51 protein-coding genes (1 of these 51 only partly in view) are annotated in these 57,671 nt (G+C 38.0%); 27 read left to right on the top strand and 24 right to left on the bottom strand.

What is annotated here, in order from left to right; all coding sequences use genetic code 11:
* Positions 1 to 56: 56 nt before the first annotated feature.
* Positions 57 to 617 carry a TonB-dependent receptor plug domain-containing protein gene (locus tag HMPREF1320_RS08765; protein WP_009418371.1) on the bottom strand — a complete coding sequence of 187 codons (561 nt, stop codon included), beginning with the start codon at positions 615 to 617 and terminating at the stop codon, positions 57 to 59.
* Positions 618 to 642: 25 nt separating this feature from the next.
* Positions 643 to 3,414 (bottom strand): 2-oxoglutarate dehydrogenase E1 component, encoded by a 2,772-nt coding sequence (locus HMPREF1320_RS08760; RefSeq protein WP_009418267.1) that lies wholly within the window; start codon positions 3,412 to 3,414, stop codon positions 643 to 645.
* A gap of 734 nt (positions 3,415 to 4,148) precedes the next feature.
* Between HMPREF1320_RS08760 and HMPREF1320_RS08755 the strand changes: the two genes are divergently transcribed.
* Positions 4,149 to 4,637, top strand: a complete 489-nt coding sequence (locus HMPREF1320_RS08755; protein WP_009411346.1) for a thioredoxin family protein — start codon at positions 4,149 to 4,151, stop codon at positions 4,635 to 4,637.
* A gap of 69 nt (positions 4,638 to 4,706) precedes the next feature.
* On the opposite strand, the gene HMPREF1320_RS08750 is transcribed toward HMPREF1320_RS08755, so the two are convergent.
* Complete coding sequence (locus tag HMPREF1320_RS08750; protein WP_009418465.1) at positions 4,707 to 5,708, bottom strand: Gfo/Idh/MocA family oxidoreductase; 1,002 nt, start codon at positions 5,706 to 5,708, stop codon at positions 4,707 to 4,709.
* A gap of 11 nt (positions 5,709 to 5,719) precedes the next feature.
* Positions 5,720 to 6,310 carry a hypothetical protein gene (locus HMPREF1320_RS08745; RefSeq protein ID WP_002671504.1) on the bottom strand — a complete coding sequence of 197 codons (591 nt, stop codon included), beginning with the start codon at positions 6,308 to 6,310 and terminating at the stop codon, positions 5,720 to 5,722.
* A 137-nt stretch (positions 6,311 to 6,447) separates the two neighbouring features.
* Here HMPREF1320_RS08745 and HMPREF1320_RS08740 point away from each other — a divergent pair, with 137 nt between their 5' ends.
* The gene (locus HMPREF1320_RS08740) at positions 6,448 to 7,098 is read left to right on the top strand and encodes a protein-L-isoaspartate(D-aspartate) O-methyltransferase (protein WP_002671501.1); all 651 of its coding nucleotides are present in this window, start codon (positions 6,448 to 6,450) and stop codon (positions 7,096 to 7,098) included.
* A gap of 110 nt (positions 7,099 to 7,208) precedes the next feature.
* Positions 7,209 to 7,769, top strand: coding sequence for a hypothetical protein (locus HMPREF1320_RS08735; protein WP_009418373.1), 561 nt, complete (start codon positions 7,209 to 7,211; stop codon positions 7,767 to 7,769).
* A gap of 105 nt (positions 7,770 to 7,874) precedes the next feature.
* Here HMPREF1320_RS08735 and HMPREF1320_RS08730 read toward each other — a convergent pair whose 3' ends face one another.
* The 4 genes from HMPREF1320_RS08730 to HMPREF1320_RS08710 form a co-directional block, all read right to left on the bottom strand.
* Positions 7,875 to 8,384 (bottom strand): lipocalin family protein, encoded by a 510-nt coding sequence (locus HMPREF1320_RS08730; protein ID WP_009418375.1) that lies wholly within the window; start codon positions 8,382 to 8,384, stop codon positions 7,875 to 7,877.
* A gap of 509 nt (positions 8,385 to 8,893) precedes the next feature.
* The gene (metE, locus tag HMPREF1320_RS08720; RefSeq protein WP_009418306.1) at positions 8,894 to 11,194 is read right to left on the bottom strand and encodes a 5-methyltetrahydropteroyltriglutamate--homocysteine S-methyltransferase; all 2,301 of its coding nucleotides are present in this window, start codon (positions 11,192 to 11,194) and stop codon (positions 8,894 to 8,896) included.
* Between the two features lie 154 nt (positions 11,195 to 11,348).
* Positions 11,349 to 12,542, bottom strand: a complete 1,194-nt coding sequence (sucC, locus tag HMPREF1320_RS08715; RefSeq protein ID WP_009418362.1) for an ADP-forming succinate--CoA ligase subunit beta — start codon at positions 12,540 to 12,542, stop codon at positions 11,349 to 11,351.
* Positions 12,543 to 12,630: 88 nt separating this feature from the next.
* Positions 12,631 to 13,809, bottom strand: a complete 1,179-nt coding sequence (locus HMPREF1320_RS08710) for an aminopeptidase C (RefSeq protein WP_009418420.1) — start codon at positions 13,807 to 13,809, stop codon at positions 12,631 to 12,633.
* A gap of 99 nt (positions 13,810 to 13,908) precedes the next feature.
* Here HMPREF1320_RS08710 and HMPREF1320_RS08705 point away from each other — a divergent pair, with 99 nt between their 5' ends.
* Positions 13,909 to 14,553: a hypothetical protein gene (locus HMPREF1320_RS08705; protein WP_009418315.1), complete on the top strand. Its 645-nt coding sequence runs from the start codon at positions 13,909 to 13,911 to the stop codon at positions 14,551 to 14,553.
* Between the two features lie 90 nt (positions 14,554 to 14,643).
* On the opposite strand, the gene tsaD is transcribed toward HMPREF1320_RS08705, so the two are convergent.
* Positions 14,644 to 15,660, bottom strand: coding sequence for a tRNA (adenosine(37)-N6)-threonylcarbamoyltransferase complex transferase subunit TsaD (gene tsaD, locus HMPREF1320_RS08700; protein WP_009418416.1), 1,017 nt, complete (start codon positions 15,658 to 15,660; stop codon positions 14,644 to 14,646).
* Between the two features lie 159 nt (positions 15,661 to 15,819).
* Between tsaD and HMPREF1320_RS08695 the strand changes: the two genes are divergently transcribed.
* The 3 genes from HMPREF1320_RS08695 (at position 15,820) to HMPREF1320_RS08685 (ending at position 18,806) form a co-directional block, all read left to right on the top strand.
* Positions 15,820 to 16,527, top strand: coding sequence for a metal-dependent hydrolase (locus HMPREF1320_RS08695; protein WP_009418293.1), 708 nt, complete (start codon positions 15,820 to 15,822; stop codon positions 16,525 to 16,527).
* 170 nt (positions 16,528 to 16,697) lie between these two features.
* Positions 16,698 to 18,407: a M23 family metallopeptidase gene (locus tag HMPREF1320_RS08690; RefSeq protein WP_009418348.1), complete on the top strand. Its 1,710-nt coding sequence runs from the start codon at positions 16,698 to 16,700 to the stop codon at positions 18,405 to 18,407.
* 21 nt (positions 18,408 to 18,428) lie between these two features.
* Positions 18,429 to 18,806, top strand: coding sequence for a RidA family protein (locus HMPREF1320_RS08685; RefSeq protein WP_009418275.1), 378 nt, complete (start codon positions 18,429 to 18,431; stop codon positions 18,804 to 18,806).
* 87 nt (positions 18,807 to 18,893) lie between these two features.
* Here the strand turns inward: HMPREF1320_RS08685 and HMPREF1320_RS08680 are convergent, their stop codons facing one another.
* Both HMPREF1320_RS08680 and HMPREF1320_RS08675 read right to left on the bottom strand, forming a co-directional pair.
* A complete protein-coding gene (locus HMPREF1320_RS08680; protein ID WP_009418304.1) occupies positions 18,894 to 19,793 on the bottom strand; it encodes a hypothetical protein in 900 nt (299 codons plus the stop codon).
* A gap of 12 nt (positions 19,794 to 19,805) precedes the next feature.
* Positions 19,806 to 20,513: a hypothetical protein gene (locus HMPREF1320_RS08675; RefSeq protein ID WP_009418418.1), complete on the bottom strand. Its 708-nt coding sequence runs from the start codon at positions 20,511 to 20,513 to the stop codon at positions 19,806 to 19,808.
* A gap of 467 nt (positions 20,514 to 20,980) precedes the next feature.
* On the opposite strand from HMPREF1320_RS08675, the gene HMPREF1320_RS11570 reads away from it, so the two are divergent.
* The 14 genes from HMPREF1320_RS11570 to ruvB all read left to right on the top strand — a co-directional run bounded on the left by HMPREF1320_RS11570 (position 20,981) and on the right by ruvB (position 32,701).
* Positions 20,981 to 21,127 carry a hypothetical protein gene (locus tag HMPREF1320_RS11570; RefSeq protein ID WP_198006269.1) on the top strand — a complete coding sequence of 49 codons (147 nt, stop codon included), beginning with the start codon at positions 20,981 to 20,983 and terminating at the stop codon, positions 21,125 to 21,127.
* Positions 21,128 to 21,263: 136 nt separating this feature from the next.
* A complete protein-coding gene (gene ctlX / locus HMPREF1320_RS08670) occupies positions 21,264 to 22,208 on the top strand; it encodes a citrulline utilization hydrolase CtlX (RefSeq protein WP_009418269.1) in 945 nt (314 codons plus the stop codon).
* Position 22,209: 1 nt separating this feature from the next.
* Positions 22,210 to 23,283 carry an AAA family ATPase gene (locus HMPREF1320_RS08665; RefSeq protein WP_009418436.1) on the top strand — a complete coding sequence of 358 codons (1,074 nt, stop codon included), beginning with the start codon at positions 22,210 to 22,212 and terminating at the stop codon, positions 23,281 to 23,283.
* Between the two features lie 3 nt (positions 23,284 to 23,286).
* A complete protein-coding gene (locus HMPREF1320_RS08660) occupies positions 23,287 to 23,925 on the top strand; it encodes a DUF4276 family protein (RefSeq protein WP_009418363.1) in 639 nt (212 codons plus the stop codon).
* A 3-nt stretch (positions 23,926 to 23,928) separates the two neighbouring features.
* Complete coding sequence (locus HMPREF1320_RS08655; protein WP_009418384.1) at positions 23,929 to 24,447, top strand: adenine phosphoribosyltransferase; 519 nt, start codon at positions 23,929 to 23,931, stop codon at positions 24,445 to 24,447.
* 162 nt (positions 24,448 to 24,609) lie between these two features.
* Positions 24,610 to 25,677: a F0F1 ATP synthase subunit A gene (gene atpB / locus HMPREF1320_RS08650; RefSeq protein ID WP_009418460.1), complete on the top strand. Its 1,068-nt coding sequence runs from the start codon at positions 24,610 to 24,612 to the stop codon at positions 25,675 to 25,677.
* A gap of 54 nt (positions 25,678 to 25,731) precedes the next feature.
* A complete protein-coding gene (gene atpE / locus HMPREF1320_RS08645) occupies positions 25,732 to 25,932 on the top strand; it encodes an ATP synthase F0 subunit C (protein ID WP_002671466.1) in 201 nt (66 codons plus the stop codon).
* A gap of 148 nt (positions 25,933 to 26,080) precedes the next feature.
* On the top strand, positions 26,081 to 26,572 hold the full coding sequence (locus tag HMPREF1320_RS08640; protein ID WP_009418426.1) for a F0F1 ATP synthase subunit B: 492 nt from the start codon (positions 26,081 to 26,083) through the stop codon (positions 26,570 to 26,572).
* Positions 26,573 to 26,580: 8 nt separating this feature from the next.
* Positions 26,581 to 27,129 (top strand): ATP synthase F1 subunit delta, encoded by a 549-nt coding sequence (gene atpH, locus HMPREF1320_RS08635; protein WP_009418320.1) that lies wholly within the window; start codon positions 26,581 to 26,583, stop codon positions 27,127 to 27,129.
* 97 nt (positions 27,130 to 27,226) lie between these two features.
* On the top strand, positions 27,227 to 28,807 hold the full coding sequence (gene atpA, locus HMPREF1320_RS08630) for a F0F1 ATP synthase subunit alpha (RefSeq protein ID WP_002671460.1): 1,581 nt from the start codon (positions 27,227 to 27,229) through the stop codon (positions 28,805 to 28,807).
* Between the two features lie 29 nt (positions 28,808 to 28,836).
* Entirely contained in the window at positions 28,837 to 29,550 is a 714-nt protein-coding gene (locus tag HMPREF1320_RS08625; RefSeq protein WP_009418340.1) for a DUF1266 domain-containing protein, read from the top strand.
* A 36-nt stretch (positions 29,551 to 29,586) separates the two neighbouring features.
* A complete protein-coding gene (gene atpG, locus HMPREF1320_RS08620) occupies positions 29,587 to 30,450 on the top strand; it encodes an ATP synthase F1 subunit gamma (protein WP_009418283.1) in 864 nt (287 codons plus the stop codon).
* A gap of 38 nt (positions 30,451 to 30,488) precedes the next feature.
* Positions 30,489 to 31,637, top strand: a complete 1,149-nt coding sequence (locus HMPREF1320_RS11345) for a pseudouridine synthase (protein WP_009418464.1) — start codon at positions 30,489 to 30,491, stop codon at positions 31,635 to 31,637.
* 38 nt (positions 31,638 to 31,675) lie between these two features.
* Positions 31,676 to 32,701 carry a Holliday junction branch migration DNA helicase RuvB gene (gene ruvB / locus HMPREF1320_RS08610; RefSeq protein ID WP_009418380.1) on the top strand — a complete coding sequence of 342 codons (1,026 nt, stop codon included), beginning with the start codon at positions 31,676 to 31,678 and terminating at the stop codon, positions 32,699 to 32,701.
* A 75-nt stretch (positions 32,702 to 32,776) separates the two neighbouring features.
* Here the strand turns inward: ruvB and HMPREF1320_RS08605 are convergent, their stop codons facing one another.
* The gene (locus tag HMPREF1320_RS08605; protein WP_009418440.1) at positions 32,777 to 34,405 is read right to left on the bottom strand and encodes an acyl-CoA carboxylase subunit beta; all 1,629 of its coding nucleotides are present in this window, start codon (positions 34,403 to 34,405) and stop codon (positions 32,777 to 32,779) included.
* Positions 34,406 to 35,054: 649 nt separating this feature from the next.
* Between HMPREF1320_RS08605 and HMPREF1320_RS08600 the strand changes: the two genes are divergently transcribed.
* From HMPREF1320_RS08600 to lipB, 5 genes are all read left to right on the top strand, one after another.
* Positions 35,055 to 36,077: an OmpA family protein gene (locus tag HMPREF1320_RS08600; RefSeq protein ID WP_034554443.1), complete on the top strand. Its 1,023-nt coding sequence runs from the start codon at positions 35,055 to 35,057 to the stop codon at positions 36,075 to 36,077.
* Between the two features lie 102 nt (positions 36,078 to 36,179).
* Complete coding sequence (locus HMPREF1320_RS08595) at positions 36,180 to 37,178, top strand: cellulase family glycosylhydrolase (protein ID WP_009418264.1); 999 nt, start codon at positions 36,180 to 36,182, stop codon at positions 37,176 to 37,178.
* Between the two features lie 24 nt (positions 37,179 to 37,202).
* Complete coding sequence (gene asnA / locus HMPREF1320_RS08590) at positions 37,203 to 38,210, top strand: aspartate--ammonia ligase (protein ID WP_009418422.1); 1,008 nt, start codon at positions 37,203 to 37,205, stop codon at positions 38,208 to 38,210.
* Between the two features lie 61 nt (positions 38,211 to 38,271).
* Complete coding sequence (locus tag HMPREF1320_RS08585; RefSeq protein WP_009411899.1) at positions 38,272 to 39,147, top strand: neutral zinc metallopeptidase; 876 nt, start codon at positions 38,272 to 38,274, stop codon at positions 39,145 to 39,147.
* Complete coding sequence (gene lipB / locus HMPREF1320_RS08580; RefSeq protein ID WP_009418278.1) at positions 39,125 to 39,820, top strand: lipoyl(octanoyl) transferase LipB; 696 nt, start codon at positions 39,125 to 39,127, stop codon at positions 39,818 to 39,820. Before HMPREF1320_RS08585 ends, lipB begins: the two co-directional genes overlap by 23 nt.
* 63 nt (positions 39,821 to 39,883) lie before the next feature.
* Here lipB and HMPREF1320_RS08575 read toward each other — a convergent pair whose 3' ends face one another.
* From HMPREF1320_RS08575 to bioD, 11 genes are all read right to left on the bottom strand, one after another.
* Complete coding sequence (locus HMPREF1320_RS08575) at positions 39,884 to 41,866, bottom strand: OmpA family protein (RefSeq protein WP_009418364.1); 1,983 nt, start codon at positions 41,864 to 41,866, stop codon at positions 39,884 to 39,886.
* Between the two features lie 110 nt (positions 41,867 to 41,976).
* Positions 41,977 to 43,929: an OmpA family protein gene (locus HMPREF1320_RS08570; RefSeq protein ID WP_009418345.1), complete on the bottom strand. Its 1,953-nt coding sequence runs from the start codon at positions 43,927 to 43,929 to the stop codon at positions 41,977 to 41,979.
* 57 nt (positions 43,930 to 43,986) lie between these two features.
* On the bottom strand, positions 43,987 to 44,898 hold the full coding sequence (locus tag HMPREF1320_RS08565) for a type IX secretion system membrane protein PorP/SprF (RefSeq protein WP_009418390.1): 912 nt from the start codon (positions 44,896 to 44,898) through the stop codon (positions 43,987 to 43,989).
* Between the two features lie 145 nt (positions 44,899 to 45,043).
* Positions 45,044 to 49,429 carry a gliding motility-associated C-terminal domain-containing protein gene (locus tag HMPREF1320_RS08560; RefSeq protein WP_410470257.1) on the bottom strand — a complete coding sequence of 1,462 codons (4,386 nt, stop codon included), beginning with the start codon at positions 49,427 to 49,429 and terminating at the stop codon, positions 45,044 to 45,046.
* Between the two features lie 439 nt (positions 49,430 to 49,868).
* Positions 49,869 to 50,894 (bottom strand): endolytic transglycosylase MltG, encoded by a 1,026-nt coding sequence (gene mltG, locus HMPREF1320_RS08555; RefSeq protein WP_009418456.1) that lies wholly within the window; start codon positions 50,892 to 50,894, stop codon positions 49,869 to 49,871.
* A gap of 12 nt (positions 50,895 to 50,906) precedes the next feature.
* Positions 50,907 to 51,701, bottom strand: coding sequence for a Fic family protein (locus HMPREF1320_RS08550; protein ID WP_009418357.1), 795 nt, complete (start codon positions 51,699 to 51,701; stop codon positions 50,907 to 50,909).
* Between the two features lie 6 nt (positions 51,702 to 51,707).
* On the bottom strand, positions 51,708 to 52,127 hold the full coding sequence (locus HMPREF1320_RS08545; protein ID WP_009418433.1) for an HXXEE domain-containing protein: 420 nt from the start codon (positions 52,125 to 52,127) through the stop codon (positions 51,708 to 51,710).
* Positions 52,114 to 52,527 carry an SRPBCC family protein gene (locus HMPREF1320_RS08540; RefSeq protein ID WP_009418446.1) on the bottom strand — a complete coding sequence of 138 codons (414 nt, stop codon included), beginning with the start codon at positions 52,525 to 52,527 and terminating at the stop codon, positions 52,114 to 52,116. Before HMPREF1320_RS08540 ends, HMPREF1320_RS08545 begins: the two co-directional genes overlap by 14 nt.
* A 126-nt stretch (positions 52,528 to 52,653) precedes the next feature.
* Positions 52,654 to 54,861, bottom strand: a complete 2,208-nt coding sequence (locus HMPREF1320_RS08535; RefSeq protein WP_009418331.1) for a polyribonucleotide nucleotidyltransferase — start codon at positions 54,859 to 54,861, stop codon at positions 52,654 to 52,656.
* Between the two features lie 112 nt (positions 54,862 to 54,973).
* The gene (gene rpsO, locus HMPREF1320_RS08530; RefSeq protein WP_002671426.1) at positions 54,974 to 55,243 is read right to left on the bottom strand and encodes a 30S ribosomal protein S15; all 270 of its coding nucleotides are present in this window, start codon (positions 55,241 to 55,243) and stop codon (positions 54,974 to 54,976) included.
* A 242-nt stretch (positions 55,244 to 55,485) separates the two neighbouring features.
* Complete coding sequence (gene bioD, locus HMPREF1320_RS08525) at positions 55,486 to 56,094, bottom strand: dethiobiotin synthase (protein WP_009418322.1); 609 nt, start codon at positions 56,092 to 56,094, stop codon at positions 55,486 to 55,488.
* A gap of 184 nt (positions 56,095 to 56,278) precedes the next feature.
* On the opposite strand from bioD, the gene HMPREF1320_RS08520 reads away from it, so the two are divergent.
* Positions 56,279 to 57,211, top strand: a complete 933-nt coding sequence (locus HMPREF1320_RS08520) for a malate dehydrogenase (RefSeq protein ID WP_009418361.1) — start codon at positions 56,279 to 56,281, stop codon at positions 57,209 to 57,211.
* Between the two features lie 121 nt (positions 57,212 to 57,332).
* On the opposite strand, the gene HMPREF1320_RS08515 is transcribed toward HMPREF1320_RS08520, so the two are convergent.
* Positions 57,333 to 57,671: the end of an MBOAT family O-acyltransferase gene (locus HMPREF1320_RS08515; protein WP_009411884.1), read on the bottom strand. Its footprint extends 1,386 nt past the window's final position; only the last 339 of its 1,725 coding nucleotides appear in the window; the start codon falls outside the window, past its right edge; it ends in the stop codon at positions 57,333 to 57,335.

Raw genomic sequence — 57,671 nt, 5'->3', positions numbered from 1 at the left:
TGCGTTCCCCATAGGGGTTGAACTTTGCCAAAGTTTACGACGAATTGCTCGTCGTACTACGATTTAGGTTCGTAAGGTGGTATATCTAACTTTTCAGGTTTTCCTTTTAGAGTAACTAAAATCACTCCGTTTTTAGCTTTCTCACCGTATTTTTCAGTAGCTTTTTTGTCTTTTAGCACTACGATACTCTCTACTCTTTTAGGATTGACATTGTTCATAAAAAGCTTTCCTACTTCAGGATCTGAAAACTCTACATCATTGACAACAACCAGAGGAAAAGCTTTATTAGGAGCTTCTATTCCTGATAGGTTATCTTTCTTAGAAGTGTCTTTGCTTTTCTTCAAAGTAATAATAACCACTCCTTTTTCGGCTTTACTGCTACATAAAACAGTAGCAGAAGGATCTTTAAGTGCGCTTTTAAGTACGTTGATATTCTCAATATCATTGGGATCAATTGCGTTTAAAAAGATACTACCTATCTTGTTATCGTCTATCAGAACGCCATTCACCACGAGCAAGGGTGAATTCTGCTCTCGTGACACAATTTTGGTAACTGTTTTTTGCGCTGATAGTGCATAAGTGGTTATCAGCAATAGTAATGTAATAATTCGTTTCATATCAATTGGTATTTTTAGTTTTTTATTATTCAAATACAGCTGCGATAGCTTCGTTGTGGCGTTTGCGGTCACGGGTATGGCTACCAGAGGCAGGGGCTGCATAGGCGGGAGTACCTACATAACGCCATTTTACCAAATCGAAGTTCATTAACATATAACCATAAGCGCCCATATTTTTAGGCTCTTCTTGCGCCCAAATAAAGTCGGTGGCGTGTTTGTACTTCGCTATAATGGTTTTGAGCTGTGTTAGCGGTAGTGGGAACAACTGCTCGATGCGCACTAAGGCTATATCGTCTCTGCTAAGTTTTTCGCGTTCGGCATAGAGGTCGTAGTAATAACGACCAGAGCAAAATACTACGCGTTTTACTTTTTGAGCTTTAGCAATAGGGTCGTCTAACACCTCTTGGAACTGTCCGCCAGCTAAGTCTTCCACAGTTGAAATCACTTGGGGGTGACGCAATAAGCTTTTAGGAGTGAATATTACCAACGGCTTACGGAAGGTAGTCTTCATTTGGCGACGGAGTAGGTGGAAAAAGTTAGCGGGGGTAGTACAATTGGCTACATACATATTGTTCTCAGCACAGAGTTGCAAATAGCGTTCTATGCGTGCCGAAGAGTGCTCAGCTCCTTGTCCTTCATAACCGTGAGGGAGCAACATTACCAATCCGTCTTGCACTTTCCATTTGTCTTCACCACAACAGATATACTGGTCAATCATTATTTGCGCACCATTGGAAAAATCGCCGAACTGTGCTTCCCATATGGTAAGCGTGCGCGGACTTGCCATTGCATAGCCGTACTCATAGCCCAAGACTCCATATTCGGATAACAGCGAATTGTAGATATGGAAAGTACCTGTTGCCAATTGTTTGGCTTTGAGGTCTTGCAAGAAGCATATTTCTTCTTCGGTATCTTCTGTTTTGAGCACGGCGTGACGATGCGAAAATGTACCGCGTTGCACATCTTCCCCAGTGATACGTACATCGTAGCCCTCACTAAGGAGTGAACCATACGCCAAGAGTTCTGCCATTCCCCAATCGATATGGTTGTGTGCATACGCCTCTTTACGGTCGGCTACAATCTTTTTCACCTTACTGATAAAAGGTTTATCGGCAGGCAATTCAGTAAGTGCCTTGGCTATTGTGTCGAGTTTTCCTTTGCTAATAGTCGTATCTACCTTTTGTAACATTTGTTTTGGCGACGCTATTTCAAAGCCTTGCCATTCGGTTTGCATAAAAGGCTTTAATATCGTAAGTGGTTCACGACGAGATGCTTCAAGGTCGGCATCAAGAGTAGCTTTATAAGCATTCTCTATCTCGGCAACATAACTTTGCTGTATGAGCCCTTCTTCGATTAGCTTCTGTGCGTAAATATTGCGGGGATTGTCGTGCTTACTTATAATTTTGTACAAAAGAGGTTGTGTAAAACGCGGTTCATCGCCTTCATTATGACCGTATTTACGATAGCCGAAGAGATTGATATACACGTCTTTGCCAAAGGCTTGGCGGTAATCGATTGCCAAGAGAAAAGTGCGCACTACGGCTTCGGCATCGTCGGCATTTACGTGAAGCACAGGCGAATCGTTCATCTTTGCAATATCGGTACAGTATAACGACGAACGCGAGTCGGCAAAATTAGCAGTGAACCCTACTTGGTTATTTATCACTATATGCACGGTACCCGCATTGGTGAAGCCTCTCAAGCCACACATCTGCACCGTTTCGTAGACGATACCCTGCCCTGACACAGCAGCATCACCGTGAATGATGATAGGCAAGGCTTGTCGGAAATTCTCTTGACAATAGTGGTCTTGTTTCGCACGAGTAATACCTCCTACAACGGCATCTACAGATTCAAGATGCGAAGGATTAGGTACCAAATTCATATCTACGGTTTTTCCGGCACGAGTAGAGCGTTGGGTAGTGATACCCAAGTGGTATTTCACATCACCGTCGAACCAATCGTCCATTTCGTAATCCTTACCGTCGAACTCGGAAAAGATATCCTTTGGATTCTTGCCGAACACATTGGTTAATACATTTAATCGCCCACGGTGCGCCATACCGAGCACTACGTGTTTTACGCCTTGCTCGGCAGCAGCTTCCACCATAAAGTCGAGACCTACGATGAGTGCATCGTTGCCTTCAAGCGAAAAACGTTTTTGACCTACATACTTAGTATGAAGGAAGTTCTCAAAAGAAGTGGCTTCATTAAGTTTGTTAAGGATTTGCAGTTTTTCTTCCTTAGAAAACTGAGGTTTATTGTGATTTTGCTGTAATCGTTTGGTGAACCAATCACGTTCTTGGGGATTGTGGATATACTGATATTCTACCCCTATCGACTTACAATAAGTAGTATTCAACGCCTCAATAATTGCACTTAAAGGCGAGGGAGCTAAGCCTATTTCACGAGCAGCATCGAAGGTAGTATTGAGGTCAGCCGTCGTAAGCCCGTAGTTTTCGATAGCCAAAGTAGGTGTATATGGCTCACGAGGACGTAGCGGATTAATTTGTGCGAATAAGTGACCGTAAGTGCGATAACCATTGATGAGGTTAAGCACGGCAAACTCTTTCTTGACAGTTTCGGAAAGCGCAGGGTTTTCGTTACCCACCACTTGTTGTACCATTACGGGTACCGCTTCTTCTACCGGAGTGCTGTATTGCTCTTGAGCAAAATCGAAACCTTGAAAGAAAGCACGCCAACTGGGTTCTACCGCATCGGGGTTTTCGAGATATTTATCGTATAAATCACCAAAATAAGCCGTACTTGCGGCATTCAAAAAAGAATACTTATCCATAAAAAGCAATTGTTTCGTTTATTTTTCATTAATGATAGGCAAAGGTAATGTTTTGTTTTGGAATAACCATACTTTTTATGAAATATTTTTAAGATAATGTATTAGTAATTTGGGAATTAGCCAATTAGAAAATTAGTGAATGAGAATTCAGAATAAAAAAGGAATATCTAACCTTATGGAAATCTTAAAAATCAATAAAAAATGAAACTATAAAATAGTTGTGATATTTAAAAATATCAACTCATTAAGCGGATAGTTTTCTTTATATAGATATTATCTATGAGAAATGAGGAAAAAAGAGCCATTTTGGAGGGAGTTTGACCGAAGGTAGACCGAAGCTAAAGCGAAGCTAAGACGAACAAAAGACGAACAAAAGACGAAGGAACGCTATTAATAACCTATATATTAGATGTTTATAAGAGCCATTTATGATAGATAAAATCTATTGAAAAGAGGAAATTTAGTAATTTTTATTCTGAAAATGTAGAGATATGAAGCTTGTCCGAAAAGTTTTGTCTTGTGAAGGCGATTTGCCAATCGCCTCTACAATGTAACTAAAAGAAATTGATTATCAAGGTAATCAACTTTTCCAAAGGTGCGAGCCACACAGGCAACTTTGGCAAAGTGTAGCGACGCAAATGCGATTTTAAGACTTTTGGAACAGCCTGAATGTAGCTCTTGAAGTATCTTGGCACTTTTTTTGTAATTATATATTTTCAAAAGATTTGGTTTTTATGAAGAAATACTTTTTTATAGCACTCCTCTGCTGGGGAGGTACTGCTCTTTGGTCTCAAAACAGCGAGGAAATAAGCAAAGAACGCGCTGGTTATGAACAACCTTATCACCCTGAGGAAGACGGTGATGCACGTATTACACAACTGCTAAAACAAGCTAAAAAAGAACACAAAAAAGTGTTGGTGCAAATAGGTGGGAATTGGTGTGTGTGGTGCTTGCGCTTTAACCATTTGGTGACTACTACACCTGAACTGAAAAGTATTTTGGATAAGAAATATATTTTTTATCACCTAAACTTCTCACCTGAAAACAAGAATGAAAAGGCTTTTAAAAAGTATGGAAACCCTGGCGCACAATATGGTTATCCCTCTTTTTTGATTCTCAACGAAAAAGGAGATGTGCTTTTCACCCAAAAAAGTGAAGATTTAGAATCGGGGAAGGGGTATGATGTGAAGAAAGTAAAGAAATTCTTGCAAGGAAGGTTGTAATTTGCAAATTAGAAAATTAGAGAGTTTGGAAATTAGATAGTTAGCAAATTAGGGAATTAGCAGATTGTGTTATTGGCTAAATTGAGTAATAAGTTTGATAATTTCAAGGGCTTGAGTGGCGGGGACGGGATTGGCTCCTTTGCCTGTTAAAGCTTGGTAAAGGTCGTTGTAAAAAAGCCAATAGTTACCGTGTTGTGCAGTGGTAAACAAACGCTTTTCAAGTGTATGGAGAATGCCATTAGGCTCGGTAACAGAAGGCAACCACTGAGAGGCTGAAGGGATAGTGCCCGCTACTAAGGCATTTTCTTGTCCGTCGAACCGCTGTTGAAGGAAGGAACCCTTAGTGCCGTGCAAGGTGTACTCCCATTGGCGTTCCAAAGCATAGGTAGTGGATTTAAGGCGGACGCGTAGTTCGTTTTCGTAAAAGAGAATCAGTTCAAAATAATCGTCGGTTTGAGTACCTTTGCGAAGGTAACCCAAATCGGCGTATACGTTTTTAGGAGTACCAAATAGTTGGAGAGCTTGGTCTATGAGATGTGCTCCTAAATCGTAGAGAGCCCCTCCCCCACGTTCGGGAGTTTCCTTATGAGCCTTAGCACTAATTTCAGTGCGGAAACGGTCGAAGCGTATTTCTACTTCTTTAAGTTCGCCCAGTACACCACTGTTTACTATTTTTTTTACCTTTAAATAATCGCCATCATAACGCCTATTTTGATAAACGGAAAGTAGCTTGCCTTGTTTTGTAGCCAATGTATTGAGTTCTTCAGCCTGCTCGACAGTAACCGTAAAGGGCTTTTCAACCAATACATTCTTATTTGCTAATAACGCTTCTTTGGCGTACTCATAATGGGTTTGCACGGGGGTATTGACCACTACCAAATCTACCGCAGGGTCTTGTAGCATTTCGTTTACTGAGCGATAAAGTTTAGCACCAGGATATAGAGCGTGCGAATCGGAACGATAGCGTTCTACTATCGCATAGAGGTGATACTGTGGGTGTTGTGCTATGAAAGGGGCGTGAAATACCCGTCCACTCATACCAAAGCTGGCAAGGGCTACATTAATAGTCATTAGATAAGTATTTATAATTCTTTTAGGGAATTGATAATGTCCTTCATCTGCTGGTAATTCTTTTCTTTTTTGCTAGCTAACGTCCAGGTAAAAACTTGGTAGTAAGTCTTTTTAGTTTCGACAATAGCTACCACGTAAAAGACTCCGATACCATTGACGGTTTCGGTAGTTTCAACTACTACAGCAGGATATTTATTGATGGTAGTTTCAGTAATTTGTTTATCAGTAGGGCGCATCATCTTGGCTTCTGCCCAACCTTTTTTGCAGATGCTAAAATAGTCCTTTAATCCGAAAGATTTAACAAAGGCTTTTTTGTTTTTAATATGCAAAGAGTCCTTTAACACTTGGTAAAGTACCTCATTAAGCTCCTTGCGGTCTTCATCGATTACTGCAACAAAAAGCTCAGACTTACCGTTGCCATATTGCAGAGAGGCTTCTTCATAAAGATTATTTTGGCTGGTAAGAGAGTTAGGTAGTGTCATTTCATATCTATCTTCAACTTTCACTACTTGAGTGGCTTCAGAGGAGGTATCGCTCACTCTGCAAGCCGTAGCTAAAAGGAAGACAAAGATGAAATGCAAGTTACGTTTTAAACGCTTCATCTCTTTCCTAATTTAGTTTTTTCCGCCACAAAAGTATAAATAATTTTTAAACTAATCAACTTTTTAGCAAAAAAATAACACAAATACTTTTTTAGTTGAAAAAAAAGGTTGAATTTTGTACCCGAAAATACAAGAAGATGCTACCGCTGAAAGACACATTAAAACACAAAGGTTTACGGAATCAATTAGCTGATTTATTGAGAGAAAAAGGCATAAAGGACAAGCGTGTATTGGAGGCTATTCGCACGATACCACGCCACTTGTTTATGGATAGCAGTTTTGAAGACCACGCTTACCAAGATAAGGCTTTCCCGATAGAGGAAGGACAAACTATCTCTCAACCCTATACCGTAGCTTTCCAAACGGAATTGCTACAAGTATCACCTCGACAAAAAGTATTGGAGATAGGTACGGGCAGTGGCTATCAAGCTAGCGTACTGCTATATTTAGGGGTACAGCTTTACACTATTGAGCGACAACAGAAACTCTTTAAGCAAACACAAAAACTACTTCCCAAACTAATGAATCGTACTGTGCATATGTACTTTGGCGACGGTTATAAAGGGATTCCTAACGAAGCGCCTTTTGACCGTATTTTGGTAACGGCAGGCGCTCCTTATGTGCCGAAAGCGTTGCTTGCACAATTGGCGGTAGGAGGACGTTTAGTAATTCCGATAGGAGAAGAAACTCAAACAATGACGCTTTACGAACGCATATCGGAAAAAGAATTTCACAAGACTACGCACGGGACTTTTCAGTTTGTACCGATGCTAAAAGAGAGAAACTGATGATTAGTGGTTAATGGTTAATGGTTAATGGTTAATGGTTAATGGTTAATGGTTAATGGTTAGTGGTTAGTGGTTAATGGTTAGTGGTGAATGATTAATAATAATTTTATATGAGAACCATTACTTTTGTTTTACTATCGTTATTGCTGTTTTCGTGTAAAACAGTACAACGCCCTAAAATGACAGCTCCTATGGATGAAGCTGCTATTAAGACCCTTAATGAAGGGACGTATTATGTGTATTCTGAGCCTATGGAAAAGCAAGCTCCCTTGTTCTTTCCGCTACTGCCCAAAGAATACCAAGAAACAGCGCTACCTTTAAGTAGGTTTAAACTGCAAGTAAAAGCAGATTCGCTGTACGTAAGTTACCAAAAAGTAAAGGATAGCACCACTACTGTGAGAATGGTAGCTGGTTTTAAAGGCAAACAGAAGAAGAACTTTTGGCAACGGTATAATAGGTTTAGAATCTATCCGTTTATTCCTATTTTTTTAGGAGTAGATATTGATAGAATACGCATAGCTCCTGATAAAGATGGGGATTTGTTAGTAGAAGTATACAAAGACCGACAAGGTGCGGTTATGTTTGTACAGTTTTTCAATACTTACTACGATACTTTTGTATTTAAACGAGAAGAACATAATGAATTACCTGAAAAAACTACAACAGAGTAGGTTGAAGATTTTTTGGAGTGATAGATAAAAAAGAGCAAAGCGCGTTAAAATGCTTTGCTCTTTTTGTTTTTTAAATAAGTTTCTAAGGGTAATGATACGGGAAGTTTACTGCTTTACATAGGTTTCTACTAAAGTATGCTTTTTACCTTTATCATCTTCTTCTGAGGAACTAAGAGTAAGCTTATTTCCTACTATAGAAAATGTACAAGAAACAGCTCCTTCTGTTGTTTTCAAAGCAATTATATTACCAGATATTGTATAGATAAATGACATAGACTCACATTCACATTCTTCTTTACTATTTGGGTGAGCATCAACACAAGTATTTGATACACCTTCTTTTTCTAAAAATGTAAAAGTACTACGATAAATACATTTTTTTGTGGTTTCAGATATTTTTTCTCCAATATCTGAAACATAATCCTCTAAACTCTTCCCATCAATAGTCCTACTTTCTAACTTCCAAGTGCCAATTAAGTTCTTGTTGCCTGCACTTCCCCCACTGTCGCTTTTACCACAAGCGATAAGGGTTACTAAAATTACTGCCATAATGGCTACTAACTGTGTAGCAGTGCGAAAAGTCGCCCACGCTACGTTTTTGTTTTTGTTTTTCATTGCTATTGTTACATAAAATTAAGTTTATACCTACTCTGTTCAGGCTTTTCGGTTACCGCCTTTTAGGTAGGTTTCACTATAACAGAGCAATAAAAAAACGTGGGAACATTCCTTATTGCTCAATTTCTGAAGCCCGACCAAAGGCTATGTTACAAAGCAAAAGGAATGCCCACGTAACCGCAGGCATTTCCACTTTCACTTTCCTTGTAACATTGAAAAATTGGTCGTTTTCAGAAATTAGGAAACTGTAAAGCGAAACGCTATATGTTATTTTATAATACTATTTTAAAAACTATACGAGTTAGTACTTCTTATAATAGTTATTTTGGTTTAATGAGGCAAATGTACAAAAAAATATCATTCCTACAAAATAAAGGAATATTTTTGACAAAAAATATTGTGTTACCAACTTTGGCAAAGCTTGAAACTTTGCCAAAGTATGTGAAGCAACAAAAAAAGCAATGTACATCTTCTGCACATTGCTTTTTTTATTTATTACTTCTTATTTCTTATTTGTAAAGATTGCGAAGTTCTTTAGCGGTATCCACCATTGCGTGGAGGGCTGCTTTGGTTTCGGGCCAGTGGCGTGTTTTGAGTCCGCAGTCGGGGTTTACCCACAATTGCTCTTTTGGCACTACCGAAATGGCTTTCTTCATCAAGTTGGTCATTTCTTCTTGTGAAGGTACACGTGGTGAGTGAATATCGTATACTCCAGGGCCTATTTCGTTCGGATATTTGAAGTCACCAAATACATCGAGGAGTTCCATTTGTGAACGTGAACACTCTATGGTAATTACATCGGCATCCATATCGGCGATAGCTTCAATCATATCGTTGAACTCGGAATAGCACATATGGGTGTGGATTTGAGTTTCGTCTTTCACACCTGAGGCTGAAATTCGGAACGCTTTGATTGCCCAATCGAAGTAGGCTTTCCACTCGCTCTTGCGCAATGGCAATCCTTCACGGATAGCAGGTTCGTCAATCTGAATAACTTTGATGCCCGCTTTTTCGAGGTCTACTACTTCATCACGGATTGCTAAAGCTATCTGCAAACAAGTTTCAGAACGCGGTTGGTCATCGCGTACAAACGACCATTGCAAGATAGTTACAGGGCCTGTAAGCATACCTTTTACGGGCAATTTGGTAAGCGATTGTGCGTATTTGCTCCAGCGTACAGTCATTGGTTCAGGACGTGAAATATCACCAAAGATAATCGGTGGTTTTACGCAACGTGAACCGTAACTTTGTACCCAACCGAATTTGGTGAAGGTGTAACCTTTGAGCAATTCGCCAAAGTATTCCACCATATCGTTGCGCTCAAACTCTCCGTGTACGAGTACATCGATATTGGTATCTTCTTGAAAACGGATAGACTCTTCAATTTCTTTTTCCAATAACTTGTCGTATTCAGCTTGAGTGAGTTCTCCTTTTTTGAAGCGAGCACGCCAGCTGCGTACCTCGTCGGTTTGAGGGAATGACCCAATAGTAGTTGTAGGGAAAAGAGGTAAGTTTAACGCTTTGTGTTGTGCTACTTTACGCTCGTTGAACGGACTGTGGCGCACATCGTCTTTGGCTGTGATGTTGTTCACGCGCTCTTTCACTTTGTTGTCGTGGATAAGCGGTGAAGTTTTACGTGTTTCAGCTGCTTTTTTGTTTTCTTCAAAAACGGCTTTTACCTCAGGAGTTATGTGACCTGTAGCAAGAGCTTGCAAAGTAGTTACTTCTTTTACTTTTTGTTTAGCAAAAGCCAACCATTGTTTGATTTCAGGGGTAAGCACTTTCTCGTTGTTTTCGAGTTCGAGGTTGCAAGGAGAGTGCAATAATGAGCAAGAAGTAGCTATCAATAGGCGGTCAGCCCCGATAGCTTCTTTAGCTTTCTCAATCAATGCTAATGAGTGTTCGAAGTTGTTTTTCCAAATATTACGTCCGTCCACTACTCCAAGCGATAGTTTTTTATCGGCAGGAAGTGCTTTGAGCACTTTGTCAAGCTGAGCTGCGGCGCGCACTAAATCGATGTGCAATACATTGAAAGGCAATGACACAGCCAATTCGGTATTGTTATCCAATGCTCCGAAGTAGGTAGTGAGGATAAATTCGGTAGTAGGGAATTTGCTTCTTAGCTCGGTATATACTTTTTTGTATACATCGGCAGCGCCTTCAGGAAGGTCGAGAACTAAGTAAGGCTCATCTATTTGAATAGTTTTAGCACCTGCATCTACTAAACTTCGTACGATTTGTACATACACAGGCAATAGACGCTCAGCCAAGTCTAAACGGTGGAAACCTTGTTCTTTTTCTTTACCGAGAAGCAAATAAGTTACCAAGCCGATAAGTACAGGCTTAGTGTCGAAACCGTGTTTTTTAGCCAAGTTATACTCTTGCAAAGGTTTGTTTACAAGAATTTTGAAAGATTGGTCTTTGGTAAACTCGGGTACGATATAGTGGTAATTGGTATCAAACCATTTGGTCATTTCCATTGCAGTAATATCGATACCATTTTTTTGATAGCCACGTGCTAAAGCGTAATAACGTTCTAAATCACGCAAATGTTTAATTGGTGCAAAACGCTCAGGAATAGCGCTTACTGTAAACGAAAAGTCAAGCATTTGGTCATAAAGAGAGAAGTCGTTAGAAGGAATCAAATCTACTCCTGCTTCTTTTTGTAGTACCCAGTTATGTACACGAATATTTTCAGCTACTGCTAAGAGTTCTTCTTCTGATATTTTACCAGCCCAGAAAGACTCATTGGCTTTTTTAAGTTCTCGTTTTTCACCGATACGAGGATAACCTAATACGTTTGATTTCATATATTTTTATTGAAATTTTAATTGGGCGCAAAGATATGAAAAATAATATCGGTACACAAATTTTTAATAATAAAAATTGTATACTGATGTGAATTTAGAATATTTTCCTAAAAATAAACCTGAAAACAGAAAATATAAAATGATTATCTGTTGTTTATTGTAATACTTCTTTTACTTTATCGGCGGCTTCTTGGAAGAAGATTGCTGAGTGAACGGCTAAGCCTGAATTGTCTAATATTTCTTTAGCAAGCTCGGCATTCGTACCCTGCAAGCGCACGATAATAGGCACTTTGATAGCATCGCCCATATTTTGATAGGCATCTACTACCCCTTGTGCTACGCGGTCACAACGTACAATACCACCAAAGATATTGATAAGGATAGCCTTCACATTAGGATCTTTGAGGATAATACGAAAAGCAGCTTCTACGCGTTTGGCATCGGCGGTACCTCCTACATCAAGGAAGTTAGCAGGTGACCCCCCCGCTTGTTTAATCAAGTCCATCGTAGCCATTGCCAAGCCTGCACCATTTACCATACAGCCCACGTTACCATCGAGAGCAACATAGTTGAGTCCTACCGCTTTAGCTTCTACTTCTACTGGGTTTTCCTCTCGTGTATCACGATAAGCCGAATACTCAGGGTGACGGAAAAGCGCATTGTCATCAAGAGTTACTTTGGCATCTACTGCCATTATCTTATTGTCAGAAGTTTTTAGAACAGGGTTAATTTCAAACAAACTGGCATCAGAAGACACATAAGCATTGTAGAGTGCTGTTACGAACTTCACCATCTCTTTTTGAGCATCGCCAGTAACTCCTAAGTTGAAAGCAATCTGGCGAGCTTGGAAAGGTAAGAGCCCTACGGCAGGGTCAATTTCTTCGGTGAAGATAAGGTGCGGTGTTTTTTCGGCGACTGCCTCGATATCCATTCCCCCTTCGGTAGAATACATAATCATATTTTTACCTTTGGCACGGTTCAATAGTACTGACATATAGAACTCTTTAGGCTCGCTTTCTCCAGGATAATATACATCTTCGGCGATGAGCACTTGATGTACTTTTTTACCTGAGGGTGGCGTTTGAGGGGTAACGAGTTGCATACCTATAATTTGAGAAGCTATAGGCTCTACTTGGTCTAACCCTTTAGCTAACTTAATGCCACCGCCTTTTCCACGCCCTCCGGCGTGTACTTGTGCTTTTACCACGTACCACTGAGTATTAGTGGCCTCGGTGAGTTGTTTGGCTGCCTCTACGGCTTCGGTGGGGGTGTGAGCAACAATGCCACGTTGTACGCGCACCCCAAAACTCGAAAGGATTTCCTTTCCTTGGTATTCGTGTAAGTTCATACGAGAATGATTTGGTAACTATTTGGCAAAGATACAAAACAATTTATTAATTAGCAATAAATAATGAACAATTTTTAGTGTTAACTTCTTATCTCTTACCTGAAAGTACCTCTTTCGGCACTCCTCCCTTGTGAAGCATAATGGCAGTTGTTTTAAACTCTACAAAGGCTTTAGTTACATATAAATAGCCCTCATAGTCGTTGCGCAAGCCCCAAGAATTTTTCACGATGTAGTACTCACGTCCGTTTTGGTCTTTGGCAAGCCCTACGATGTGCATTGCGTGGTCATCGGTGGTTTGATAGTTGTCAAAATCACGCTGACGCATCTCGGGGGTGATAGTTCTTTCGGCAGTAGGAGGATTAGAAAAAAGATGCAATATTTCATCATTACTCATCTCGCTCACTTCTTTTTCGGGCACAAAAGCTACTCCGTTTTTCCAACTGAAATAACGCTCACTCACATCGGCTGCCCACGCTACCGTATAACCTTTTTTAAGAGCGTTGTCTATAGTTTTAGTGAGGTCGGTCATTGCGATATTGTAAGCGTAATCAAAACTCCAGTTATCGGGTACTGCCATAAATACGTTTTTGTAGAGAGGCTGATCGGCATACGATACCATTTCTATATAGTCGGCAGGATTGATACCTACGCGCTCTTTAGCAAAGCTCTGAGGAGTGTACTTTTTACCTTCGTACATAAAACTTTCGGGCACTGCACCTAAATAGGCATCGATGGTCGCTGTGAAAGCAGGTAGCCAGTTAGGGGTGAGTTTTTTCTTCTTTTCACCATTTCTTATCATTCCTTTTAAAAAGCCTTGTAGGATAGCGTGCAGTTCACCAAAATCATTGCGAGTAGTACCATAGTGCAAGCCTGTATAAACATTTTGAGGTACAGCACCATATTTGGCGTACATATTAATCACATCGTGGAGTTCACCTCCTTGTCCGTAATCCAAATTGCCGTGCATACGTACATATTGTTTAGCTTTTTCGATATAACAGTTGCGAGCAGTGTAGATTTCAGCAAGGTCAATAGGCTTTTTACCCATACGCTTCATCTCACTTTCTATAAACGAAGCTCCTGCATAGCTCCAGCAAGTTCCACTGCTACCTTGGTCTTTCACGTCGGTGCGTTCGAGGTTAATAACAGTAGTAAACTGAAAACCAGCATTAGCCGATTGATTTCCTGCTACCGATCTGATTAGGTCGTCTTGTGCTGTAACTACAAAAGAAGCACACAGCGCTACAAATAATGTAATGTTTTTCATAAAAAAATACTTTATAATGAAGCGCAAAAGTATAAAACAATTGGCAAAATAGCAAATTTGGCATAGTTATCGCTATAAAAAAGTAAATGCTCAAACAATATGAAACATTTATACTTGTACATATTACTTTTGTTAGGGGGATTAGTAGCTCAAGCTCAACCTTTTGAAACACGTAAAAAAGATGAGAAGGTAGTCATTCCGTTAGAAAAATCACCTGAGATAGAGTACAAGGGTAGTCCCATCAATCTGCGGATAGCTCCTAAAAAAGAGAATAATCCCTGGATGAAGATGCCTGAAAAGAGCATTGATTTTACGGGAAAGAGTAATTTGGTACAGCGTAAAATAGAGTTCAAACCTAATTATGAGGTACTCAACGACCATAAACGGGAAGATTACGAAGCCCCAAAAGGCGACCAATTCTTTGGCGACTTCACCAATAATGGAAAGTTTGTAAATGTATATTGTCGCGACTTCGCAGCTATTGATGGCGATCGAGTGAGTTTATATGTGAATGGAATAGAAGAAGTTCGCGATATTTTTCTCCTTGGAGAGTTCAGAGGTTTTAAAGTAGAATTGAAACCTGGCTTCAACAAAGTAGAGTTTTTAGCGCTCAACCAAGGAGAATCAGGCCCCAACACTGCCGAGTTTATGGTGCTGGATGACAAAGGCAATACCATTATACGCAACCGTTGGGATTTAGCAACAGGCTCGAAAGCACAACTTGTAATTGTAAAAGACCATTAAAGCGAAGAAAATTATTTTTATTTGTTACTTTTTTTAGCTCATATTTTTATAGGAGAATTCCTATAAAGATATGAGCTTTTTTGTTACCTATTACCTCAAAGAAAGTCGCGCTTGTGCAGTAACTTCTTGTGCCACAAAATCTCCTTCCAAAAACTTGTGATACCCTACGATGCCTATCATCGCTGCATTATCGGTACAATACTGAAATTTAGGCACAAAGGTTTGCCAACCGTACTGCTTTCCTAAAGCTGTGAGGGTATTGCGAATACCCGAATTAGCCGATACTCCTCCCCCAATAGCCACTTGCTTGATACCTGTTTCTTTTACAGCTTTTTTGAGTTTGCTCATCAGTATTTCCACAATAGTGTGTTGTACCGAGGCACAGATATCAGCTAAATGTTCAGTTATGAAATTAGGATTTTCTTCAGTGTTTTTCTGTATGAAGTAGAGAATGCCCGTTTTAAGTCCCGAAAAACTGAAGTTGAGACCAGATATTTTTGGTTTAGAAAAACTGAAGGCTTTAGGGTTGCCCTCTTGGGCGTATTTATCGATGAGAGGCCCTCCAGGGTAAGGAAGTCCTAATATTTTAGCGGTTTTGTCGAACGCCTCCCCTACTGCATCGTCAAGGGTTTCACCTAATACTTCCATATCAAAAAAGCTGTTTACCTTCACTATTTGGGTATGCCCTCCGCTGATGGTCATTGCGAGAAAAGGGAACTCTGGTTTCGGCTGACCTTCCTCTATAAAATGTGCCAAAATATGTGCCTGCATATGGTTCACTTCAATGAGTGGGATATCTAGTCCCATTGCCATCGATTTAGCAAACGATGTACCTACTAATAGCGACCCCATCAAACCAGGTCCCCTTGTAAAGGCAATAGCCGAGAGCTCTTCTTTGGTTATTCCTGCTTTTTTGAGCGCTTGAGCCACTACCGGCACTATGTTTTGCAAGTGAGCACGCGAAGCCAGTTCAGGCACTACCCCGCCGTATTGTTTATGCACCTCTTGATTTGCCACCTCATTAGAAAGCACTTTATCATTGCAAAGCACTGAAGCAGAAGTGTCATCGCAAGAAGATTCTATAGCTAATATATAGGTATTTTTCATTCTTTTTCAGTTTAGAGCGCAAAAGTAAGGATTATTTGCTAATTTAAAAAATTGTACTTGGTTGTGAAGGTGACATTAAAATAAAAAGTGAAAATTATTTGCTTTATTCATTTTTTATCTCTACATTTGTAGCCTTAAACAACAAATAAATAAAACACTATGAAAGTAACTTACTTAGGTCACGCTTGCGTGAATATAGACATCAATGGGACTCACTTTCTCGTAGACCCTTTTATTAGCCCAAACCCTTTGGCTTCACACATTGATATAAACTCTATCAAAGCGGATTACATTCTCATTACCCACGCCCACGGCGACCATATTGCCGATGTAGGGGCTATTGCCAAACGCACAGGCGCTCAACTGGTTACTAATCCTGAAATTCTCGCTCATTACGAAAAATTAGGGCTTAGTGGTCACGCTATGAACATCGGAGGCTCTCACCGCTTTGTAGATGGCAAGGTAAAAATAAAGATGATTAAGGCAGAACACTCATCTTCCTTCCCTGATGGCTCTTATGGAGGCAATCCTGCTGGTTTCTTGATTGATTACAACGATAATACTATCTACATTTCAGGAGATACCGCCTTGCATTACGATATGAAAATTATTCCTCACCAATACAAGGTGAATTTAGCAATTTTTCCTATCGGCAACAACTATACAATGGGCGTACGCGATGCTCTTACAGCGGCTCGTTTCGTAGAGGTAGGCAATGTGTTAGGTGTGCATTACGACACCTTCCCTGTAATTAAAATTGATAAAGAAGCGGCTAAACGCAAATTCAAAGACGACCACCGTCGCTTACACCTCTTAGAAATAGGTGCTACTCTTGATTTAAAAGATTTGAACATCAACACGCTTTAAGAAATCTTATTACACGAACTTTGCCAAAGCCATAGAACTTTGGCAAAGTTTTTTTTCATACCTAAAATATCAAAAATTTGCTAATTTACTAATCTACAAATTGGCTAATTGACAAATTATTCTTACTTTTGCGCCGTTTTTACAAAAGCAAAATATTTTAAACGGAAACAATGAAAAAACTTATCGCCTGCTTATTATCCAATCTTTTACTTTTTACCTCTTACCTCTTACCTCTTACCTTAGAAGCTCAGTCTTTCCAGGTCGCAATGCCTCTCAACACCAAACCTTTGCTCGCAGGTAATTTTGCTGAATTGCGTCCCAACCACTTTCACGGTGGCATCGACCTAAAAACCGAAGGTCGTGAAGGACTACAGGTGTTTGCTGCCGAAGATGGCTATGTGTCTCGTATCAAAGTAAGTCCTTACAGTTATGGCAAAATGTTGTTTATTACTCACCCCAATGGTTATGTAACTACTTATGGGCATTTACAAAAGTACGCCCCTGAAATAGAAGCTTATGTAAAGCAAAAACAATACGAAAAGCAAAGCTATGATATCGATATACTTCTTCCCGAAAAACAATTTGTCGTAAAAAAAGGCGATTGGATAGCTCTCAGTGGTAATACGGGCGGAAGTAGAGGGCCACACTTGCATTTTGAGGTACGCGATATTCACAATAACGGTTGGAATCCTCTGCTTTTTGGTTTTCAAGAAATACAAGACACCACTCCTCCTGATGTATTGCTTGTATATGCTTATTCACTAAGTGATGACGCACAAATAGATAACACTCAGTTACCACGTCAGCTCAATAAAAATAAACAGATAGACGGCACTTACCTCACCGAGAAAGTTAATGCGATTGGCACCATAGGTTTTGGCATTTTGGGCTATGACCGTCAAGATGAAACAATGCATCGCAATGGTATTTATAAGGTGAGTTTACTTCTCAACGGAGAAACCCAATTGGAAACTGTCTTTGATAAAGTGAACTATGACGAAACACGTTATCTTAATGCACTTATAGACTACGAACGATATGCACAACACAAAGGGTTTGTACAGCTTTTGTACAAATTGCCTAACAACAAACTCGAATCAGTATACCCTACCTTAAAACCTAATAAAGGTTATCTTACTATTGAAGAAGGTAAACAATACACCGTATCTATTATTGCAGAAGATTTTAAAGGAAATACCACTAAAATCAATATTCCTATTGAAGGCAAACGAGAGCCCTTAAAAACAGTTCGACCAGAACCTAAAGGCAATAAGCAAGTAGTTGCTACTCGTGATAATTATTACGAAATGGAATACGGAAGTGTATACTTCCCCGAAGATACTTTTTATAAAGACTATTTGATGAATATTACTAGCACTAAAGATACTTTAACCGTGGGTAGTTCCTTCATTCCTGCTCAAAAGTTCTTTACTGTAACTATCAAAAGTGATACTTATGCCAATGAAGATACTTCTAAGGTATTTATAGCTCGTTCGAACGGGGGCTATGAACCAACAGTCTATAAAGATGGTGTGTTTACAGCTAAATCGCGTAACTTAGGAAAGTTCTATTTGCGTAAGGATACTATTCCGCCCACTCTTAAGGCAGTGAATTTTAGGAACGGAGGCATTGTGAAAGGTAATACTCTCAAGATTTTAGTAAACGATAATCTTACGGGATTTGAATCTTGTTCTGCCACCCTAAATGGGCAGTGGATTCTCTTTGAATATGAACCTAAAAACCGATGCCTCACCTTTCATTTCAGCGATATTGATACTACTCAAACCAATAGATACGAACTCATTGTAAACGCCAAAGACAGAGTAGGCAACATAGGAACTCTGAAAGCCAACTTTACAAAACTAACGACAAACAATTAACGACTAATAACTAATAGCTATATGAAACATATCATTTTTACAGAAAAAGCGCCAGCACCCATTGGTCCTTACACACAAGCCGTGAAAGCTGGCAACACACTCTACGTATCAGGACAAATACCGGTAAATCCTGCAACAGGAGAAGTAGTGAAAGGCATAGAAGCCGCTACCAAACAAGTAATGGAAAACCTCAAAGCTATCCTTACCGAAGCAGGAGGTACTTTTGAGAATGTAGTAAAAACTACTATTTTCTTAGCCGATATGGGGCAGTTTGCACAAGTAAATGGCGTATATGCGCGCTATTTCAACGAGGCAACAGCACCTGCACGCGAAACCGTACAAGTAGCACAATTGCCTAAATCCGTAGAAGTAGAGATTTCTTGCATTGCTGTATTGTAGTAATGCTGTGTAAAGACAAAAAATTCCCGTAAGACTTGCAATAAGTTTTGCGGGATTTTTTTTGTAATTTTACTATTAGATGATTTATTACTTCCAATCTATTACGAGGTCTGAGAGTTCAAGGTCTCCAGAGGTACAATCTCCTCCATCTTCAGCTCTATATGTAACAGGAATACTTATAAAGCTCATACCCTGCACACTTGGTAATATTTGTCTAAAAGTAACAAAAGCTTTTAAAGGAACTTGTGTAGGTATTATGTTATAAGCCTGATATGTACTTTTTTTATTTCCAAGTCCAAATTCTTTGTAAGGATATTCATTACCTTCATAATCAAAACACTTGCTTTTAGCTTCAAATGTACTACATCTTCTATTAATACACACTTCTTGATGCACTAATTTATGAGAAATCAAGAGATTTACAGTTACGGTTTGAGCCTTTTTGTCTCCTACTACTGAAAGGATCTTTACATCAAACTTAGGTGAAAAACTCTTTACAGTACCATTGCCATCACCTTTACCTCTTGTAGCATTAGCAAAGATTTTATCAGCGGTAGTTTGAAAGTCTTGGGCTTGTGATTTGATTTCACCGTTTTGTAAAGCCTTATCAAAGAAAGCCCTTATCTCTTTCTTATTATCTAATTTTAGAACTACCAACTTATTATTCTCTATACCATTAGCAAAATATTTAATAGTAGCCTTATTACCTAAAGCAGAAAGTTGTTCTTTAGTAGCATTGTCCGAACTTTTCTTTTCAACAGAACCTCCCGTGAACATAGAAATATAGTCACCAGTGGTTATAATATCATTGATAAAGATATTTTCGTACTGATTACCTCTTGCTGGCACACCGAAAGCTAATGTTTCCCCTTTTTTATAGGTGTGGTTATCTACAGCGGTATACTCTTTCCTCGAGTTTTTAGCTTGAGCTACTGCAAAACCGAGATTCAACATTAAAAATACAGTTAAAATGATTTTTCTTTTCATTATATTTGGGTTTTATGGTTTTAAATTAATTATAGTAGGTTCACAACCTTCTCTTACTTCAAAGTTTATAGTTTTCACAAGTCGAATAGTATCATTTGGTGAATCATAAAGCATTAAAGTATGTTTATAATAGCTATCCAATGAAGAGATTTGATTATTGTCATAAACTTTGGGTTTAATTGTTATTTGTCTACTACTATTTGAGAACCACATATTTTGGGTATCAATACCTTCGTATTCAGGCTTGTCAATTGTATAATAAACTTCTTTCCCTAAGAAATTATTGACAATAATATTTGATTCCTGATAGAATTCAACATTATATACTAAAGTATTATGATATGGTTCTATTTTTACTTTATTTTTCTCCTTAGTATTTCTTAGGCAACTATTATTTTTAGTTATTATTATGTATGTATACCCAACTTTTAAATTCGAAAAAAGTATATAGCTACCAGTGTTGTCAGTAATATTTTGTCCCCTTATTGATCTTGTACCATCAATAGTACCTTCTTTATCTTGTTCCAATAGAGTAACTGCTACCTTTTCAGGGTTAATAAAAGCATATATCTTCCTACCCACTAAAGGATTATCATATTCTCCATAGGTAAGATAAACTTTAAGTGTTTTCCCTTCTTCTCCTTTGTTTTCATCTTTCTTACAAGCTGTGATTGCAAGAAACCCAGCTATGAAAGCTACTAAAAATAATTTGTGTTTCATTTTTTTTGAATAGTTTAAATTTTTCCTACTCTATTACAGGCTTTTCGGATTCTGCCTTTTCTGTTCATATAAGCGCATAAAAAAAGCGTAAACATTCCTCTCTTTGCTTGTTATAGAAGCCCGACCAAAGGCTATGTTACGAAGCAAAAGGAATGCCTACGCTATAACGCAGGCATTTCCACTTTTACTTTCCCCGTAACATTAAAAAATGGTCGTTTTCTATAACAGGAAATTATAAAGCGAAACGCTAATTTATGTCTTTATGTAAGTGTTTTTTCTGTTTCTTTTAAATAGTGTTTAAATGGTTTTTAAATTCGCTACAAATGTACAACTAATTTTTAATTGTACAATTTTTTGGTGCATATTTTTTAGGTACGAGCTACAAACTCACACTAGCAAAGAGATTAATGGTTAATGGTGAAATTAGGGGTAACTTATACAGAACTTATAGAATAAACGAACAATGAGTGGCTCTACAGTGGCTCTACAGTGGCTCTACAGTGGCTCTACAGTGGCTCTACAGTGGCTCTACAGTGGGTCTACAGTGGCTCTACAACGAACAAAAGACGAACGATGAACGAAGGAACAACGAACCTAAGAGGAAGATAAAATAGAGGTAAGGTGAAATTAAAATGGAGCTTGATAAAATCAGAATTGTAGCGTTTTTGAAAAAATAATTTTTCTTGCTTCATTGTTAATTACTGATTATTTTGTACTTTTGTCGCTTTGAGTGCTAACCATCGTTTACTGATGAAAAAACAAATTACCAATACTGTACTAATGGTGCGCCCTGTGCGCTTCCGTATGAACGAAGAAACCGTTGTGAACAACTATTTCCAAGAGGAAATGGATTTGAAGAACGAGGAAATCAATCGCCAAGCGCAACAAGAGTTTGATGCCTTTGTGCACAAACTACGTGAGGTAGGAGTAAAAGTGATTGGCGTAGACGATATTTACGAGCAAAACACTCCTGATTCGGTATTTCCGAATAATTGGATTACCTTTCACCAAAATGGCAACGTAGCAATTTACCCTATGTTTGCCGAAAATCGGCGTCGTGAGCGTCGTGAGGATATTTTGGACAAGGTAGAGGAAGATGGTTTTCTCATCGAAAATGTGTATGACTATACTGATGCTGAACAAGAAAACATCTTCTTGGAAGGTACGGGGGCTATGGTGCTAGACCGTGTGCATCGCAAGGCTTATTGTGCGCTCTCACCCCGCGCTGATGAGGAACTATTTGTTGAGTTCTGTGAAGATTTTGAGTATACGCCTGTAATTTTCAGGGCTTACCAAAAGGTAGATGGTAAGCAAGTACCCATCTATCATACCAATGTGATGATGGCTTTAGGTGAAAATTTTGCGGTGGTGTGTTTAGATACCATCACCGACAAGAGTGAGCGCAAGAACCTTTTGCACCACCTAAAAGAGGACAAGAAAGAGATTATCAGCATCACCCCTGAACAGATGTGCCAGTACGCAGGCAATATGCTACAAGTGCAGGGTAAGGACAGTACTTATTTGGTGATGAGTGATGCCGCTTATAACGCCCTTACCCCTCAACAGATACAGACGATTGAGAAATATACCCAGATACTCCACAGCAATTTAGAGACCATTGAGACTTGTGGAGGAGGCAGTGCGAGGTGTATGCTAGCAGAAGTGTTTAATCCAGAGATAACAGATAAAAGGTAAAATGGAAAGTATTGATATAAAAGGATTTAAATCGATAAAAGAATTACATCTCCCACTGAAGCCTATCAATATATTAATAGGAGGTAATGGCAGTGGGAAGAGCAACTTTTTGTCGTTTTTTGAACTCCTACAAAATATATATCGTAAGAATTTGCAAGGATATGTAGCCCTTAATGGAGGAGTAGATAAGTTTTTGTATAATGGAAGTGAAGTAACACAAGAAATTGAAGGGAAACTTACTTTTCCTACTAATACTTATTCTTTTATATTGAAAAAAAGTGAAAATAGTTTTGTTTTTAGTAAAGAGATTTTAGGTTATGATGGTTCTTATACCAATGATTTTGAAGTATCTAACTTTTCTACTGAAACTTACTTACATAGTTTAGGAATACGTCGTACACAATATATAAAAAGATATTTGGAAGAGGTTCGAAAATACCACTTTCATGATACTGGTAAAAACTCTCCTTTTCACAAAATGTCCAATATTAGAACAGATTATTTACATCTATATAGTAATGGTAGCAATATAGCAGCTTTGTTGTATAAGATTAAACAAGATAAAGAGGAAGGAGAAGAGTCAAAAGTATACCAGCGTATCTTGAGAACAATTCAGTCAGTGGCTCCTTATTTTTTAGATTTTATATTAAAACCTAATGAAAACGACTATATTGAATTATTATGGTGTAATAAATTTAGTGAACAAGTATATAACAGCTATAATTTTTCGGATGGAACCCTGCGTTTTATTGCTTTAACAGTTTTACTTTTACAGCCTAAACTACCTAAAACAATTATCATTGATGAACCCGAATTGGGTTTACACCCTTTTGCCATAGCTAAACTATCAGGGCTTATCAAGTCAGCTTCACAACGTGATTGCCAAATTATAGTAGCTACCCAGTCAGTAGAGCTTATCAATTATTTCAAGCCTGAAGATGTGATAACAGTAGATTATAAGAATGGAGAAAGTATTTTTGAACGTTTGAACGAGAAATCTTTAGCTATTTGGTTAGAAGATTTTAGCTTGGGAGAATTGTGGAAAGGAAATTTTATTAACGGACAACCTTTTTAGTATATGAAAACAGTAATTATCATTTGCGAAGGTGAAACTGAGGAAGAGTTTTGTAAAGGTTTGCTTTCTGTATATCTACAAAGTCGCTGCAATATACGTGTACGTATATTGGACGGCAATTGTAACTGGGAACGCATAAAAAATATAGCTGAAAAGGCTTTGAAAGAGGAAAAGAATGCTTTCGTTACTACGTTTTTTGACTATTATGGAGTAAAAACAAAGAATTTCCCAAATTGGTCAGAAACCTTAACTTTTAATAAAGCAAATGTAAAACAACGTATTGAGATATTAGAAAAAGGGATGCTTGAAGCTATTAATAATGAATTAAGTTATCGCTTTATTCCTTATATCCAAATGCACGAGTTTGAAGCACTTTTATTTAATAACATAGAAATATTTGATGATAACTTCAAACAAGATGAATTTAACAGAGTTGAATTGCTTAATATACTCAATACATATCCTGATCCTGAACTTATCAATCAAAAAAGAGAAACAAGCCCATCACATAGACTGATAAAAATTATACCTTCTTACAATAAAATTGTATATGGTAATATTCTAGTTGAAATGATTGGCATAGAGCAAATCCGCCAAAAGAACCAACATTTTGACAATTGGATAGAACAACTTATAAACTAAAAAATGGACAAAAAAGAATATATCAAAAGTAAAATTAGAGATATTAAAGATTTTCCTAAAGAGGGAATTATCTTCAAAGATATTACACCATTGCTAATGGATGTGAAAGCAGGACAATATGTAATTGACTTGCTCGTGGAGAACCTGCACGGACAGAAAATAGATAAAGTAGTGGGTATGGAAAGTAGAGGTTTCTTCTTCGGAATGTTGCTTGCACAACGATTGGGGGCTGGCTTTGTACCGGTGCGCAAAAAAGGGAAATTACCTTACAAAACACTCTCACAAACCTACGATTTGGAGTACGGACAAGACGTATTGGAAATTCACGTAGACGCTATTATGAAAGGTGAAAAAATCCTTATTCACGACGATATCCTCGCTACCGGTGGTACTGCTGAAGCGGTAGTAAAACTTGTAGAACGCCTCGGTGGCGATATTGTACAACTAGATTTCTTGATGGAACTCCATTTTCTGAACGGCAGAGAGAAACTCAAAGGACACCCTGTGTATAGCATTTTATAAGAATTAGAAGTTAATAATTAGAGCGAAACCTAAATTTCAACTGCTAAAATATAACTTCTGTATTTCAGTAGGTTATATTATATTAAGTAAAAAAATGTGTTAAATAATTTCGCCACTTAAATAAAAACTCCTACATTTGCACGAATAAAAACAAAACAAGTAATGAAAGTAAAGAATTACATTCTATATATCACTTTATTTGTAACCTCACTCATTCCTCTACAAGGCTTTGCAACTGAAAATGAGGAAGGAGAACCTTTTCAAATCAACGATTTGATTGATGAACACATCAACGATTCACACGATTTTCACTTGTTTGATTATAAAGGGCACACTTATTCGTTACCCTTGCCTATCATTCTTTATACCGATAAAGGATTAGTGACTTTCCTATCGAATGCTTTCCATCACGACAACAAAGGTACGGTAGTAGTAGATAAAGACGGACAGCGATTTGTGCGCTACAAAGAAGATATTTACTACGCAAATGCTGATACACCTCTCTCTTTCAACGAGAAAGGAGAAGTAACCAATACACGTCCGTTAAACTTTTCTATTACTAAGAACGTGTTTTCATTGCTTTTAGTATCGGTATTGATGGTGCTCATCTTCACCTATATGGCACGTTCTTACAAGAAGAACCCCAAAGCCCCTAAAGGCTTAACAGGAGTTTTAGAACCTATAGTGCTCTTTGTGCGCGATGAGATAGCGATTCCTAATATAGGCGAAAAGTACTACAATAGGTATATGCCTTATTTGCTTACTGTGTTTTTCTTGATTTGGATAGGAAACCTCTTCGGATTAATTCCGTTTTTCCCCTTTGCTGGTACGGTAACTAACAATATTCTTTTCACAGGTATGTTGGCTATCTTTACCCTTATTCTCACTTTATTTAGCAGTAACAAACACTATTGGAAGCATATTTTTGCTCCCCCAGGAGTTCCTACCTGGATATTACCAATTATGATACCTATTGAAATGTTGAGTGTTTTTACTAAGCCTTTTGCCTTGATGATACGTTTATTTGCCAATATGACGGCAGGGCACATCATTGTACTGAGCTTGATTTCACTTATTTTCATCTTTGGAACGGTGTATATATCGCCTGTGTCGATAATTTTTACCTTGTTTATCTGTATCTTGGAGCTATTGGTAGCTGTTTTGCAAGCCTATGTGTTTACACTGTTATCAGCTTTGTTTATAGGACAAGCAGTGGAAGAAGAACACTAATCAATTGATAATTAACAATTGACAATTAACAAGTAACTAATTAATTTTATATATATGGTTTTAGCAGGAATTGGGGCTGGATTAGCAGCCATTGGAGCTGGAATCGGTATTGGTAAAATTGGTGCTTCTGCTGTTGAAGGAGTAGCACGCCAACCCGAAGTGTCTTCAAAAATTCAAACTGTGATGATTATTGCTGCAGCACTTATCGAAGGGGTAGCCCTTTTTGCTGTGGTAGTAGCACTCATCGCAAAATAGGACGACAAAACCGTTGTGCAACGGTTGGTTACACAACGGTTTTACAAAATTACGGCGTATGCCACTAATGGTAAATTGCCTTTTATCCCTACATAAAGGGACACAAAAAAATAATCATATTATTAAAGACTAAATAACAACTAAAGAAATGAATTTAGCACACCCCGAAAGTTTATTATTCTGGAATACTCTCATATTTCTGATATTGCTTTTCCTCTTAGCAAAATATGCTTGGAAGCCCATAATGAATGCGGTAAAGCAACGCGAAGACTCTATCAATAAGGCTTTGGAAGCTGCTGAAGAAGCTCAAAAACAAATGGCAAATCTCAAAGCCGATAATGAACGTCTTTTAGCTGAAGCACGTGCCGAGAGAGATATAATCTTGAAAGAGGCAAGAGATGTTAAAGATAAAATCGTAACAGAAGCCAAAGAAGAAGCACAACGCGAAGGCGAAAAGCTTATCAAACAAGCGCAACAAGCGATTGACAGTGAGAAGAAAGTAGCCTTAGCACAGCTGAAAGACCAAGTAGCAGCTCTTTCTGTTGAAATGGCTCAGAAAGTGATGATGAGCGAACTCTCAGACGAGAAGAAACAAACTGCCCTCATCAACGATTATCTAAAAGGTGTTACGTTAAACTAAAATAGGTTATGTACGGATTGAGAGTAGCAAATAGATATGCCAAGGCACTCTTGGAATACGCTCTTCTACAAAATGCATTAGAAGGGGTTTTCGCTGATATGACCTTGATAGATAAAACAATAAAAATGAATAAGGACTTGGAGCGTATGCTCATTTCGCCTATTGTGAAAACAACGGTAAAGAAGAATGTCCTTACTGAAATATTTACAATGGTTACTCCTGAAACGCAACGTTTGTTCGACTTGCTTATTCAGAACCGACGCTTGCCAATACTCGGAGCAGTAGCCGAGAAGTTTGTTGTACTGTACAACGATTATAAGCATAACAAAACAGCAGCAGTAACTACGGCAACTCCGCTTAATGAAGCTACCCGCAAAGAGATACTCGAAAAGGTAATGATGCTTACTAAAAATAAAAATGTTACCCTTGAGAACAAGGTAGATAAAAATATTATTGGGGGTTTTATTCTTCGTGTAGATGATGTGCAATACAACGCCAGTGTAGCGCATAAACTTAGCAGATTACAACAAGAGTTTCAAGAGAAACTGTTTCTGTAAGTAAGAGACGAATGGTAAGGAGAAAGAATTGTTTAAAGATTGATATAAATAAGACTAACAACTAAAAACTAACAACTAAGAAATAAAAACTGAAAAAATGGCAGAAATAAAAGCCGCTGAAATTTCAGCAATTTTAAAAGAACAATTAGCTCACTTCGACGCCAATGCTTCTTTAGAAGAAGTAGGAACGGTATTACAAGTGGGAGACGGTATTGCGCGTATCTTCGGACTATCGAATGCGCAATACGGTGAATTAGTGAAATTTGACAACGGACTACAAGGGATTGTCCTCAACCTCGAAGAAGACAACGTGGGGATTACTCTCTTAGGTCCCTCTACCGATATTAAAGAAGGGGATACCATAAAACGTACAGGGCTTATTGCCTCTATCAATGTAGGTGAAGGCATCGTAGGGCGTGTGGTAAATACTTTAGGACAACCTATTGATGGAAAAGGACCTATTACCGGCAAACTATACGAAATGCCGTTGGAACGCAAAGCCCCTGGGGTAATCTTCCGTCAGCCTGTAAACGAACCTCTACAAACAGGTATCAAGGCTATCGACGCAATGATTCCTATCGGTCGCGGACAACGTGAGTTAGTGATTGGTGACCGCCAAACGGGTAAAACTACCGTGTGTATCGACACTATCCTCAACCAAAAAGAGTTCTACGATGCTGGCAAACCAGTATATTGTATCTATGTGGCTATTGGTCAGAAAGCTTCTACCGTAGCAGGTATCACTAAAACCTTAGAAGATGCGGGTGCTTTGGCTTATACTACCATTGTAGCGGCTAATGCTTCAGATCCTGCTCCTATGCAGGTATATGCACCTTTCGCAGGAGCTGCTATTGGGGAATACTTCCGTGATACAGGTCGCCCAGCTCTTATTATCTACGACGACCTTTCTAAACAAGCGGTAGCCTATCGTGAGGTATCACTTCTATTACGCCGCCCACCTGGACGTGAGGCTTACCCTGGTGACGTGTTCTACTTGCACTCTCGCTTATTAGAGCGCGCTGCCAAAGTAATTAATGATGATACTATCGCACGCCAAATGAACGACCTACCCGAAAGCATTGCACCACTCGTAAAAGGGGGAGGTTCTCTCACTGCCTTGCCAATCATCGAAACTCAAGCGGGTGACGTATCAGCCTATATCCCTACTAACGTGATTTCTATTACTGACGGACAGATATTCTTGGAGTCTGATTTATTCAACTCAGGGGTACGTCCAGCTATCAACGTGGGTATTTCGGTATCGCGTGTGGGAGGTTCAGCACAGATTAAATCGATGAAGAAAGTAGCGGGTACCCTCAAATTAGACCAAGCACAATACCGCGAACTCGAAGCTTTCGCTAAATTCGGCTCTGACCTCGATGCAGCTACTATGGGGGTTATCGAGAAAGGGAAGCGCAATGTGGAAATCTTAAAACAACCACAAAACGACCCTTACCCCGTAGAAAACCAAATTGCGATTATCTATGCAGGTTCTAAAAACTTATTGAGACAAGTGCCTGTGGACAAGATAAAAGAATTTGAGAGAGAATATTTAGAGTTCCTCAATGTATCCCATCGTGACATTTTAGACGAGCTAAAAGCTGGCAAACTCACCGATGAGATTACAGCTACTCTCGAAAAAGTAGCGAAAGATTTGAGTGAAAAATACGCAAAATAGTAAATACATCTTTTTAAACATTTATTCTTATGAGTGTTATTATATGGGTAATTATTGGAGCCGTTTCTTTATTTGCGCTAAAGATTTATGTAAATAAAGTTTATACAAAAAAACATTTGCAAAAACAAATAGGGCACATCAATCAAAACCCTTTAACAGAGGAACAGATACGATTGCTTACTTTTGGGGCGATACTAACGTATTACCGTGGTGAAAATCTACTAAATCTGATACCTACTGAAATATTAGAAACATATCAGAAAGGATTACGTCGACAATGGGAAATAACAGATACAGCATCTGCTAAAGAAACTATAAGTGACTTATTAGCAGAGAAACGTTCGTTACAGTTCCGACATCTGCTAACGCAAACCTCACCTGAGCTTAGCAAAATACAGAAACAAATAGCTAAAGGTTTGGAGATAGAATTAGCACAAGTAGAAGCAGTAAAATCGGCTTATGCGTGGGATTTGTGTAGAGCAGCTTCTTTGGCTAAATGGTGTTATTGGTGCCAATATATCACAGAAACTGAAATGTGGGATATATTGCAAAAAGTATCAGAAATAGCAAAAGAACAAGGTAAGAATTGGCAAGAATATACCATATCTTTCCTTTTAGGACGTACTATTCAGGGTTTTGATTTGGAAAACCTTATTATTCTAACCTCTCAGCTATTCCATAGCAAATCACCTTCATTAAGGAAGATAGAAGGAATAGATGTTTATCAGAGGTATTCTTTTTAACAGCAATGATAAAATTGCTAACTGTTAATTGATAAAATGGCGAATTTAAAAGAAATACGAAGCAGAATTTCATCGGTAAGTTCAACGATGCAAATTACAGCAGCGATGAAAATGGTATCGGCAGCCAAACTGAAAAAGGCGCAAGATGCTATTGTAGCGATGAAGCCCTATGCTTATAAACTCAAGCAATTATTAGAACATCTTAGTGCTGCCTTGGGTGATGAGAATGTTTATAATCCACGCAAAGGAGAAGTAAGAAAAGTACTTTTGGTACCTATCACCTCCAATAGAGGACTCTGCGGGGCGTTCAATGCCAGCGTGATTAAAAAAGCGTTAGAGTTAGAACAAACTACCTATAAAGACAAGCAGGTACAACTCTACACCATAGGTAAAAAAGGCAATGATGTGCTGAAAAAATACGACAATATTATAGCTCATAACAGCGAGATTTTCGATAAGCTCACTTTTGCTACAGCTGCTACTTTGGCTGAAGAACTAATGGAATTGTACACTTCGGGTAAATATGACCAGATAGTATTGGTGTACAACAGCTTTAAGAATGCAGCTACACAAATTCTTACCGAAGAAACATTTTTGCCTATTCAGCCTATAGCGACTAAAGCAAAAGGCAAAGAACTAAACACAAATTATATTTATGAGCCTTCTAAGCAAGAGATCGTAGAAGAACTCATTCCGCGTTCTCTGAAAACAGAGATTTTCAAAGCCTTACGCGACTCAGTAGCTGCTGAGCACGGTGCTCGTATGACAGCTATGCACAAAGCTACCGACAATGCTCAAGACCTCAAAAATGAACTCATACTTACCTACAATAAAGCCCGTCAGGCTACTATTACAGGTGAAATTATAGAAATCGTAGGAGGTTCAGAAGCCTTAGCATAATAATGCGTCAGCATACATAATAGAGAGATTTAATTTATATGGAAAACAAAAAATTTAATAATTACAAGAAGAATAGCTATTCCTCTAATGGGAATTCAGAGAAAAAGCCTTACAATTCTTCTTACAACAGCGGTAACAATCGCAACAACAACGGCAATAGTTCATTCAAAAAGAAAACTTACGGACAGAACGAAGGACGCAGTTACAGCAATAACAGTGGCAGCCGCTATGACAATAATAGCGGTAATCGTTATGAAAATAACGGTGGCAATCGTTACAACAATAGTAACAACAGTTATAATTCTGAAAATAGAAAATCTTACAATCCTAACTTCAAAAAGAATGAGGGATATAATAAGCCTAACAACTACAACCGTAATGAAGGTTACAACCGAAATGACAATTATAAAAAACCTTATAATAATACCTACAAACCTCAAAACAACGCTCCTATAGACTATCCTGCTGTTGCTCCAACGGAAGTGCGTTTGAACAAATATATTGCCGATGCTGGTATCTGCTCACGCCGTAATGCCGATATGTATATTTCGGCAGGTAATGTAACGGTTAATGGTGAAGTAATGACCACGCTCGGCTATCGCGTAAAGCCTACTGATGAAGTTCGTTTTGATGGAAAACTTCTTTCTTCTGAAAAGAAAGAATACATCTTGCTCAACAAACCCAAAGGTTTTATCACCACTACCAACGATGAGAAAGGACGCAAAACTGTAATGGATTTAGTCGCAAATGCTACCAATGTACGCATCTTGCCTGTAGGTCGTTTAGACAGAGCTACTACAGGTCTGTTATTGCTTACCAATGATGGAGAGCTTACCAAAAAACTCACTCACCCCACTCACGGTGTGCGCAAAATATACCACGTAATTCTCGACCGCAAACTCGACTACAAAGATTTTATGAAGGTACAAGACGGATTAGAGTTAGAAGATGGTCTTATTGAAGTAGATGAAATCAGCTATGTGAACGACAAACCTAAGAATGAAATAGGTATCAAAATTCACAGTGGTCGCAATCGCATTGTACGTCGTATTTTTGAACACTTGGGCTATCAAGTAGAAAAACTCGACCGTGTAGTATTTGCTGGGCTTACTAAAAAAGATTTACCTCGTGGTCATTGGCGTCGTCTCACTCAGCAAGAAGTAATCAATCTTCGCAATATGAAGTGATACTATCTCCTAACTCGTATCCCCTAAATCCTAAAAGCTTGAATAAAAACTTAGACCCAAATAAAGAAAATTATTCGGCGCAAGAACTCGATATAGAAAGAGCCTTGCGCCCTTTGTCGTTTGATGATTTTGCAGGGCAAGAAGCAGTTTTAGAAAACCTAAAAGTATTCGTAAAAGCTGCTAATATGCGTCACGAAGCACTTGACCATACCCTTTTTCACGGACCTCCTGGTCTTGGAAAGACTACCCTCGCTCATATTTTAGCTAACGAATTGGGCGTAGGTATCAAAATTACTTCAGGTCCTGTACTCGATAAACCTGGTGATTTAGCTGGATTACTCACTAATTTGCAAGAGCGCGATGTGCTTTTCATCGATGAGATACATCGCTTGAGTCCGGTAGTAGAAGAGTATCTCTACTCAGCTATGGAAGACTACAAGATTGATATAATGATAGAATCAGGCCCTAACGCCCGCACAGTGCAAATCAATCTCAATCCATTTACGCTTATAGGGGCGACTACCCGTTCAGGTTTACTTACGGCTCCTATGCGTGCACGTTTTGGTATTCAAAGTCGATTGCAGTATTATTCTACCGAACTTTTGGCTGATATCGTTCAGCGCAGTGCTTCTATCCTTAAAGTACCAATTTCTATGGAAGCTGCTATAGAATTAGCGAGCAGAAGTAGAGGTACCCCGCGTATTGCCAATGCTCTTTTGCGCCGTATTCGTGACTTTGCTCAGATAAAAGGCAATGGTGAAATAAATATTGCTATTACCCGTTTCGGGCTCAAAGCCTTAAATGTAGATGCTCACGGATTAGACGAGATGGACAACAAAATTCTTTCAACTCTTATTGATAAGTTCAAAGGAGGGCCTGTGGGAATTACCACTTTGGCGACTGCCGTTTCCGAAAGTGCTGAAACTATTGAAGAGGTGTATGAACCTTTCCTCATTCAAGAAGGATTTATCGTACGTACTCCTCGCGGACGCGAAGTAACCGATTTAGCTTATAAACACTTAGGTAGAGTAAATCCTGCAAGGCAAGGCACTTTATTTGATTAAACAAATAACAATTAGATAGAAAAAATCCCTTAAAGTATGATGTTACTTTAAGGGATTTTTTATTGTTTATCTATTTTATACTTGTATCACTCCTAAGTTAAACGTTCTTTCAATAGGGGCATTATTAGCGGCTTCTATACCCATTGCTATCCATTGGCGGGTTTCTAATGGGTCGATGATGGCATCCGTCCAAAGGCGTGCGGCAGCATAGTAGGGTGATATTTGCTCGTCGTATTGCTCTTTGATATGAGCAAAAAGCACGGCTTCTTTTTCAGGGGTAAGTTCCTCTCCTTTTTTCCTTAGGTTGGCAGTTTCTATCTGCAAGAGTACTTTAGCAGCTTGCGTGCCTCCCATTACCGAAATGTTTCCACTGTGCCACGATACGATAAGACGCGGGTCGTAAGCCTTACCGCACATTGCGTAGTTACCAGCCCCATACGAGTTGCCTATCACGACCGTAAATTTGGGCACTACCGAATTAGCAACCGCATTCACGAGTTTAGCCCCATCTTTGATAATCCCTCCGTGCTCTGATTTGGAGCCTACCATAAAGCCCGTAACATCTTGTAAGAAGAGCAAGGGAATTTTCTTTTGGTTGCAATTGGCTATAAAGCGAGTCGCCTTGTCGGCACTATCCGAGTAGATTACTCCTCCAAACTGCATTTCCCCTTTCTTAGTTTTTACCACTTTGCGCTGGTTGGCAACAATGCCTACTGCCCAACCCTCAATACGCGCATAGCCCGTGAGAATGGTTTGTCCGTACCCTTCTTTATATTCGTCAAATTCTGAATTGTCTACCAATCGAAGGATAATTTCCTTCATATCATAAGGCTCTGTGCGCAATTTAGGCAAGATACCGTAAATTTCGTTAGGGTCTTTCAGCGGTTTATGAGCTTCAATGCGGTTAAAGCCCGCTTTTTCGGCATCGGCGAGTTTAGCCATTGTGCGGCGTACACGGTCGAGAGCGTCTTTATCATCGCTTGCCTTGTAGTCGGTTACCCCGCTAATTTCGCAATGGGTAGTTGCCCCACCTAAGGTTTCATTGTCGATATTTTCGCCTATCGCTGCCTTCACTAAATAGCTACCTGCCAAGAAGATACTGCCCGTTTTATCTACTATCAGTGCCTCATCGCTCATTATTGGTAGGTAAGCCCCACCCGCTACACAACTGCCCATTACTACGGCTATTTGGGTGATGCCCATACTACTCATCAGGGCGTTGTTGCGAAAGATGCGACCAAAGTGTTCCTTATCGGGAAAAATCTCGTCCTGCAAAGGCAAGTACACCCCTGCACTATCCACCAAATAAATGATAGGTAATCGGTTCTCCATCGCAATTTCTTGAGCGCGTAGGTTCTTTTTGGCAGTAATAGGAAACCACGCTCCCGCCTTTACAGTAGCGTCGTTAGCTACTACTACGCATTGTCTACCAGCTACATAGCCTATCACCACCACTACACCAGCCGAGGGGCAACCGCCGTGTTCTTCGTACATTCCCTCACCGGCAAAAGCGCCTATTTCTATTTGGGGTTTATCGTTGTCTAACAGATACTCTATGCGTTCACGAGCTGAAAGTTTACCTTGGCTGTGAAGCTTTTCGAGATTCTTTTTGCCCCCGCCTTCTTTTACTTTTTTCAAGCGTTTGCGCAACTGACTAAGGGCTAATTTATTGTAATCTTCGTTTGTATTGAATTGAATGTCCATTGTAATGTTATGAGGGTGCAAAGGTAGGAAATAATTATGAATTACAAATGATGAATGATAAGTAAGAAAATAATACAGAAAATGAATCGTATAGATCTTTTGTATTTTTACATCAGTTCAATATAACAAAGTAGTACTTTTGAATCACTTTTGCGTTGCTACAATCTCCCTCAGAAGGCAGGTCACTTTCGTTTTTCATTACTTTTCTTTCGCCAAAACCTCTTTTTATCCTTCACTTTTAACCATTCACTATCAACTACTTATATACCCTTTCTATACCAATCTTCCAAGATTCGTATAAGCTTCCTATAAGCTCTCTATAAGCTAAGCATACCCATTTACCCCTCATTTTTCACTTTTTAGCCAATTTACTCCTTCCGAACCTCTCCGAAATCTTTCGATAATCCAACTCTCTCAGCTTGCTAACTTAATCACCTGCATAGCTCGCACTGCTCATTATGTTACAACTGCCCGTATAGCTTACACCTAGATTTGCTAATCAAAAAAATTGGCACTAATTTTGTAAAGGTAGAAATAAAGTATATGTTACCTAACTCTAACTAAGAGAGAAATTGTTAAAAATGTTAAATTTAAAAGGAAAACTGTACAACTTTTAAGAAGTTTTTGTACATTTGTGCCTTAATTTGAAATGAAAAATATGAAGATAAAAGTATTATTTGCGCTATTCTTAGGAGGTTGCTCCTTAGGTTTTTCACAAATAAAAGTATCTCCTGTTGAAATTTATAACACAGTAGTAGATAGAGGATATGAAATACAAGAAGTTGTAGAACGATTGGGCGATTATTACTATGCTAGTAAAGATTATCCTAAAGCGTTCCATTGGTATGAAAAACTGATGAAAGACGGCAACTACTCTCCTCAACCCATCAACCGTTACCGCTATGCAGTGGTATTGCAAGCCTTAGGTAAAAAAGATGAAGCTAAAAAACAATTTAACCTTTTCGAGGTACTCACAAAAAAAGGTGACGCTCCTCAAACTAACCCTACACCAGATTGCTCTCGTGAAATTATAGGCACTGTAACCGATGCCGAAACAGGTGCCAAGATTTCTGGTGCTCAAGTTTTTATATTCGATAGTGCTATGGGAGCTCTTTCCAGCAATACAACTGATAGTAAAGGCTCTTTTACTACCAAAAAACTGAACTGTAACTTCCAAAATGGCTTTGTGGAAATCGTAAAAAAAGATTATGATATTGCCGATACCCCTATCGTTTTTGAGAACAATAACACTCTCAAAAAAACAATATCATTAGCCCCTCACACAATAAGCCTTAACGAGGGCGATGATTTAGCCCCTGTTTTTGCCATTGATAATATTCATTTTAACTACGGAAGAACCAATATCCGATATGACGCCTCTGTGCAATTAGCTAAAATTGTGGCTTTTTTGGAAGCCAATCCTACTGTAAAGATAGCAATTAAAGTGCACACCGATAGCCGAGGAGAAGACGGTTACAATATGAACCTCACCGAAACTCAAGCACAATCTATCTATCAATGGCTTGTAAGCAAAGGTATTTCTCCTAACCGATTAACTGCCAAAGGTTATGGCGAAACGCAATTAGTAAATGGTTGCGAAAACGGAGTGCCTTGTAGCGAAGAAGAACACCAAGCCAATAAACGCGTAGAATTTATTATTATCGAAAAATAAAATACTTTTTTCATTAATTTTCATAGCTTCTACACTTTGTTAAACAGCAAGTTTAGCAAAGTGTAGTTTCTTTGATTCTAAAATTAAAAAAACTTACACAATATGAAAGGAAAATACTTACTCCTTTTTTTTGTTTTACTAATCGCTTGTAAAGACGAAAAATCAAATCCTGAAAACAAAGAACCAAAAACAGGAGCAGGATTAAGAATTGCTACTGCTTATGGAGCTCCTAATGTCGATAAATGGATTGCTAATGCTAAAGCTATGGGTATTAATTGTATGCGATTGACCGATATAATACAAAAAGATAAAGGTCATTTGCAGGATTTAACTATTGACCCCGAGCATAAGTTTGACGAAATGGATAAGAAAGTAGCCAAAATAGTCGCCAGCGGTATGACTTATGTTTTAGATTTATCCTACATACGAAATCAACTCATAAAAGAAGGTATCAATCCTTATTCACCTTCTACCGATTGGACTCCGTATTTAGAAGCTGTTTTAAACAGAACCCCCATAAAGGGATATACTTATAAAAACGACCCTCACCTTGCTTTCATAGCCATAGCAGGCGAGCCTTTTAGTAAATACAATGATAATCCAATAGAGAAAGCGGGTAATAAAGCTAATCTCATTGCCTTCTATAAACGATTAGCCCTTCAGTTAAAGAGAATGGGAGTAACTCGCCCTATTTCAGCAGGTGGGTTTCTTCATCAAGGCAAAGACGGCTGGGGCACCGATGCCGATTTAGGTTTTAAAGAAATATGGTCGTTGCCCGAGATTGATATCCCCACCATACACGTATACGACGACGACGCTATTAATAGTATTCCCCAATTAGTTGCCTTTTGCCATAGCATTGGTAAACCTTTGGTTATTGAGGAAACAGGAAAAGAATACAAAGGAAATGATGCTGAGAGAGCTAAATGGTTTGAGAAGATTGCCTCCAAAATTAAAGACTCTCAAGCCTTCCCTGATGGTATAGGTTTGTGGAATATAGGCGAAATGAATGGTTATGATGTTCGTGCCGATGAACACCCTATAACCACCAAAGCAGTACGAGAGCTAATGCTATTAACTCAAAGCAAGCTACTAAATTAACAAACAGCTTATTATCGTCTGATTATGACTATTATTATCCCTAAAAACTACTCAACTCCCTACGGAATAATGGATACCGAGCGGGCTATAAAACTAATCAAAGACTCTTTTGAGCAGGCTTTGGCGCGCGCTTTAAACCTCACACGTATTTCGGCTCCTTTATTTGTGAAGCGTTCCACAGGTCTTAATGATAACCTCAACGGAATAGAACGCCCTGTTAGCTTCGAAATGAAAGATTACAAAGGTGAAGTGATAGAAATTATCCATTCACTTGCTAAATGGAAACGTTTAGCCCTGAAACGCTATGGTATTAAAGCAGGCGAAGGCATTTATACTGATATGAATGCTATCCGTAGAGATGAAGAATTAGATAATACCCATTCTATTTATGTAGACCAATGGGATTGGGAAAAAGTGATAACTCCCTCTCAGCGCACTTTATCTTATCTCAAACAAACCGTAAAACAGCTATATAATGCCTTTCTTGAAACAGAAGCGATATTAGTAAAAGAATATAACAAGTGTAGAGCTTTCCTACCTCGTGAAGTAACATTCATAAGTTCACAAGAATTAGAAGATATGTATCCTAACTTATCACCTTCTGAACGTGAACATAATTTCACCAAAGAAAAAGGAGCCGTTTTTATTACTCAAATAGGCAAAACACTTCTTTCAGGAAAAAAACACGACAATAGAGCCCCCGATTATGACGATTGGGAACTCAATGGCGACCTTATTATTTGGAATCCTGTACTAAACAGCGCTTTAGAACTTTCTTCAATGGGTATTCGAGTAAACGAAGCCTCTCTACATTCTCAACTGAAAGCTTCAAAATCAGAAGAACGCGAGAAGTTAGAATACCATCAAATGCTATTACGCGGTGAATTACCCTTAACTATTGGGGGAGGTATCGGTCAATCTCGTATATGTATGCTACTCTTGCAAAAAGCTCATATCGGTGAAGTACAAGCATCAATATGGACAGATGATATGGTTCAGTTATGCGATAAGAACGGAATTCATTTATTGTAAACGGATATTGTACATATTGAGAAAAGATGTATCTTTGCACCAAAATATAACAAGATAAACTATGAAATGGGAAGGAAGAAGACAAAGTAGCAATGTAGACGACCGTCGCGGAATAAGTGCTAAAGGTGGTCTTATAGCAGGCGGTGGTATCGTAGGTATCATCGTAGTATTGTTACAACTCTTTGGAGGCGAAACAGGACAACAAGTAGCCTCTGTAGTAAGTCAAGTAGCAGGTGGTAACCAAACTCAACAAGCGGTAGAACGTGTAGAACTTACTGCCGAACAAAAGAAAATAGGTGAATTTACCGCTACAGTACTCGCCGATACCGAAGATGTATGGGATAAAGTATTTGCTCAAAATGGTTTAGGAGCTTATAAGAAACCTACCTTGGTACTCTTTACCGCTAATGTAAATACAGGCTGTGGGACTGCCTCTTCTGCAGTAGGTCCATTCTATTGCCCTGCTGACCAAAAGCTCTATATGGATATGGATTTTTTTGAAGAACTCAAAACACGCTTCGGAGCTAAAGGTGGCGATTTTGCTATTGCCTACGTAATGGCACACGAGGTAGGGCATCATATCCAAACGCTTTTAGGCACTTCGCAGCAAGTACGCCAAAAACAACAAGGGCTCTCCAAAGCAGCTGCCAATAAATGGTCGGTTGCACAAGAATTACAAGCCGATTTCTATGCGGGAGTATGGGCACATCACAACCAAAAATATTTAGATGCCGATGATATTGACGAAGCTCTTAGTGCGGCTAACGCCGTAGGTGATGATGCTATACAAAAACGTATGCAAGGACACGTAGTACCCGATTCTTTCACTCACGGCACTTCTGAACAACGCAAATATTGGTTTACCAAAGGGTACAATACTGGAGATATCCGTCAGGGTAATATTCAAACTATTTATGAACAAACAAGTAATCGTTAAGGATTTAGGTAATAAAGACTACAAAGAAACGTGGGACTACCAAGAGTCGCTGTTTGAAGAAATAGTCGCGCAAAAAACAAATAACAAAGCTAATGGCACAACCTTGCCTACTACTAATTATTTCCTTTTTGTAGAACATCCTCACGTATATACACTTGGCAAAAGCGGTCATATAGAGAATCTGCTCATTGATGAAGAAGGTCTAAAAAATAAAGGGGCTACTTTTTACAAAATCAATCGTGGAGGAGATATCACCTATCACGGACCTGGACAGATTGTGGGCTATCCTATCTTAGATTTAGAAAACTTTTTCACCGATATCCACAAGTATTTGCGTTCTTTAGAAGAAGTGATTATCCGTACTCTTTCCGATTATGGTCTCAAAGGCGAACGCAGTGAAGGTGAGACAGGGGTTTGGCTTGATGTAGGAACGCCTTTTGCTCGCAAAATTTGCGCAATGGGAGTCCGTTGTTCTCGTTGGGTAACAATGCACGGTTTTGCCCTAAATGTAAATACTGATTTAGGCTATTTTGATAATATCATACCTTGTGGTATTCGCGGTAAAGCAGTAACGTCTCTAAATGTAGAATTAGCAAAAGATAAGGTGGATTTACAAGAAGTAAAACAACGTATCCTAACTCATTTTAAAGAAATCTTTGAAGCAACATTATAAAGAATAAAAAAGGGAGGTATCAAAATGATAACCTCCCTCCTATTTTATAGAAATATTCTTTTCTTACATTGATATAATAATAAATTCACTACGACGGTTTGCTTGATGCTGTTCTTCAGTACAGGGTACTCCATTTGAGCAACCATTTACTAATTGCGTTTCTCCATATCCCTTACCCGTAATCCTATCTTTGTGAATACCGTGAGCTATAAGCCACTTAATAGTTGATTTTGCACGTCTTTGTGACAAAGCTAAGTTATAGCTATCAGAACCTCTACTATCAGTATGCAAGCGCACATCTATTTTCATAGTAGGGTACTCTTCCATTACTTTTACTATTTTAGCCAACTGTTCAGCTGCATCAGGACGAATATTAGCTTTATCATAGTCGAAGTATATATTATCTATTTTTAATTCCTTTGATAAATCATCTCCTATTTTTATAGGTTTCTTCTCAACAATAGGAGATAACAATACTTCAGCATATGCGTCTTTTAATCCTGTTAAAGTAATATTTTGCTCATCAGAAGAAAAACCTTCCCTTATTGTTTTAATTATTAGCTGTTCATCTTTGCAATTGGAAGTATAAAGAAAACTAAAAGTCCCCTCCTTATTTGAGATTTGTTCTTCTATTAACTTCAATGACTTATCTAATAAAGTAATTTTAGCATCTGCTATTACTTCTAAGCTTTTTGCATTTTTAACAACCCCATTAATGGCTTGTTTACACGAGAACTGTACTGGGGCTTCCTCATAAAAACTATAAATATCATCACTTCCTTTACCTCCTGGTCTGTTTGAAGTAAGATATCCTATTTTAGTATGAGTGTTAATTACATAACAGAAATCATCTTCAGCACTATTGGCTGGGCGACCTACATTCACAGGTTTAGAAATAGGATTGCCTTCCTCATCTAATTTTACGGCATAAATATCTAATCCTCCTAAACCTGGAAAACCATCTGATGAATAATACAATATGTTATCATCTGAAACAAATGGAAAAGACTCTCTACCTTGTGTATTGATAAGTGCTCCTAAATTCTCTGGCTTCCCATAACCGTTTTTCAGTATTTTAGCACGATAAATATCCGATGCTCCAATAGTGCCTTTCATATCCGACGCAAAATAAATATATTTGCCATCAGGACTTAAAGCAGGGTGGGCTACACTATGAATATTACTATTAAAAGGCATTTCTTTTATATCTTCCCACTTACCGCTCTTATTTTTGGTAGCTTTAAATATCTTCAACAATACTGTTTCGTCCCCATTAGTCTTTACTTCATTATGGATAAAGTTATTACGAGTAAAATAAATCGTGTTTCCATCTTTGCTAAACGCAGCTGTCGATTCGTTAAACTTAGTATTGATACCATTGAGCTTTCCTTTCTTAAAAACTTGCAAGCTATCGGTAGTTGCCTCATACAAACTATAAAAATTATCTCCTGTCCAATCTGCACGCTTCTTTAAAATACCACCTTTGCTAGTAGCATATACTATATTATTACCATAAAAAGCTGTCCCATACTCTGATTTATTAGTATTAATCTGCAAGGGGTGTAATACCATTCTATCAGAATTCCGCTTAATTTCTGCCTGATAATCTCTGTTCTTTTGAAAGAGTACTGCACGCGAATCTGTATTCCCTTTAAGAGCTACAAACTTATCCATCATTTTGTCAGAGGCTTCATAATCTTCCACTGATTTTAAAGTTTGCGCATAACGATAGTAATATTCAGGATTAATATTATAAGGTTTTCCTGTCTTAGCATCAGTATTTGCAAAGAGTTTCGCATACCACTTATTCGCTTGTTTGTAATCGGCATTATAGTAGTAAGCATTAGCCAAATTTTCTAATAGCTCTTGGGGTTCTACTCCTTTACGGGCAATACTTTCATAGGCATTAATAGCCTGTACATAATCCAAGTTCCTGTAATAGTTAGCTGCTTTCTGTAAAGCTTCTTTTTCACTTTGTCCACAAATAGTTTGTGTGAAAGTACTTACAAGAATGGCTAATAAATAGAAAGGTATTTGTTTCTTCATAAATCAATAAAAGGAAAAAATTATAAAAAAGAAGGTTTGTAATATCAACTGGGTAAATAGAAAAATAGGAGTTAATTTATAACTCCTAATCTTCCATTACAATATTTCTATTAATCCATACTTACCACAATAAACTCACTACGGCGGTTAGCTTGATGTTGTTCTTCAGTGCAAGGCACTCCATTTGAGCAACCATTTACTAATTGCGTTTCTCCATAGCCTTTCGCTTTCAATCGCTTGCGGTCAATACCTTGCTTAACTATCCATTCAAGAGTCGATTTAGCCCGACGGTCAGATAAAGCTAAGTTATAAGAATCTGTAGCTCGGCTATCGGTGTGCGAACGAATATCTATCTTCATCTTAGGATATTGTTTCATCACTTCCACAATCTTAGCTAATTCTACCGCTGCATCTGGTCTGATGTTCGACTTGTTTAAATCGAAGTATATTTCTTTTATCTCAAATACTTTAGCTAAATCAGTATCCTTTGAGATAGCTATTTCTCTCGGTTTTAACAAGAACTCGTAGAAGATATCTCCTTCTTTACCCGTTAATACTTTCACTTCTGTGGTTTCATATTTATCTTTTTCAGCTCTTAGGTAATAATATAATTCTTTACAATCCACTTTCTTGAATGCAAAAGTACCATCTTCTTTAGTTCTTTGAGTATCTACCTGTTTCATTGTTCTATCTGATAGTACTATAAGAGCATCTACAATAACGCTTTTTGTATTAGCATCTTTCAGTACTCCTTTCAGCATTTTCTCACAGTCAAAGGATAAAGGTTTCTCTTCATAAAAGCTGTAAATGTCATCTTTACCCTTTCCTCCAGCTCTGTTAGAACTTAAAAATCCTATCTTACTGTCACTATCCATTATAAAACAAAAATCATCATCAGCACTATTACCTGGCTTACCTATATTAATAGGTTTTGATACTGTTCCGTCTTCATAAAACTTTACCGCAAAGATATCCAAACCTCCTAACCCTGGAAAGCCATCTGATGAGTAATACAACACATTATTCTTAGAGATAAAAGGGAAAGATTCACGCCCCGACGTATTAATAACATCTCCTAAATTTTCAGGTCTGCCATATTTGTTATTTCCTAAAATCTCTACGCGAAAGATATCCGAACTCCCTAAGGTTCCTTTCATATCTGAAGCGAAATAAAGATATTTTTCATCAGGACTCAAGGCTGGGTGTGCTACATTGTATTGGTTACTATTAAATGGCACTTCTACCACATTTCCCCAATCTCCATTTTCATCTTTTGTTGCTTTAAGTATTTTTAGTAAGATAGTATTTTCTCCATTCGTTCCTATCTTTTTATTTACATAGTTATTACGGGTAAAATACACTGTTTTTCCATCTTTTGTAAACACAGCCGTAGATTCATTAAACTTTGTATTTAAAGCTGATGAAAAAGGTTTCTTATTACTTAATTCTTGCTTATTGCGGTCTGCTATATACAGGTCATAAAAACTCTCTCCTGTCCATTGTGAAATTCCTCCTTTAGAAGCTCTACCGCTATTAGCTGCTGCAAAAACTATTTTATCACCATAAAAAGCTGTCCCATATTCTGAATATTCGGTATTAATAGCTACTGGGTGTAATTGCAAACGTCCTGAGTTACTCTCTATCACTTCCCGATAGTCCTTATTCTCTTCATAAAGTACAGCACGCGTATCATTATTACCTGTAAGCTCAGCAAACTGAGACATTAGCTTATTCGCTTCGTCATATTTCCCTACTGATTTTAGTACTTGTGCATAGCGATAGTAATATTCAGGTTTGATTTTATATTTCTTATTCTCAAATAGCTGTTTGTACCAAGGTAATGCTTTCTTATATTCGGCATTGTAGTAGTATGAATTACCAAGATTTTCTAATATATCTTGATTCACAAATCCTTTCTTAGCAATGCTTTCATATATTTTTATAGCATCAACATAAGCAAAGTTTTTATACATTTCCTTTGCCTTTTGCAACTCTTTCTCATTCTGGGCAAACAATACAGATATTCCACAAAATAAGGCTATTATAAAAGTGTATTTTCTCATCAACAATTCAATTTTAAGTAATTTATAAAGGCTTATACTCTCTGTTCTCCTTCCTAACTAAAAGAAACGAGGAGACACTATTTTCTTATAGGTTTTGAGCAGTTCATAACGCAAAAAGATTTCGTGTGAACCTGAGTTATATTTTGATAATTCAGTCGTCTCAAAGTCATAAGCATATCCCGCAAACCAACGTTCGCTTATCTGAAAACCTGCCATTACACTCACTGCTGCCGACCATCTGTAAGCTGCCCCCAACACAAACTTCTCATTAAACATAAAGTTTGCCGATAAGTCCAATTGCAAAGGTGCTCCAAAGGCTATCTTAGAAAGCACTGCGGGTTTGAATTTTGTATTCTCTGACAAGTTGAACACATAACCACCGATTAAGTACATATGCTGCGTATTTTTCAACACAGACACTGAACTCTTGTTGTAATGAGTGGTTTCCAACATATTAGGCACTGAAAACCCTAAATAATACTTATCAGTATACCAATAAATACCCGCTCCTATATTGGGAGAAAAAACGCTCTCACTGCCCGATAAGTTAGGGTCTGCTTGGTCTTGTTTGTTTAGCTCATCATAATTTATTTGAAATAAGCTACCCGAGCCATTGATACCAAAAGCTAATTTGGAGTTCTCAAAGTTCAAAGTATATGAAAAATCAATCGCTAAATCCGTTTGATTTTGAGGTCCTATACTCTCTCTAAAAATACTTCCTCCCAAACCTACATTGCGTAAGCTCTCCATTGGTTGGTGATAACTAATGCTTCCATTAGTGGGGGCTCCTTTGATACCTACCCATTGGGTACGAAACATACCAAAGAAACTGCCTACCTCTCTTGAGCCTGTATAAGCTGGGTTAAACATCATAGTGTTGTACATATACTGGGTATATTGCGACTCTTGTTGTCCATATACCCCTACACTAAACACTGTTAATACTAAAATAAACGCTTTTTTAATCATTTTTAAACTGTGTATTACTTAACTATTTTTCTTCATTGCTGTTAATCAAGTAGATAATAAATCTAACTGACTTTTATTTCGGCAAAAGTACAACTTTTTTACATTTCTACCACTTTTTACACAATATTTTATATCTATACCCTTATTATTTTTGTATATACAGCCACCCTATTTGTGTTTCTTTTCGTTGAGCATCGTAATATTCTAACACATAGTAGTAAGTTCCTAAAAGCATTTTATCTCCTCTTAATACGCGAGAAGTATTGTCATATCCTTTTATATCAAACACTTTTTCACCTGCCCGATTATATACCTTAACTCTATTATTGGGGTAATACTCTATCCCTCTGATATAAAAATAATCATTCTTTCCATCTCCGTTTACTGATAAACCATTGTAAACAGTAATTCTTTTCAATTCACTTGTTGTTGTAAAAGTATCTGCTTTTACCTCTATTTTGGCTACTGAACTTGTTACAGTGCCACATCTATCAGTTATAGTCACATAATAATACCTCTCCCCTACTGTTTCAGTTGAAGGTGTATAACTATTCGCGTGAGAATCTATTGCCTTACCACCGATATTTGTATTCATAGTACTCTCATACCACTGATACACAGGTGCAGTGGTACCCTTCACTATTACATATAAAGGCGATGGTAAAGCTTTCTGAATATAAACACCTGAGGTAGGTTGTTGTTCGATAGTTAAATAATTCACCTTCAATATTGCTTCCTCAGAATACTGAACGGTAGCAGTTTTTACGTCTGTATAACTATATTTCACCCTATACTTATTCCCGTTTAAGTCAGCATTGACAGCATCAAAAACTAAGGTTACTTTATCTCCTCTTCTAACAGAGCCCTTTTCTGTATCTATATCCTTCCATTGGGTGCTTTTATTAGTTAATTCTTGCCACTGATAGTCGATGTTTTTTCCCGTAGCACTTGCTGAGATAAGTTTAGCCTCAGAAGTAAATACAGCTCTTTCTCCATTGCATAACACTTGACTCTCAGGTTGTGTTACAACAACAATATCAGGTGTTACTCCTTTTTCACTTTTTACATTATACACAAGTTGTTGCATATTGCATTCCATTAAATTATCATTACAATTCCTGCCTGCATAAACCTCAACGGTAAAATGTGTCATATCGAAGTTAGTCACTCGGTATTCCAATCTATAAATTATATCTGTATAGGCTCGTAACTCACTTAAAGAATAATATTTCTTGCCTTGCACATCTTGGGCTGTGATAACTCTTTGCTCTTTCTGTTTAATAGGGTCTATTGCTAACAATCTCAATACTTCTATACCTTGTATATTGGGGAGCATAAGCCAAATATTATCTATGGGCTCCCTATTCAAATTTTGTAACCTAAAGTCTATAAAAAAGGTCGTGTTATGTATTTTTATATTCTGAGGGGTGATGGACTGCAAAGTGATAGAGCGCTGTCCCCCATAAAGCAAAGTATTCGATGTATTCTGTTTTATAATCTTTGTCTGTCCTCTATTAGCATAATGATAATAGAAACCTTCATAGGTTACCCCCATAATTACTAATTGATTATGGTTAAAGGCTTCTTCTTCGCTTGTACATACTTTTGCTTTACAAGTAGGCTGTACAAAAACTTCTATATACTGAGTCTCATCATTTTGTCCCGAAATAATTTCTGGAGGTAAATATCCCTCCGTTCCTTTCATAGGGTTGGTATAAGTATACACTTTAAAATCCTTATCTTCATCCGTTGTAAAGCTTTCTAACGGAATATGCACTACATTAGTTACCGTGTTTTCTAAATAATGATACGCCACCGGCTTTACCAAATCATAACCCTTAGGCACTTTTATCTCTATAATCTTTACAAGCCTCCTAGGGCGATATTCATCTTTAAATATTCTATCGGTAGTCTGCTGAATAACACTCTTCCCTGCCTTATTTCGTAAAGGAAATAACACACAATCTTTCATCTTATAGCAAGAATGAACATCTTCATCAGGTATATTTACAATATAAAATACACTCTTACTCTCTTCTCCACAATGTAATTCCTCCGTATGATAACCTCTTTCATTTATGTTTTGCCCTTTTGTTTTATCAACTCTATAAAAAAAAGAACCTATCTCTTCTTTTAATTGAGAGGTTGAAGTAACATCTTCGGCAGTACAACTCTCCACTTGATAAGTAACAACGGCAGTAAATTTCTCATCTGCTAAAACTCCTCGAGAAGGTAATGCCTCTGTTAAATTCCACAAGAAATAATTATTTTCATCATCGGTGGTCTGACGAAGGACACCCTGCTTGGCAACCAATGTTATGAGATGCTCTCCTATCTTTAAACTAACCTGTTTAGGCAATAATACCACTGTTTTAGGTACCTGCACATAATAATAAAGATTTTTAGTAGAGCCCCCTAATTGTACTCCCTTCGATATTATTTCAATATCATCTAAGTAAAGTGCTCGCTTGCGGTCTTCTTGTCTCACTTTTGCACGCTTTTGCCGTTTGGTCATTGTATAATCTGTCCAACCATAAGAATTTTCAGCCCTTTCTATTGTTGTTGAAAGTGTTTTAGGGGCATTCTCAAAACACACATCAGGACACTTGGCAACTATCGCCCTTTCTGTACAAATATAGGGTATTTTGCAATAAGTATTATACCTATTCTTATCCATTTGCCAAATTGAATATTGCAAAGAAACCTTGTTTGCCTTGCAAGTTGTTAAAATCATATCAAAAGTGATATATCCCCAAACCTCATCTGCTGTGGTATAACTGAATGTTCCTCCCGAAGGAACATCAGGCAGAGTTATTGCAGATACTACCGAAACCCCATAAGCATCGGCTTTATAAAACTTTATATTCATCATTGCCATTCCTTCGGGTAACAACAGCTCATAACGATACTTCCTTTCTGCTATTTCTTTGTGATGTGATTGTAATTGTTGAATATTGTCTTGTGAAGTTACAGAAGCAGTAAAAGATATTGAAGCCGGTATAGGTTGGTTAAGTGCTAATAGGGTAGGAAATTTTGAAGTGTCTTTCACTTCTTTTATTTTTCGTTTAAAAGTATGGTCACTTAATGACTCTTGTTTATGAAAAGAAATACCACACAAGCTATGGTAAGAAAGCTCAGTAATAATACTTACTCCAAATATCCCTTCGGTAGATGATAAGCAGGGAATATTATCATTTCTAACTAAATCAAAACGTATTTCTAACTTTTCTTCTGGTGCCAAATCATCTTTTACCCCGTCACCATCTTCATCAGTAAGACCTATATTGCTTTGTCCTAATGCTAAATCCTTAAAACTTTCTAATTCAGCAAAGCTAATGATGCGTTTTCCTAACACACCATCAGGCATTTGTATGGCTTTATCAGGGATAATGATTTCTTTTTTCTCACTATCTATAATACGGAAATTCGTAGGCTTATAAGCCTTAAATTTCACCGCATCCTCTTCTTCATAAAGGGTCAGTTGAAGATCATAAGCCGTTGCATTCCCTTTATTAATGTATTGTGCAGTAAACATTCCCAAAGTATTTCCACAGAAGCCATCACTCCATTTAAAATAAGTTGCTGTACTCTGTCGATTTAAAATAACATTAGGGTTTTCATCAGTTGCCTCCTGCATTGTAATCGATTGAACAGCACTACTCACTTCATATAATTCCAAAGGATTTTCTCCCCAATAAGCCTCATAACGCACCTCTCCATTGGCTTTACAACCTTTCGCCGTATACTCTTCTGTAATCCAAACTCCTTCCTTCTCTTTTAATCCTTCCGAAATTCGTATCACATACAAATCCTCTCCTCCATTTTGCCCTATATGCTGTGGCACTTTACTTATGGGAGTAAGTACTTTTTTATTGTAAATCATTTTTCGTGTTTTAACCCCTAACGGGTGTTTCATCGAAAAATAAATATCGTTTATGATACCTACTCTTTTTCCTTCTATGGTTTTATTCTCAATACTGAATACTCTCGAATAATCCCCCATAGGATTCTCTTTCTCCTTTTGTGTCGTAATTTGCAGATTAGGAGTATTCAAAAAATATTCATTAGATTTTTTAGTAGCAACCGTTACCTCATCAATCATTACCCCCACTTCATCTTGAAGAGATAGATGTGTTTTCAGATAGTTGTACCCTCTTTTAGTAATTCTGCGTTTCACTAAAAGATGTGTTGTACTTCCTGGTCTACTTAGTACAGTAAGCACAGGGTTATTAGGTAAATTTATATCTTTGGGAGTAACTTTTCGTATGGCACTGTTCTTTTCAAGAGTATATCCCGCATATTCAATTCCTTCAGGAAAAGTAAATCTTACATCTATCTTTTCTTTATCTTTAGGAAAAATAATTCTCACGGAAATATAAGTACCTTCTTGAAAACCAGAAGTAGTAAATTTTATATTCTCTGAAATTACAGTTTTTATTTGCTGTGCTTTAAGAATCTCTGTTGAAGAAAAGAGTATAAGTAGTAGTATTAAAGTAAATACATTTACTGTTCGTTTAAAATCCCACATCATTATTAAGCCTTAAAAAAACTTCTTTCTGCAAGGCAAAATTACGTCTTCACCCATAAAAATACAAGATTTTTAACATTTATTTTTTATCAGTGCCCAATAAATATATTATTCATCTATAATAGCTGTCATTACAATACCCGCTTAGCAGGTATCAGCAATTGGAAAATAAGTGAATAAAGAAACCTTTTTAATATATCTCTCCTTCACTTTACTTCCACTTTACATTCGTTGTTCCTTCGTTTATCGTTCGTCTTTTGTTCGTCTTTTGTTCGTTGTAGACCCACTGTAGACCCACTGTAGACCCACTGTAGACCCACTGTAGACCCACTCATCGTTCGTTTATCCTATAAGCTTCTTATAAGCTTTATATAATCCTCTCCCAATTTTTCTCCATTAATCATTAACCATTAATCATTAACCATTAACCATTAATCATCTTCTATTTAATTCCTTTGTCATCAACCCATCTTGTATATTGCTTTTTCCCTTGTAGGTGTTGCATATAGGTACGCGAAAATTTGTGATAACCGTAGTTTTCAGTATCAGCAACAAAAAAGAGATAATCGTGTTGCTCAGGGTTGAGCACAGCTTCAATACTCGATATGTCAGGCATCGTGATAAGTCCCACAGGTAAACCGTAATTCCGATAAGTATTATAGGGGTTTTGCAAACTTGTATGCACCTCGGTAACGCGTTTTATTACCATATTATAGTCACCCGTATGGTTTTTCATAGCAAAGATAGCAGTAGGGTCAGCTTGCAATTTCATATTGATATGTAAGCGGTTCAAGTAAACCCCTGCTATACGAGGACGCTCGTCTACCTTAGCCGTTTCTTTCTGTACAATTGATGCCAATATACTCACTTCTATGGGCGTAAGCCCTTGCTTTTGGGCTTGGGCTTTGCGTTCAGGTGTCCAAAAACGCTCATATTCTTTGAGCATACGGTCACGAAATTCTTCGGCAGAGGTATTCCAATAGAACTCATACGTATTGGGAATATACATTGCCAATGCAGTAGCATCGGTGAAACCGTTTTCTTTTAGGAAGTTAGGGTTTAAGAAAGCACGCATTAAAGTAGTGCTATCAGGCTCTATTTGTGCAGCGATACGTCCTGCAAAGTCTTCTAATCGCTCCTGATTGTTGAATTTGAGTTTTACAGGAGTATTACGATTGCGAAGAGTGCGTACGATATCTATATTGGTTGCCCCTTTTTTGATGATGTATTTACCTGCTTTTACTTTATCGGCATAGCCTATACGCTTGGCTACTTGGATAAAAGAAGTACGGTCTTTCAACAAGGGACTCATCACGTGCAACACATCGCTAAAATCGGCTCCTGTAGGGATATATACTATTTCTTCTTGGGTTTGAAAAGCTGTATTGCTCACCAGTACAGCGCGATAAATAAAGAAGCCTAATACGGCTATCACGGCAATCACCGCTCCTATAATCCATTTTTTCATTGTATTTCTATTTTAAAATTTCCACTTTATGGTTTTGTCTTCTTTTTCTCTAAAATCCTTCTCTTTAGCAATCTCATTTTGTAAATGTTTAGTATACTGACTGAACATAAAAGCATTATATGCCTCAAAGTTTTCGTTTGTTCGCACAGAGTTCAAAGCTTCGTAATAAGCTGCTTTATCCTCTGCAAATACAATACCCAAAGGCAAACCATACCACTGCTGAATAAAGTTCATCAGCAGGCGTGAAGTTCTGCCGTTGCCATCGAGAAAAGGGTGAATGTTCACTAACTCATAATGAGCATAAAATGACAGTGCTAATTGAGCTTCTTCGGTAGTTTGCTCAGGGAGTAGTTCATTTAGTTTTTTTACTAACTGCTCTAATGCTGCCGGTACTTTTTCAAAACTCATAAACGATACACCTCCTGCGGTTACTCTCACCTTACGCAATTCACCTTTGCTGGCATCTACAGTACCTAAGGTATTAGTAAGCACTTCTCCTGTAGTTTTCATCACTTTGGCAGCTATTTCCTGAATAAAAGTTACTGATAGAAGTCGTTGTTGTGTAGCTTCTTTTAGTACAAAATTCAATGCCTCATAATGATCTTTAGTTTGATTGGCAAACAATAGAGGCTTACCATTAGGAGTGTTGCCTTCTTCAATCAGTACGCGAGTTTCGTTTAAAGTTAAAGTAGAGCCTTCTATACGGGTAGAGTGACTGGTAATAAGAATCTTGTTGAACTCATTATAATTCAACGAGGATTCTAAACCAAGTGCTCTGTAAGTTTGTATAATTTCTGAAATAGTCATTGGTTTCTATCTTTTAAACAACATATACCCCCATTTTGGAATGAGATAAACGCCTATGAGGCAGGTTACCATTACGGGTGAATAGGAATGTGTGAAATAGCTTACCAAGATATGCCATACCAAGAAGAAACTCAATCCTACGAGGTATGAGCTAAGAGCAATTCTTGTAGCTTTTTCGCTCTTTCGACATAAAAAAGCAATGACTGCTACCAAAGTGAGTTGTCCTATAGAAGCTCCTATAAAATATTCAGGGTGTTCATTAGCTAAATGAGCATTCTCAGCAATTCTGGGGAGTTGCAACCATTGGGGTATCTTATCTACAAAGTCAATATACCATTGCCAGAATGAAATACTCTCTTCTACTTGATGTAAAGCGTGTAGTCCCATTATAGGTAACCACAAATGTATGTATCTATTGGTTTGCATATACTTCTGCTTTTAATGCGGTAATATAGTTTTGTTGTATCCGTTTTAAATTCCAAAAGAGAGGCGCTATGAGTCTTAAAAAGAAGTTTTTGATATGTATTTTCTCTTGAAAGCAAACTTTAGTACCTCCGTTATACGATTCAAACTTTCCTTCCCATTCTCCATAGAATAGTTTGTGTTGCATTGTAAAGGCATAATACTCATTTTCTTTCTTCTGAATATTCTTAAAAAACGTGTGTCCCCCACCTTTATAATATTCAATAAAACCGTCTTCTAATAACTCAATGTTTTCCACTTCCTTTCGCCACTGAAAGTTCTTATTATCAGTAACAATATTATATACCAATGCTACAGGTGCATCAATCACATCAGTTACTATTGAAATTAGAAAGGGTTTCATTTTTGAAATCTTTTATCTGATGGCAAAGATACTAAAAAAAAGAAAAACCGAAAACTTTATACTATAAAAGTACAAAATCTTCGGTTTAAAAATATTATGAATACAAAAATTCTTATAACATAACGCCTATTCTTGACGTGGTTTTTGGTGATTATTGTGTCCTTTATTGCGGTCGTTGCGAGACTTGTCGTTGTAAGGCTTGTCGGACTTAGGACGATCTTCACGCGGCGGACGTGGCAACAAGGCTTTGCGCGATACTCTTGTTTTCTTAGTTTTGGGGTCAATACCGAGGTATTTCACTTCTATGATATCACCCTCTTTAAGAACGTCTTCTATTTTGTCTACTCTGTCCCAAGACACTTCTGAAATATGAAGCAATGAGTCTTTACCAGGCACAAACTCTACAAAAGCCCCAAACTCTACCAAGCGCACTACTTTTACAGTGTAAGTTTCTCCTTCTACAGGTTCAAATTTCACTGCATTTACTGCTTCAATAGCTTCTTGAATACCTGCTTCGTCGGTACCTAAGATTTCTATGATGCCCAATTCGCCCACTTCTTCTACCACAATAGTAGTATTTGTGCGCGCTTGTAAGTCTTGGATATTCTTACCACCGGTACCGATGAATGCCCCGATGTATTCCTTAGGCATATCCATCTTAACGATTTTAGGCGCGTGAGGTTTCACAGTAGGGTTAGGTTTTGCAATCGTATCGGTGATTTTGCCCAAGATGTGCATACGTCCTTCGCGGGCTTGGTTCAAAGCTTTTTCGAGTATTTCGTAAGAAAGACCTTTAATTTTGATATCCATTTGGCAAGCGGTAATACCATCGGCGGTACCGGTTACCTTAAAGTCCATATCACCTAAGTGGTCTTCATCACCTAAGATATCGGAAAGTACTGCATAACGCTCGCCATCGGTGATGAGTCCCATAGCAATACCCGATACAGGTTTTACCATTTGTACCCCTGAATCCATCAAGGCTAAAGTACCTGCACACACAGTTGCCATTGAAGAAGAACCGTTAGATTCCAAGATTTCAGAAACTACACGAACGGTATAAGGGCAATCCTCAGGAATCATACGTTTGAGGGCGCGTTGTGCTAAGTTACCGTGACCTATCTCACGACGTGATGTTCCGCGCAATGGGCGTGCTTCACCTGTTGAGAAAGGAGGGAAGTTGTAATGCAAGTAGAAACGTTCTTCACCTTGTTCTGAAGGCAAATCGATTACATTTGCTTCACGTGAAGTTCCCAACGTAACGGTAGTAAGCGATTGGGTCTCACCACGTGTAAAGATAGATGAACCGTGTGCTGATGGCAAATAGCCTACTTCGCACCAAATAGGGCGTATTTGGGTAGTGTTACGACCGTCTAAACGAATATTTTCGTTTAAGATAAGGTTGCGCACGGCTTCTTTTTCAGCCTCGTCAAAATAACGAGTGATGATAGGAGTAAGCTCTTCTAATTCTTCTTCGGTGAAGAGTGCCAAGCATTCTTCTTTTACCGCATTGAACTTTTCACCACGTTCTTGTTTGGTTGTATTTTCTTTGGCAATAGCATAGCATTTTTCGTAAGCCAAAGGATATACTTTTGCTTTTACCTCCTCGTTTTCTACTTCTGGCTCATAAGTACGTTTTTCGGTCTTTCCTACTTTTTCAGCCAAACGCAATTGTGCCTCAATATGAGGTTTGATAGCTTCGTGTGCGAATTTAATAGCTTCAGCCATATCTTTTTCGCTCACCTCGTCCATTTCACCTTCTACCATTGCCACAAAGTCTTTAGAAGCACCTACCATAATATCAATATCAGAAGCTTCTAATTGTTCACGGCTTGGATTTACGATAAATTTACCGTTTACACGACCCACGCGTACTTCGGAAATAGGACCATCGAACGGAATATCGGACACTGCCAAACAAGCAGAGGCAGCAAGACCTGCCAAAGCGTCGGGCATTACATTCTCGTCGTGAGAAATAAGCTGAATCATCACCTGAGTTTCAGCGTGATAATCTTTAGGGAATAGTGGACGCAATACGCGGTCTACCAAGCGCATTGTAAGTATTTCTTGGTCGCTAGGGCGCGTTTCACGTTTGAAAAAGCCCCCAGGGAAACGACCTGCTGCTGCAAACTTCTCACGATAGTCTACAGTAAGAGGCAAAAAGTCAGTTTCAGGATTGATTTCTTTTGCAGATACTACTGTAGCCAATAGCATCGCTTTCCCCATTTGCACCACAACAGCACCGTCGGCTTGTTTAGCCAACTTGCCTGTTTCGATAGTGATGGTACGACCATCACCTAATTCGATGATTTCTTTTTTTACTTCTGGAATCATTCTTTAATTGTTAATTAATAATTAATAATTGTTGTGTTGTGGGCTTTAGGGTTTAACCAATGAAAAACTGCTGTAATAAACAAAAGGAGGCACAAAGCCTCCTTACTATTGCTTATTTTCTGATGTTTAGCTCTTTGATAATCGCACGGTATCTTTCGATATCTGTGTTCTTCAAATAATCGAGCAAACTTCTGCGTCTACCTACTAATTTCACCAAGGAACGCTCGGTATTAAAATCTTTGCGATTTACTTTCAAGTGTTCTGTAAGGTGATTGATTCTAAGGGTAAAAAGAGCGATTTGCCCTTCTGCTGAACCAGTGTTGGTTTCTGAACCTGCGTACTTTTTGAAAATTTCCGCTTTTACTTCTTTTGTTAAATACATTCCAATATTAATTTAATGATTATTATGTAATTTTTTTTTTTCGGGCGCAAAGATAAAAAAATTTTATAAGCTGTGCAAATTTATAGATAGATTTTTCCTCTTCTCAATTTATCCTTAACCTATACAAAGCTTATAGGAAGCTTGAACGAATCTTGGAAGATTGTTATACAAAGGGTATATGACACATTGATTATCATTAAATTACAAATTTATCTTTTACTACAAAAATACAACATCTTATGTTATATTTTTAGTTTGCTGGCATATTCTTTAACGACTTGCTTATCGAAATAAGGTTCTTCATCTATACGTAAAAGTACGGAAAGTCCTGTTTTATGAAGAATAAACTCCTCAGTAGACGGTGTGGGGGTACCACTAAAAATAATGCCGTGAACGTTGAGTCCTTTGTTTTTAAGGGCTTCATAAGTAAGCATTGTATGATTAATACTACCCAAATAGTGGCGAGAGACAAGTACTATTTTATCGGTAGGAAGGATAAGGTCGAGCATAGTATCTTCATCATTTAAAGGAACATAGAGACCTCCTGCTGCTTCAATAATTAAGGTGTTATAGGTAGTAGGGCGTACAATTTTAGAAAGCTCAATACGAACGCCATCTAACTGAGCAGAAAGATGTGGACTAGCAGGTGTGTGTAGCCCATAACTATTAGGGTGAAATACCGTGCGGGAGTTGCTAATGAGGCGTTTTACCTTATGAGTATCGGAGTTTTCTAAATCGCCAGATTGGATTGGTTTCCAATAATCAGCTTGGAGAGCTTCGGTAAGGATAGCCGAAACGATAGTTTTACCGACTTCGGTGGAGATGCCCACCACAAAATAAGTGTCTTTCATTTTGAATAGTTTATTAGTTTAGAAAGTGCAAAAGTACATAAAAAGCACATAGCATAAAATGAAAAAGTAAAAAGAATGTTAAAAATATTTTTAAAGATAATTTGGAGGATTTGCTAAAAGTCCTTACTTTTGTTGCTTGAAAATAACCATCAGGAGGCTTCTCCTGACTTAAATAATAGATTATATGAAAGTTACAGTAGTAGGCGCTGGTGCCGTAGGAGCAAGTTGCGCAGAGTACATTGCTATTAAAGACTTCGCGTCTGAAGTAGTTTTAATTGACATCAAAGAAGGTTTTGCCGAAGGTAAAGCTATGGATTTGATGCAAACCGCTTCCCTCAATGGGTTTGACACTCGTATTGTAGGGGTAACCAATGATTATTCAAAAACAGCAGGCAGTGATGTAGCGGTGATTACCTCAGGTATTCCTCGTAAACCAGGTATGACTCGTGAAGAGCTTATCGGTACCAATGCAAACATTGTGAAATCGGTTGTAGAACAATTGGTAAAATACTCACCTAATGTGATTGTGATTGTAGTAAGCAACCCTATGGATACTATGGCTTATTTGGTACATAAAGCTACTAAGTTGCCTAAGAACCACATTATTGGTATGGGTGGAGCACTCGATAGCGCTCGCTTTAAATATCGTTTGGCAGAAGCGCTCAACAGTCCGATTTCAGACGTAGATGGTATGGTAATCGCTGCTCACAGCGATAGTGGTATGTTACCTCTTACTCGTTTGGCAAGCTATCGTGGTGTGCCTGTAACTGAGTTTTTAAGTGCTGACCGCCTCAATCAGGTTGCTGAAGACACTAAAGTAGGTGGCGCGACCCTTACTAAACTCTTGGGAACTTCGGCTTGGTATGCACCAGGGGCTGCCGTATCAGCTTTAGTACAAGCAATCGCTTGCGACCAAAAGAAACTCTTCCCTTGCTCTGTATTGCTCGAAGGAGAATACGGACAAAAGGATGTGTGTGTAGGGGTACCTGTAATCATCGGTAAAAATGGTGTAGAAAAAATTGTAGAGGTAAAACTCAACGATGCTGAAAAAGCCAAATTTGCTGAAAGTACCGGAGCAGTACGCGAAGTAAACAAAGCGTTGGCAAGTGTATTATAGTTGGGATAGAACAACTATATTAAACTATAAAAAGTGATTATTTTCAAGAGAAAGTAATCACTTTTTTATTTGTTTGTTCTATTTGAGTAAAAAACTAAGTTTTTACTTAGATGTATATCGTCTAAAACTGGAAGTAAATAAAGGGTTGTGCTCCACTTGAAGCAGTGGCATATACCACCCAAAAAGTAAGTGCCAAAATAATTGCTTTAAAGAGAATAGGCATTGCACCAAATACCTTTTTAAGCCATTCGTTTAAACTGGTGGGGAAAAAGTGCCAAACAAAGCCTATTGCCATTAACAAAAATACATTTTGATAGCCCTTGGCAATAACTTGAAATTGATGAAGATCATAAGTTATAGACTGGATATTGTAGATTACACTTAAAGCGATATCGAAATCTTTGGCTCTAAAAAATATCCAGCAAAAAGCTACAAAGTGGAAAGTAATCACTACAAAAAT

Origin of the sequence: Capnocytophaga sp. oral taxon 335 str. F0486 (assembly GCF_000277665.1) — a bacterium.
In the GTDB taxonomy this organism is placed as follows: domain Bacteria; phylum Bacteroidota; class Bacteroidia; order Flavobacteriales; family Flavobacteriaceae; genus Capnocytophaga; species Capnocytophaga ochracea.
The sequence above is the reverse complement of the archived record's forward strand: the minus strand, read 5'-3'. Positions and strand labels throughout refer to the sequence as shown.

What these genes read in the sequence shown, in the direction of transcription:
- HMPREF1320_RS08765 (WP_009418371.1), bottom strand. Translation starts at nt 617, where the DNA reads ATGAAACGAATTATTACATTACTATTGCTGATAACCACTTATGCACTA.
- HMPREF1320_RS08760 (WP_009418267.1), bottom strand. Translation starts at nt 3,414, where the DNA reads ATGGATAAGTATTCTTTTTTGAATGCCGCAAGTACGGCTTATTTTGGT.
- HMPREF1320_RS08755 (WP_009411346.1), top strand. Translation starts at nt 4,149, where the DNA reads ATGAAGAAATACTTTTTTATAGCACTCCTCTGCTGGGGAGGTACTGCT.
- HMPREF1320_RS08750 (WP_009418465.1), bottom strand. Translation starts at nt 5,708, where the DNA reads ATGACTATTAATGTAGCCCTTGCCAGCTTTGGTATGAGTGGACGGGTA.
- HMPREF1320_RS08745 (WP_002671504.1), bottom strand. Translation starts at nt 6,310, where the DNA reads ATGAAGCGTTTAAAACGTAACTTGCATTTCATCTTTGTCTTCCTTTTA.
- HMPREF1320_RS08740 (WP_002671501.1), top strand. Translation starts at nt 6,448, where the DNA reads ATGCTACCGCTGAAAGACACATTAAAACACAAAGGTTTACGGAATCAA.
- HMPREF1320_RS08735 (WP_009418373.1), top strand. Translation starts at nt 7,209, where the DNA reads ATGAGAACCATTACTTTTGTTTTACTATCGTTATTGCTGTTTTCGTGT.
- HMPREF1320_RS08730 (WP_009418375.1), bottom strand. Translation starts at nt 8,384, where the DNA reads ATGAAAAACAAAAACAAAAACGTAGCGTGGGCGACTTTTCGCACTGCT.
- metE (WP_009418306.1), bottom strand. Translation starts at nt 11,194, where the DNA reads ATGAAATCAAACGTATTAGGTTATCCTCGTATCGGTGAAAAACGAGAA.
- sucC (WP_009418362.1), bottom strand. Translation starts at nt 12,542, where the DNA reads ATGAACTTACACGAATACCAAGGAAAGGAAATCCTTTCGAGTTTTGGG.
- HMPREF1320_RS08710 (WP_009418420.1), bottom strand. Translation starts at nt 13,809, where the DNA reads ATGAAAAACATTACATTATTTGTAGCGCTGTGTGCTTCTTTTGTAGTT.
- HMPREF1320_RS08705 (WP_009418315.1), top strand. Translation starts at nt 13,909, where the DNA reads ATGAAACATTTATACTTGTACATATTACTTTTGTTAGGGGGATTAGTA.
- tsaD (WP_009418416.1), bottom strand. Translation starts at nt 15,660, where the DNA reads ATGAAAAATACCTATATATTAGCTATAGAATCTTCTTGCGATGACACT.
- HMPREF1320_RS08695 (WP_009418293.1), top strand. Translation starts at nt 15,820, where the DNA reads ATGAAAGTAACTTACTTAGGTCACGCTTGCGTGAATATAGACATCAAT.
- HMPREF1320_RS08690 (WP_009418348.1), top strand. Translation starts at nt 16,698, where the DNA reads ATGAAAAAACTTATCGCCTGCTTATTATCCAATCTTTTACTTTTTACC.
- HMPREF1320_RS08685 (WP_009418275.1), top strand. Translation starts at nt 18,429, where the DNA reads ATGAAACATATCATTTTTACAGAAAAAGCGCCAGCACCCATTGGTCCT.
- HMPREF1320_RS08680 (WP_009418304.1), bottom strand. Translation starts at nt 19,793, where the DNA reads ATGAAAAGAAAAATCATTTTAACTGTATTTTTAATGTTGAATCTCGGT.
- HMPREF1320_RS08675 (WP_009418418.1), bottom strand. Translation starts at nt 20,513, where the DNA reads ATGAAACACAAATTATTTTTAGTAGCTTTCATAGCTGGGTTTCTTGCA.
- ctlX (WP_009418269.1), top strand. Translation starts at nt 21,264, where the DNA reads ATGAAAAAACAAATTACCAATACTGTACTAATGGTGCGCCCTGTGCGC.
- HMPREF1320_RS08665 (WP_009418436.1), top strand. Translation starts at nt 22,210, where the DNA reads ATGGAAAGTATTGATATAAAAGGATTTAAATCGATAAAAGAATTACAT.
- HMPREF1320_RS08660 (WP_009418363.1), top strand. Translation starts at nt 23,287, where the DNA reads ATGAAAACAGTAATTATCATTTGCGAAGGTGAAACTGAGGAAGAGTTT.
- HMPREF1320_RS08655 (WP_009418384.1), top strand. Translation starts at nt 23,929, where the DNA reads ATGGACAAAAAAGAATATATCAAAAGTAAAATTAGAGATATTAAAGAT.
- atpB (WP_009418460.1), top strand. Translation starts at nt 24,610, where the DNA reads ATGAAAGTAAAGAATTACATTCTATATATCACTTTATTTGTAACCTCA.
- atpE (WP_002671466.1), top strand. Translation starts at nt 25,732, where the DNA reads ATGGTTTTAGCAGGAATTGGGGCTGGATTAGCAGCCATTGGAGCTGGA.
- HMPREF1320_RS08640 (WP_009418426.1), top strand. Translation starts at nt 26,081, where the DNA reads ATGAATTTAGCACACCCCGAAAGTTTATTATTCTGGAATACTCTCATA.
- atpH (WP_009418320.1), top strand. Translation starts at nt 26,581, where the DNA reads ATGTACGGATTGAGAGTAGCAAATAGATATGCCAAGGCACTCTTGGAA.
- atpA (WP_002671460.1), top strand. Translation starts at nt 27,227, where the DNA reads ATGGCAGAAATAAAAGCCGCTGAAATTTCAGCAATTTTAAAAGAACAA.
- HMPREF1320_RS08625 (WP_009418340.1), top strand. Translation starts at nt 28,837, where the DNA reads ATGAGTGTTATTATATGGGTAATTATTGGAGCCGTTTCTTTATTTGCG.
- atpG (WP_009418283.1), top strand. Translation starts at nt 29,587, where the DNA reads ATGGCGAATTTAAAAGAAATACGAAGCAGAATTTCATCGGTAAGTTCA.
- HMPREF1320_RS11345 (WP_009418464.1), top strand. Translation starts at nt 30,489, where the DNA reads ATGGAAAACAAAAAATTTAATAATTACAAGAAGAATAGCTATTCCTCT.
- HMPREF1320_RS08605 (WP_009418440.1), bottom strand. Translation starts at nt 34,405, where the DNA reads ATGGACATTCAATTCAATACAAACGAAGATTACAATAAATTAGCCCTT.
- HMPREF1320_RS08600 (WP_034554443.1), top strand. Translation starts at nt 35,055, where the DNA reads ATGAAAAATATGAAGATAAAAGTATTATTTGCGCTATTCTTAGGAGGT.
- HMPREF1320_RS08595 (WP_009418264.1), top strand. Translation starts at nt 36,180, where the DNA reads ATGAAAGGAAAATACTTACTCCTTTTTTTTGTTTTACTAATCGCTTGT.
- asnA (WP_009418422.1), top strand. Translation starts at nt 37,203, where the DNA reads ATGACTATTATTATCCCTAAAAACTACTCAACTCCCTACGGAATAATG.
- HMPREF1320_RS08585 (WP_009411899.1), top strand. Translation starts at nt 38,272, where the DNA reads ATGAAATGGGAAGGAAGAAGACAAAGTAGCAATGTAGACGACCGTCGC.
- lipB (WP_009418278.1), top strand. Translation starts at nt 39,125, where the DNA reads ATGAACAAACAAGTAATCGTTAAGGATTTAGGTAATAAAGACTACAAA.
- HMPREF1320_RS08575 (WP_009418364.1), bottom strand. Translation starts at nt 41,866, where the DNA reads ATGAAGAAACAAATACCTTTCTATTTATTAGCCATTCTTGTAAGTACT.
- HMPREF1320_RS08570 (WP_009418345.1), bottom strand. Translation starts at nt 43,929, where the DNA reads ATGAGAAAATACACTTTTATAATAGCCTTATTTTGTGGAATATCTGTA.
- HMPREF1320_RS08565 (WP_009418390.1), bottom strand. Translation starts at nt 44,898, where the DNA reads ATGATTAAAAAAGCGTTTATTTTAGTATTAACAGTGTTTAGTGTAGGG.
- HMPREF1320_RS08560 (WP_410470257.1), bottom strand. Translation starts at nt 49,429, where the DNA reads ATGATGTGGGATTTTAAACGAACAGTAAATGTATTTACTTTAATACTA.
- mltG (WP_009418456.1), bottom strand. Translation starts at nt 50,894, where the DNA reads ATGAAAAAATGGATTATAGGAGCGGTGATTGCCGTGATAGCCGTATTA.
- HMPREF1320_RS08550 (WP_009418357.1), bottom strand. Translation starts at nt 51,701, where the DNA reads ATGACTATTTCAGAAATTATACAAACTTACAGAGCACTTGGTTTAGAA.
- HMPREF1320_RS08545 (WP_009418433.1), bottom strand. Translation starts at nt 52,127, where the DNA reads ATGCAAACCAATAGATACATACATTTGTGGTTACCTATAATGGGACTA.
- HMPREF1320_RS08540 (WP_009418446.1), bottom strand. Translation starts at nt 52,527, where the DNA reads ATGAAACCCTTTCTAATTTCAATAGTAACTGATGTGATTGATGCACCT.
- HMPREF1320_RS08535 (WP_009418331.1), bottom strand. Translation starts at nt 54,861, where the DNA reads ATGATTCCAGAAGTAAAAAAAGAAATCATCGAATTAGGTGATGGTCGT.
- rpsO (WP_002671426.1), bottom strand. Translation starts at nt 55,243, where the DNA reads ATGTATTTAACAAAAGAAGTAAAAGCGGAAATTTTCAAAAAGTACGCA.
- bioD (WP_009418322.1), bottom strand. Translation starts at nt 56,094, where the DNA reads ATGAAAGACACTTATTTTGTGGTGGGCATCTCCACCGAAGTCGGTAAA.
- HMPREF1320_RS08520 (WP_009418361.1), top strand. Translation starts at nt 56,279, where the DNA reads ATGAAAGTTACAGTAGTAGGCGCTGGTGCCGTAGGAGCAAGTTGCGCA.